60 protein-coding genes, 4 tRNA genes, 3 rRNA genes, 1 other RNA gene and 8 pseudogenes (2 of these 76 only partly in view) are annotated in these 57671 nt (G+C 41.1%); 38 read left to right on the forward strand and 38 right to left on the reverse strand.

Annotated features, from left to right (window positions below; translation table 11 throughout):
- The 18 genes and pseudogenes from ccmE to asnC form a co-directional block, all read right to left on the reverse strand.
- Positions 1-36, reverse strand: partial view of a cytochrome c maturation protein CcmE gene (gene ccmE, locus NYR89_RS07805; protein WP_279445380.1) — the start only. It extends 510 nt beyond the left edge of the window; only the first 36 of its 546 coding nucleotides appear in the window; its start codon is at positions 34-36; its stop codon lies beyond the left edge, outside the window.
- Positions 37-318: 282 nt separating this feature from the next.
- Entirely contained in the window at positions 319-519 is a 201-nt protein-coding gene (gene ccmD / locus NYR89_RS07810; protein ID WP_279445381.1) for a heme exporter protein CcmD, read from the reverse strand.
- A gap of 9 nt (positions 520-528) precedes the next feature.
- Positions 529-1272 carry a heme ABC transporter permease gene (locus tag NYR89_RS07815; protein WP_279445382.1) on the reverse strand — a complete coding sequence of 248 codons (744 nt, stop codon included), beginning with the start codon at positions 1270-1272 and terminating at the stop codon, positions 529-531.
- 41 nt (positions 1273-1313) lie between these two features.
- Positions 1314-1977, reverse strand: a pseudogene (ccmB, locus tag NYR89_RS07820) (heme exporter protein CcmB).
- Complete coding sequence (gene ccmA, locus NYR89_RS07825; protein ID WP_279445384.1) at positions 1974-2609, reverse strand: cytochrome c biogenesis heme-transporting ATPase CcmA; 636 nt, start codon at positions 2607-2609, stop codon at positions 1974-1976. The pseudogene ccmB and the gene ccmA overlap by 4 nt, the downstream one beginning before the upstream one ends.
- 140 nt (positions 2610-2749) lie before the next feature.
- Complete coding sequence (gene hda, locus NYR89_RS07830) at positions 2750-3466, reverse strand: DnaA regulatory inactivator Hda (protein WP_279445385.1); 717 nt, start codon at positions 3464-3466, stop codon at positions 2750-2752.
- Positions 3467-3471: 5 nt separating this feature from the next.
- Entirely contained in the window at positions 3472-4227 is a 756-nt protein-coding gene (locus NYR89_RS07835; RefSeq protein ID WP_341536371.1) for a DeoR/GlpR family DNA-binding transcription regulator, read from the reverse strand.
- A gap of 146 nt (positions 4228-4373) precedes the next feature.
- The gene (locus NYR89_RS07840) at positions 4374-5606 is read right to left on the reverse strand and encodes a four-carbon acid sugar kinase family protein (RefSeq protein ID WP_279445387.1); all 1233 of its coding nucleotides are present in this window, start codon (positions 5604-5606) and stop codon (positions 4374-4376) included.
- Positions 5603-6550: pseudogene (locus tag NYR89_RS07845) on the reverse strand (2-keto-3-deoxygluconate permease). Before NYR89_RS07845 ends, NYR89_RS07840 begins: the two are co-directional and overlap by 4 nt.
- Positions 6551-6621: 71 nt before the next feature.
- Positions 6622-7623, reverse strand: a pseudogene (gene pdxA / locus NYR89_RS07850) (4-hydroxythreonine-4-phosphate dehydrogenase PdxA).
- Positions 7624-8260: 637 nt separating this feature from the next.
- Positions 8261-8376: ribosomal RNA gene (gene rrf, locus NYR89_RS07860) — 5S ribosomal RNA — on the reverse strand.
- A gap of 153 nt (positions 8377-8529) precedes the next feature.
- Positions 8530-11429 (reverse strand): 23S ribosomal RNA (locus tag NYR89_RS07865).
- 220 nt (positions 11430-11649) lie between these two features.
- Positions 11650-11725, reverse strand: a tRNA-Glu gene (locus NYR89_RS07870).
- Between the two features lie 152 nt (positions 11726-11877).
- Positions 11878-13418, reverse strand: a 16S ribosomal RNA gene (locus NYR89_RS07875).
- The 16S, 23S and 5S rRNA genes sit together here with 1 tRNA gene alongside, the layout of an rRNA operon.
- Positions 13419-13771: 353 nt before the next feature.
- A pseudogene (gene murI / locus NYR89_RS07880) lies at positions 13772-14576 on the reverse strand (glutamate racemase).
- Positions 14577-14638: 62 nt separating this feature from the next.
- A complete protein-coding gene (locus tag NYR89_RS07885) occupies positions 14639-15133 on the reverse strand; it encodes a chorismate--pyruvate lyase family protein (protein WP_279446666.1) in 495 nt (164 codons plus the stop codon).
- A gap of 63 nt (positions 15134-15196) precedes the next feature.
- Positions 15197-15960 (reverse strand): annotated as a pseudogene (udp, locus tag NYR89_RS07890) (uridine phosphorylase).
- A gap of 183 nt (positions 15961-16143) precedes the next feature.
- On the reverse strand, positions 16144-16605 hold the full coding sequence (gene asnC / locus NYR89_RS07895; RefSeq protein WP_215578125.1) for a transcriptional regulator AsnC: 462 nt from the start codon (positions 16603-16605) through the stop codon (positions 16144-16146).
- 181 nt (positions 16606-16786) lie between these two features.
- On the opposite strand from asnC, the gene asnA reads away from it, so the two are divergent.
- Positions 16787-17779, forward strand: coding sequence for an aspartate--ammonia ligase (asnA, locus tag NYR89_RS07900; protein ID WP_279445389.1), 993 nt, complete (start codon positions 16787-16789; stop codon positions 17777-17779).
- Positions 17780-17879: 100 nt separating this feature from the next.
- On the opposite strand, the gene ssrA is transcribed toward asnA, so the two are convergent.
- Positions 17880-18244: a transfer-messenger RNA gene (gene ssrA / locus NYR89_RS07905) on the reverse strand.
- Between the two features lie 189 nt (positions 18245-18433).
- On the opposite strand from ssrA, the gene NYR89_RS07910 reads away from it, so the two are divergent.
- Together NYR89_RS07910 and rpoH are read left to right on the forward strand one after the other, a co-directional pair.
- Entirely contained in the window at positions 18434-19771 is a 1338-nt protein-coding gene (locus tag NYR89_RS07910) for an MFS transporter (protein ID WP_279445390.1), read from the forward strand.
- A 144-nt stretch (positions 19772-19915) separates the two neighbouring features.
- Positions 19916-20866 carry an RNA polymerase sigma factor RpoH gene (gene rpoH / locus NYR89_RS07915; RefSeq protein ID WP_279445391.1) on the forward strand — a complete coding sequence of 317 codons (951 nt, stop codon included), beginning with the start codon at positions 19916-19918 and terminating at the stop codon, positions 20864-20866.
- Between the two features lie 78 nt (positions 20867-20944).
- On the opposite strand, the gene NYR89_RS07920 is transcribed toward rpoH, so the two are convergent.
- On the reverse strand, positions 20945-21535 hold the full coding sequence (locus tag NYR89_RS07920; protein ID WP_279445392.1) for a protein-methionine-sulfoxide reductase heme-binding subunit MsrQ: 591 nt from the start codon (positions 21533-21535) through the stop codon (positions 20945-20947).
- A complete protein-coding gene (gene msrP, locus NYR89_RS07925; protein WP_279445393.1) occupies positions 21535-22491 on the reverse strand; it encodes a protein-methionine-sulfoxide reductase catalytic subunit MsrP in 957 nt (318 codons plus the stop codon). Before msrP ends, NYR89_RS07920 begins: the two co-directional genes overlap by 1 nt.
- 88 nt (positions 22492-22579) lie before the next feature.
- On the opposite strand from msrP, the gene NYR89_RS07930 reads away from it, so the two are divergent.
- Positions 22580-23164 (forward strand): sigma-70 family RNA polymerase sigma factor, encoded by a 585-nt coding sequence (locus tag NYR89_RS07930; RefSeq protein ID WP_279445394.1) that lies wholly within the window; start codon positions 22580-22582, stop codon positions 23162-23164.
- Entirely contained in the window at positions 23164-23352 is a 189-nt protein-coding gene (locus NYR89_RS07935; protein ID WP_279445395.1) for an anti-sigma factor family protein, read from the forward strand. The genes NYR89_RS07930 and NYR89_RS07935 overlap by 1 nt, the downstream gene beginning before the upstream one ends.
- 63 nt (positions 23353-23415) lie before the next feature.
- On the opposite strand, the pseudogene proS reads toward NYR89_RS07935, so the two are convergent.
- From proS to NYR89_RS07950, 3 genes and pseudogenes are all read right to left on the reverse strand, one after another.
- A pseudogene (gene proS / locus NYR89_RS07940) lies at positions 23416-25130 on the reverse strand (proline--tRNA ligase).
- Between the two features lie 169 nt (positions 25131-25299).
- A complete protein-coding gene (locus NYR89_RS07945) occupies positions 25300-25584 on the reverse strand; it encodes a type II toxin-antitoxin system RelE/ParE family toxin (protein WP_279445396.1) in 285 nt (94 codons plus the stop codon).
- Positions 25584-25757, reverse strand: a complete 174-nt coding sequence (locus NYR89_RS07950) for a hypothetical protein (protein WP_279445397.1) — start codon at positions 25755-25757, stop codon at positions 25584-25586. Before NYR89_RS07950 ends, NYR89_RS07945 begins: the two co-directional genes overlap by 1 nt.
- A gap of 258 nt (positions 25758-26015) precedes the next feature.
- Between NYR89_RS07950 and recG the strand changes: the two are divergent.
- The 11 genes and pseudogenes from recG (at position 26016) to NYR89_RS08005 (ending at position 32281) form a co-directional block, all read left to right on the forward strand.
- Positions 26016-28096 (forward strand): annotated as a pseudogene (gene recG / locus NYR89_RS07955) (ATP-dependent DNA helicase RecG).
- A gap of 276 nt (positions 28097-28372) precedes the next feature.
- Entirely contained in the window at positions 28373-28867 is a 495-nt protein-coding gene (locus tag NYR89_RS07960) for an ESPR domain-containing protein (RefSeq protein WP_279445398.1), read from the forward strand.
- Positions 28867-29568, forward strand: a complete 702-nt coding sequence (locus tag NYR89_RS07965; RefSeq protein WP_279445399.1) for a hypothetical protein — start codon at positions 28867-28869, stop codon at positions 29566-29568. Before NYR89_RS07960 ends, NYR89_RS07965 begins: the two co-directional genes overlap by 1 nt.
- Positions 29522-30172: a hypothetical protein gene (locus tag NYR89_RS07970; protein WP_279445400.1), complete on the forward strand. Its 651-nt coding sequence runs from the start codon at positions 29522-29524 to the stop codon at positions 30170-30172. Before NYR89_RS07965 ends, NYR89_RS07970 begins: the two co-directional genes overlap by 47 nt.
- Entirely contained in the window at positions 30138-30803 is a 666-nt protein-coding gene (locus tag NYR89_RS07975) for a hypothetical protein (protein WP_279445401.1), read from the forward strand. Before NYR89_RS07970 ends, NYR89_RS07975 begins: the two co-directional genes overlap by 35 nt.
- Entirely contained in the window at positions 30772-30972 is a 201-nt protein-coding gene (locus NYR89_RS07980) for a hypothetical protein (RefSeq protein ID WP_279445402.1), read from the forward strand. The genes NYR89_RS07975 and NYR89_RS07980 overlap by 32 nt, the downstream gene beginning before the upstream one ends.
- A gap of 53 nt (positions 30973-31025) precedes the next feature.
- Positions 31026-31226: a hypothetical protein gene (locus tag NYR89_RS07985; protein WP_279445403.1), complete on the forward strand. Its 201-nt coding sequence runs from the start codon at positions 31026-31028 to the stop codon at positions 31224-31226.
- Positions 31153-31521: a hypothetical protein gene (locus NYR89_RS07990; protein ID WP_279445404.1), complete on the forward strand. Its 369-nt coding sequence runs from the start codon at positions 31153-31155 to the stop codon at positions 31519-31521. The genes NYR89_RS07985 and NYR89_RS07990 overlap by 74 nt, the downstream gene beginning before the upstream one ends.
- Positions 31490-31732, forward strand: a complete 243-nt coding sequence (locus NYR89_RS07995; protein WP_279445405.1) for a hypothetical protein — start codon at positions 31490-31492, stop codon at positions 31730-31732. The genes NYR89_RS07990 and NYR89_RS07995 overlap by 32 nt, the downstream gene beginning before the upstream one ends.
- A gap of 11 nt (positions 31733-31743) precedes the next feature.
- Positions 31744-31944, forward strand: coding sequence for a hypothetical protein (locus NYR89_RS08000; protein ID WP_279445406.1), 201 nt, complete (start codon positions 31744-31746; stop codon positions 31942-31944).
- On the forward strand, positions 31913-32281 hold the full coding sequence (locus NYR89_RS08005; protein WP_279445407.1) for a hypothetical protein: 369 nt from the start codon (positions 31913-31915) through the stop codon (positions 32279-32281). The genes NYR89_RS08000 and NYR89_RS08005 overlap by 32 nt, the downstream gene beginning before the upstream one ends.
- A gap of 147 nt (positions 32282-32428) precedes the next feature.
- On the opposite strand, the gene NYR89_RS08010 is transcribed toward NYR89_RS08005, so the two are convergent.
- On the reverse strand, positions 32429-32572 hold the full coding sequence (locus NYR89_RS08010) for a hypothetical protein (protein ID WP_279445408.1): 144 nt from the start codon (positions 32570-32572) through the stop codon (positions 32429-32431).
- On the opposite strand from NYR89_RS08010, the gene NYR89_RS08015 reads away from it, so the two are divergent.
- On the forward strand, positions 32551-32787 hold the full coding sequence (locus NYR89_RS08015) for a hypothetical protein (protein WP_279445409.1): 237 nt from the start codon (positions 32551-32553) through the stop codon (positions 32785-32787). The genes NYR89_RS08010 and NYR89_RS08015 overlap by 22 nt on opposite strands.
- A 22-nt stretch (positions 32788-32809) precedes the next feature.
- On the opposite strand, the gene NYR89_RS08020 is transcribed toward NYR89_RS08015, so the two are convergent.
- The 5 genes from NYR89_RS08020 to NYR89_RS08040 are packed head-to-tail and all read right to left on the reverse strand — an operon-like array spanning position 32810 to position 35162.
- Positions 32810-33268: a hypothetical protein gene (locus NYR89_RS08020; protein WP_279445410.1), complete on the reverse strand. Its 459-nt coding sequence runs from the start codon at positions 33266-33268 to the stop codon at positions 32810-32812.
- On the reverse strand, positions 33252-33962 hold the full coding sequence (locus NYR89_RS08025; RefSeq protein ID WP_279445411.1) for a coiled-coil domain-containing protein: 711 nt from the start codon (positions 33960-33962) through the stop codon (positions 33252-33254). Before NYR89_RS08025 ends, NYR89_RS08020 begins: the two co-directional genes overlap by 17 nt.
- Complete coding sequence (locus NYR89_RS08030) at positions 33946-34089, reverse strand: hypothetical protein (protein ID WP_279445412.1); 144 nt, start codon at positions 34087-34089, stop codon at positions 33946-33948. The genes NYR89_RS08025 and NYR89_RS08030 overlap by 17 nt, the downstream gene beginning before the upstream one ends.
- Positions 34073-34417 carry a hypothetical protein gene (locus tag NYR89_RS08035; protein ID WP_279445413.1) on the reverse strand — a complete coding sequence of 115 codons (345 nt, stop codon included), beginning with the start codon at positions 34415-34417 and terminating at the stop codon, positions 34073-34075. The genes NYR89_RS08030 and NYR89_RS08035 overlap by 17 nt, the downstream gene beginning before the upstream one ends.
- Entirely contained in the window at positions 34341-35162 is an 822-nt protein-coding gene (locus NYR89_RS08040; protein WP_279445414.1) for a coiled-coil domain-containing protein, read from the reverse strand. The genes NYR89_RS08035 and NYR89_RS08040 overlap by 77 nt, the downstream gene beginning before the upstream one ends.
- Here NYR89_RS08040 and NYR89_RS08045 point away from each other — a divergent pair.
- From NYR89_RS08045 to mrcB, 7 genes are all read left to right on the forward strand, one after another.
- Positions 35141-35314 (forward strand): hypothetical protein, encoded by a 174-nt coding sequence (locus tag NYR89_RS08045; RefSeq protein ID WP_279445415.1) that lies wholly within the window; start codon positions 35141-35143, stop codon positions 35312-35314. The two genes, NYR89_RS08040 and NYR89_RS08045, sit on opposite strands and share 22 nt — an antisense overlap.
- 80 nt (positions 35315-35394) lie before the next feature.
- Positions 35395-36336: a YadA family autotransporter adhesin gene (locus NYR89_RS08050; protein ID WP_279445416.1), complete on the forward strand. Its 942-nt coding sequence runs from the start codon at positions 35395-35397 to the stop codon at positions 36334-36336.
- Between the two features lie 133 nt (positions 36337-36469).
- Positions 36470-37606 carry a DUF2827 family protein gene (locus NYR89_RS08055; protein ID WP_279446667.1) on the forward strand — a complete coding sequence of 379 codons (1137 nt, stop codon included), beginning with the start codon at positions 36470-36472 and terminating at the stop codon, positions 37604-37606.
- Positions 37607-37768: 162 nt separating this feature from the next.
- On the forward strand, positions 37769-38050 hold the full coding sequence (gene rpoZ / locus NYR89_RS08060) for a DNA-directed RNA polymerase subunit omega (RefSeq protein ID WP_279445417.1): 282 nt from the start codon (positions 37769-37771) through the stop codon (positions 38048-38050).
- A gap of 101 nt (positions 38051-38151) precedes the next feature.
- On the forward strand, positions 38152-39858 hold the full coding sequence (locus NYR89_RS08065) for a RelA/SpoT family protein (protein WP_279445418.1): 1707 nt from the start codon (positions 38152-38154) through the stop codon (positions 39856-39858).
- 129 nt (positions 39859-39987) lie between these two features.
- Positions 39988-40845 (forward strand): 1,4-dihydroxy-2-naphthoyl-CoA synthase, encoded by an 858-nt coding sequence (gene menB, locus NYR89_RS08070; RefSeq protein ID WP_279445419.1) that lies wholly within the window; start codon positions 39988-39990, stop codon positions 40843-40845.
- Positions 40846-41108: 263 nt separating this feature from the next.
- Entirely contained in the window at positions 41109-43517 is a 2409-nt protein-coding gene (gene mrcB / locus NYR89_RS08075) for a penicillin-binding protein 1B (RefSeq protein ID WP_279445420.1), read from the forward strand.
- Positions 43518-43629: 112 nt separating this feature from the next.
- On the opposite strand, the gene ykgO is transcribed toward mrcB, so the two are convergent.
- Both ykgO and NYR89_RS08085 read right to left on the reverse strand, forming a co-directional pair.
- Complete coding sequence (gene ykgO / locus NYR89_RS08080; protein WP_006249481.1) at positions 43630-43755, reverse strand: type B 50S ribosomal protein L36; 126 nt, start codon at positions 43753-43755, stop codon at positions 43630-43632.
- Positions 43756-43764: 9 nt separating this feature from the next.
- Positions 43765-44034 carry a type B 50S ribosomal protein L31 gene (locus NYR89_RS08085; protein ID WP_279445421.1) on the reverse strand — a complete coding sequence of 90 codons (270 nt, stop codon included), beginning with the start codon at positions 44032-44034 and terminating at the stop codon, positions 43765-43767.
- Between the two features lie 219 nt (positions 44035-44253).
- On the opposite strand from NYR89_RS08085, the gene rpe reads away from it, so the two are divergent.
- The 14 genes from rpe (at position 44254) to NYR89_RS08155 (ending at position 52222) form a co-directional block, all read left to right on the forward strand.
- Positions 44254-44928: a ribulose-phosphate 3-epimerase gene (gene rpe, locus NYR89_RS08090; protein ID WP_279445422.1), complete on the forward strand. Its 675-nt coding sequence runs from the start codon at positions 44254-44256 to the stop codon at positions 44926-44928.
- A 264-nt stretch (positions 44929-45192) separates the two neighbouring features.
- On the forward strand, positions 45193-45426 hold the full coding sequence (acpP, locus tag NYR89_RS08095) for an acyl carrier protein (protein ID WP_005599419.1): 234 nt from the start codon (positions 45193-45195) through the stop codon (positions 45424-45426).
- 193 nt (positions 45427-45619) lie between these two features.
- Positions 45620-45695 (forward strand) — tRNA-Lys (locus NYR89_RS08100).
- A gap of 23 nt (positions 45696-45718) precedes the next feature.
- Positions 45719-45794 (forward strand) — tRNA-Lys (locus NYR89_RS08105).
- 34 nt (positions 45795-45828) lie between these two features.
- Positions 45829-45904 (forward strand) — tRNA-Lys (locus NYR89_RS08110).
- Between the two features lie 115 nt (positions 45905-46019).
- Complete coding sequence (mltG, locus tag NYR89_RS08115; protein ID WP_279445423.1) at positions 46020-47054, forward strand: endolytic transglycosylase MltG; 1035 nt, start codon at positions 46020-46022, stop codon at positions 47052-47054.
- Position 47055: 1 nt separating this feature from the next.
- On the forward strand, positions 47056-47682 hold the full coding sequence (tmk, locus tag NYR89_RS08120; RefSeq protein ID WP_279445424.1) for a dTMP kinase: 627 nt from the start codon (positions 47056-47058) through the stop codon (positions 47680-47682).
- Positions 47683-47684: 2 nt separating this feature from the next.
- Positions 47685-48668 (forward strand): DNA polymerase III subunit delta', encoded by a 984-nt coding sequence (locus NYR89_RS08125; RefSeq protein WP_279445425.1) that lies wholly within the window; start codon positions 47685-47687, stop codon positions 48666-48668.
- Between the two features lie 25 nt (positions 48669-48693).
- Positions 48694-48861, forward strand: coding sequence for a ribbon-helix-helix domain-containing protein (locus NYR89_RS08130; RefSeq protein WP_279445426.1), 168 nt, complete (start codon positions 48694-48696; stop codon positions 48859-48861).
- 13 nt (positions 48862-48874) lie between these two features.
- Positions 48875-49663, forward strand: a complete 789-nt coding sequence (locus tag NYR89_RS08135) for a TatD family hydrolase (RefSeq protein ID WP_279445427.1) — start codon at positions 48875-48877, stop codon at positions 49661-49663.
- A 29-nt stretch (positions 49664-49692) separates the two neighbouring features.
- Positions 49693-50217: a DUF1523 family protein gene (locus tag NYR89_RS08140; protein WP_279445428.1), complete on the forward strand. Its 525-nt coding sequence runs from the start codon at positions 49693-49695 to the stop codon at positions 50215-50217.
- 65 nt (positions 50218-50282) lie between these two features.
- Positions 50283-50981 carry a UDP-2,3-diacylglucosamine diphosphatase gene (gene lpxH / locus NYR89_RS08145; protein ID WP_423848003.1) on the forward strand — a complete coding sequence of 233 codons (699 nt, stop codon included), beginning with the start codon at positions 50283-50285 and terminating at the stop codon, positions 50979-50981.
- A complete protein-coding gene (locus tag NYR89_RS08150) occupies positions 50978-51769 on the forward strand; it encodes a glycosyltransferase family A protein (RefSeq protein WP_279445430.1) in 792 nt (263 codons plus the stop codon). Before lpxH ends, NYR89_RS08150 begins: the two co-directional genes overlap by 4 nt.
- A 63-nt stretch (positions 51770-51832) precedes the next feature.
- Positions 51833-52222: a YbaN family protein gene (locus tag NYR89_RS08155; protein WP_279445431.1), complete on the forward strand. Its 390-nt coding sequence runs from the start codon at positions 51833-51835 to the stop codon at positions 52220-52222.
- A gap of 3 nt (positions 52223-52225) precedes the next feature.
- Here the strand turns inward: NYR89_RS08155 and xerC are convergent, their stop codons facing one another.
- From xerC to NYR89_RS08185, 6 genes and pseudogenes are all read right to left on the reverse strand, one after another.
- Complete coding sequence (xerC, locus tag NYR89_RS08160) at positions 52226-53143, reverse strand: tyrosine recombinase XerC (RefSeq protein ID WP_279446668.1); 918 nt, start codon at positions 53141-53143, stop codon at positions 52226-52228.
- Positions 53144-53233: 90 nt separating this feature from the next.
- Positions 53234-53521, reverse strand: coding sequence for a DUF5377 family protein (locus NYR89_RS08165; RefSeq protein ID WP_279445432.1), 288 nt, complete (start codon positions 53519-53521; stop codon positions 53234-53236).
- A gap of 63 nt (positions 53522-53584) precedes the next feature.
- Positions 53585-55652, reverse strand: a pseudogene (gene glyS / locus NYR89_RS08170) (glycine--tRNA ligase subunit beta).
- A gap of 37 nt (positions 55653-55689) precedes the next feature.
- Entirely contained in the window at positions 55690-56094 is a 405-nt protein-coding gene (locus tag NYR89_RS08175; protein ID WP_005599368.1) for a hypothetical protein, read from the reverse strand.
- Positions 56095-56426: 332 nt separating this feature from the next.
- Positions 56427-56798 (reverse strand): endonuclease domain-containing protein, encoded by a 372-nt coding sequence (locus NYR89_RS08180; protein WP_279445433.1) that lies wholly within the window; start codon positions 56796-56798, stop codon positions 56427-56429.
- On the reverse strand, positions 56774-57671 hold the 3' portion of the coding sequence (locus tag NYR89_RS08185) for a PDDEXK nuclease domain-containing protein (protein ID WP_279445434.1). 128 nt of this gene lie beyond the right edge of the window; only the last 898 of its 1026 coding nucleotides appear in the window; the start codon falls outside the window, past its right edge; the stop codon is at positions 56774-56776. Before NYR89_RS08185 ends, NYR89_RS08180 begins: the two co-directional genes overlap by 25 nt.

The raw sequence follows: 57671 nt of genomic DNA on the forward strand, positions 1-57671 counted from the left end.
CACCACTTTCAATCGAGATTTACGTCTTGGATTCATAGTAATCACCTTTCAAAAATGCCAAATATGCATTAAAAATTTAAATTAAAAGACTGTGTGTAGAATAACAAAAAATAAAAAAACTTTCGCCTATTAGTTCAAATACGCCAACATAAGTTTTGCGTTTTCTCAAACACTCTACCTCTAAAGAAGTAAGCGGTCTGATTTCAACAACATTTTGTTATCATCAGACCGCTTATATTTTTTGCGTATTGAATTGATAAAATAGCGGTTATTTTTTATCTCTATTTGCAAGAAATCTGAAAAAACAACCGCTAATTCTTAATTATTTTTATTTAACTGTGCTTCACGAGCTAATTCTTTTTTCACGCCCTGCAAAATTTGTTTTTGCTCTCGGCGAGAAAGCCAAATTAATCCTGCCACGGCTAAGAACGAAATACCATAAGAAAGCCACACATAAAAACCGTATTTATCCATCGCTAAAAATTCAGCGAATGAATTAAACTGAAACGTTAATGTCATTATTTACTCCTATTTTACGTGATTGCTGACTAATGCTTTTACCCACGGACGTTTACGCTCATCATTTAATAAAGCGATGCGATAACGCCAAATACTGAACCATGCCGTAAAAATTAAACTCCCGAAAATCGCCAACAATAACGGAATTAACATTTCCACCGCCATTGACGGTTTATCTAATTTAGTAATTGTCGCCCCTTGATGTAAGGTATTCCACCACTCTACTGAGAAGTGAATAATCGGTAAGTTAATCACACCGACAACAGATAATACCCCAGCGACTTTCGCTCCAGTTTGTTTATCTTGGAAAGCAGAGTAAAGTGCCATTACACCGATATAAAGGAAGAAAAGGACTAACGCTGAGGTTAAGCGAGCATCCCATACCCACCAAGTTCCCCACATTGGTTTACCCCAAATCGCACCGGTTGCCAAAGAAATAAAAGCAAAAACCAATCCGATTGGTGCCATTGAAATCATTGCCAAATTTGCTTGGCGAATCTGCCACACTAATGCGACTAATGCCGCTACCGCCATTGAACCATATACGCCCATCGACCAAATTGCCGCCGGCACGTGAATAAAGATAATACGGTAGCTCTCACCTTGTTGGTAATCCTTAGGTGCAAAACCGAGTCCCCAAACAAAGGCTACTGTTAACATCATAAAACTTAACCAACCTAATACAGGTTGAATTTTCCCCAGTAATCGGTATTGTGTTTCCGATTTCGCATAGGGATGAAGCCACTTCCACATAACATCTCCAAATTACAAAAAGACTAAAAAATTTAACCGCTTTATTGAAGGCTGATTCGCAACGCCCCTGCGATGGCAAAAGGGGAAAACGTCAGAGTTAACGCTAAAATCGCCCCAATGATCGCTAATTGACCACTGTATCCCATATTTAACGTTGCCGCTTCCAATACCGCGGCAGACAAAAATCAATACCGGCAGAAATAAAGGTAAAATCAGCAAACTTAATAATGTTCCACCTTTACGCAAACCAACGGTCAAGGCGACACCGATTGCACCTAAACAGCTCAGAATTGGTGTGCCGAGTAATAAAGTTAAGACTAACGCCCACCAAACTTGTGTTTCTAAAGACAGTAAAATTGCCGCAATGGGTGAGAGTAAAATTAAAGGTAATCCAGTTAAAAGCCAATGAGCGATGACTTTAGCCAAAGCCACTTGCGGTAAACCGACCGGCGACAACATTAACTGCTCTAGCGAACCATCTAAATAATCATCACGAAATAAGCGTTCAAATGAAAGCAATGCTGAAAGTAATGCCGCAACCCACGCCACACCCGGTGCAATTTTGCCCAATAATTCTGGATTCGGTCCCATTAATAAGGGAAATAGAGTAATAACAATCAAAAAAAACCATAACGGATTTAAAATTTCCGCCGGTTTTCTAAAAGCGATAGTTAATTCACGCTGAATAATAGTCAACAAAATCATAGTTTAAATTGATCCAAAGATAAGATGCTCACCCGATCACTTTCAGCCGTTTGGTGACTGGTAAAAATAACCATTCCACCATGCTCACAATGTTGCTCAATATGAGCAATTAAATCCGCGACACCTTTCTTATCTATCGCGGTAAAAGGCTCATCTAAAATCCAAAGTTTTTGCTTAGTCAGCCATAATTTTGCCAAAGCGACACGGCGTTGCTGACCGGCAGAAAGATGCGAACAGGCTAAATCTTCACGTCCAATTAATCCCACCTTGTCCAACGCATGCCATAGTGAATCGTTATCTAATGGAAGCCCTTGAATTTTCTGATAAAAACGTAAATTTTCCCAAGGCGAAAGTTCAGGTTTTACACCCGCGTGATGGGCAAGATAAAATAGCTCGGCATAATATTCATCACGTTGTTTTTGAATCGGCACGTTATTCCACAAAACCTCACCTTCAGCAGGTACTGCAAGTCCAGCTAAAATACGTAATAAACTGGTTTTACCTATCCCATTATGTCCTTCGATCTGTACCCATTCCCCTGTGCTAACAGAAAAATCACAATGCTCGAATAAACGATTCTCGCCTCGTTCACAAGCCAAATTGGAAATAGTCAGTAAATTGCTATGTATCATAACGATGAATAAGAAAGAAAAGATAGGCAGAGTTTAACATAAGAGCGGAATTTAACGTAGTTATATCATTACTACTTTAGAGGTAATAAGCGGTTGAATTTCAGCATTTTTTTGCAAAAATTGATAGGAATCAAACCGCTTTACAAACCGAGAATTTCTTTCACAAAAGGGACGGTTAATTTGCGTTGAGCCTGCAGAGAAGCACGATCTAAACGGTCTAACTCAGTAGATAATGTCTGTAAATCTCGATCTAAACGTTTAAGTAGAAAATTCGCCACCTCATCGGAAAGATCCATGCCTTTTTGGTAAGCCCTACGTTGTAAAATCGTGCGTTTTTGTTCATCATTCAAATCATACAAATGATATACCTCACCCCACGTTAGACGAGAACGAAGATCCGGCAAAGAAACCTTTAGCTGATTTGGAGGGCAATCTGCACTGATCAGCAACAATGTTTTATGTCCGTTACCAAATAAACTTTGTTGCTCACGAATTAAATTAAAAAGATCAAAAATAGCGAGTTCCCATTCCTCATTACCTACAATCGCCTGAATGTCATCTAAACAAATCACATCCAACTGATTCGCATTATCCAACACCATTGGCGAAAAATACTGAGATTTTTCTAAAGGAATATAGCTTGAAGTTTGTTGATTGAGCAGATAATGATTACTGACCGCTTTTAAAAGATGACTTTTACCGCTACTCTTCCCACCCCAAATATAGAAAAACGGTCGCTGTACATCGATAAAATTTTGACGCAATGAATCCAACAGCACCAAACTGTTTTCCGCATAAAAATTCTCAAAGGTTTCATCATCAACTTGATGAATCGGTAACAAAAGTTGTAATGACATTCTATTCACACTAAATGCAAACTAAATTCTTTATTTTTCATATTAGTAATATGACTTGTCGCTAATCCCTTATCTGTAATAAGGTCTGAGAAATGATTTAAATGCACAGCACAAAATAATGAATATTTTCCATATTTACTGCTATCTGCTACTAATACTTTACGTTTAGCATTTTGAGCTAATAACATTTTTAAATATGCTTTTTCTTCTGTAGGAGCTGTAACACCTTTTTCCATACTCCATGAATTACAACTTACAAATGCAATATCGGGATAGATATTTTGTAAAAAATTCTGACCATGATTTCCAATACATGATTGACTGCTATTATCAATCCTACCTCCGGTCATAATCACTTCAATTTGTTTATATTCAGATAATAGTAAAGCGATATGTAAATCTGTCGTAATAACTCTAAGTGTCATATGAGCAATTTTCTTCGCTATACACAATGTCGTTGTGCCTGCATCCAAAACAATAGAATCCCCAGGAGAAATAAGAGAAACAGCATACTCTGCAATCCTATCTTTCTCCGCAATATATTGTAACTGTTTTTCGTTAGTCGTTGGTTGATGAGGAATAAATTGATTAAGACTAATACCGCCATGTGTACGTAAAATCGTACCTTCATTACTTAATTTAACTAAATCACGTCTAATCGTTGCTGGTGAAGCATTGGTCACTTTTACTAATTGATCTACAGTTGCAATACTGTGATTCTTTAAAAAAAGAATTATTTGGTCTAATCTATCATTCACAATAATATTTCCCAGCTAGTTATTTATAGCTTAATCTTAAAGGTTTTTATATAAATAAACCATTAGTAGAATGGTATTTTCTAGCTTGAATATCAAAAAAGAGGTTAGATTCTTTCAAATCCAACCTCCTTCACCACTAAAAATAGCACCTATAATTCCATAATAGAATTTAAAAGTTTTCTATCTCCAAATCCCCCTGATTTAGTTAATACTTTCATACCTTGATATCTACCTCGTTTAATAATACACAGTGGCACACCCGCTACAACCGAATGTAACACCTGCATCTCAGTAATATTCAGCAATGAAAGTAATGCAATTGCACCATCACCACCAAATAAAATCAAACTGTCAAACTTTTCATTATCTAAGCAAAACTTACTTAAGTCAGCCAAATGTTGAGAAATTTCTTTTGCCGTATCAATAATATCTTTTACTTCCGCATTAATTACTTTAGCCGGATTAGCTCGAATGATAACATTATCTTTACTAAACCGAATTAAAGCATTTAATTGTAATTTTAATGCGTGTTCGGATTGTACATAGTTTAACAATTGTGATGGAGATGGATTAAATACTATCGATTTGCCTCCCGTAGTCGAAATATACTCATCAACTTGAGTCTGACTTGTCTCGTGAATAGAAGTTACAACAACTAAACTCCTTCCCAAATTTAAACTAGCCATATTGGTTAATTGAGTATTTGATGATTTTAATTTTTGGGCTAATCCTGCAGATCCAACAGGAATAATGTGACTACCCAACTGATTAATCACATTTGAAATAGTTTGAAGATCTTCCTGAGTTACAGCATCAATAACTATTTGATCATATGGCGTTTCTTGAATTAATGAATAAAGATTTTCTTCACTATCACAAGAAATAATCAATGAATTCGGCAATAATTCCTGCATAGAAGATGATAAAACAGGACAAATAGGATCCCTACCGGATGCCGCTTCATTTACGGGAATCTTATCAACATAAAGATGACCATTTTCTATTGTTCTACCCATTTCCGGATAAGCTGGACAAATAATTGCTTTTGCATTTTGATAAATACTCTTCCATGCATCTAGTGCTCCTTCTATTTGATAGCGAACTGAACCTCGCATTGTCGAATCAATTTTAAGATAAATTTGATCTATTCCACTATTTCTAGTCGCTAATACGACAGCTCTAGTTTTATCTTTCGCTTTCATTCCTAATGCTCTAACATCTGTGGAAACAGTAAATACTTGAGCATTAGTTAAATCCGCATTTTCTAAAGAGTAAACATCCGTTTCTAAAATAGTATCAAATCCTGCTTCTGCAAACATTACTCCTGTATCATTTGCACCTGTTAAGTCATCCGCAATAACTAATAATGTTTCCGTTTTCATACATTTTCCCCTGTCTGTTCCGTTAAGCCTCCTTGTCTTTTTAAGACCCAAGTCGCAAATAAAGGAGCAAGAATTGCCGATACTAAAACAGCCGCGCAATTTGTGCTGTTGCAGTTTGTACAAAAGGAGCTAAGCTAGGATCTGCCTGAGCAACAATCTCCGGTGTAATAATTGCATTTCCTGCTGTCGTACCAGTCGCAAAGCCAATACCAGACTGATTTCCTCGTCTAAGAATTACTTTATATCCGATAAAGACTAATAATCCGGTAAATAATGAAGCAACAATACCTAAAACAATCCCTGTTGCACCTCCTGTTACTATTGATTGCAAATTAATTCCTGTTCCAAGAGCAAATGCAAAGAAAGGGATCACTATTGCACCGGTAGGCTTCATTAAATTGGTCCATTTTGGATCTAGATTCCCTACAACCATACCAACAATTAATGGAATAACTGCCGCTAACATCAGGGATAATGGAATATCTGCTAATCCAGATACACCTAAAAATAATAGAACAAAGAATGGACCGTCATTTACAGCTGAAGCAACATAAGCTCCTTTATCTCGATAGTCTCCATATTTTCCTGTAAACGCTAACCAAATTCCTCCATTCGAATTAGCAACAACAGTTAACATAGCCAATAATGAAATTCCCATAACACCATCTGTTCCAACCCAAAGTCCAAGTAAAATAACTAATGCAAACAGGAATAATCGTTTTGAATAAGAGAATAACACCTGTATGTGCTAGAACAGGTCCAGAACTACGAACTGTAATTTGCATACCTGTTGCAAAAATTAAAAGTGCAATTAAAGGACCAGCTGAAGATTTAAAAAGAGCAGTTGTAAATGATCCTAATCCCAAAAATTCTGGAAAGAATGTACCAATAATAGAACCTAAAATTAAAGGAATAACCATTGAACCACCTGGAATTTTATTCATTCCGTCATATAGTGGAATAAGTGTTTTTTCAGCATAAGAAAATTGAATAGACATAATAATTCTCCCAGGATTTATTTATTTGCGAATTTAATATTTGCCATCTTAGCGACGAGATATAAGGCTTCTGTCATACTTCGACTATCAGCAATACCTTGCCCCGCAATAGGAAATGCTGTTCCATGATCTACTGACGTTCTTATAAAAGGTAATCCAACAGTAACATTCACTCCTGTATCAAATCCTAGTAATTTAATTGGGATATGCCCTTGATCATGATACATCACGACAACAATATCGAACTCATTTAAATTTGTTGCTCTATGAAATAATGTATCCGGCGGAATAGGTCCTATTGCATTAATACCTAATGTTTTAGCTTCTTGGATTGCAGGAAGAATTTCTTTTTCATCTTCATCTCCAAACATTCCATTTTCACCTGAATGTGGATTCAGCCCGGCAACAGCCACTCGAGGTTCTTTAAAACCTAACGTCTTGGCATTTTCATGTGCTAACTCTATAACTTTTAAAACACGTTCTTTTTTAACCAAATCGCATGCTTTTCTGAGTTGAACGTGTGTAGTTACATGAATAACTCTTAATTTTTCACTGACAAGCATCATAGAAAAATCTTCTGTTTGACTTAATGTAGCTAGTATTTCTGTATGCCCAGGAAACATTTTTCCACCTGCATGTAGTGCTTCTTTATTTAAAGGAGCGGTGACAATAGCGTGAATATTTCCAGATAACGCTAATTGAACAGCCTTTTCAATATAATCGTAAGCGCTTTCCCTGCTAAAGGGCTAACTTGGGAAAAAGGTAGATTTGCTGGAAGATTATCTAAATCAAGTAGATCGATTACACCAAATTCGCCATAAGCATCTGATATATCAGTAATGACGCGTAATTTTAATGTAGAACCAATAATTGTTAATGCTCGTTGCATAATCTTACAGTCGCCGATTACTACCGGCTGAGCCAACTCATAAATTCTATTATCCTCAAGAGATTTAACGATAACTTCAGGTCCAATCCCTGCTTGCATCCCCCATTGTGATCCCTAATATTGGTTTCATATTTTCCTCCCCTATCTTTCAATAGTGATTAAAATTAATCAGAAAAATAATAAAATTTTCCTGACAGGATTAAATCATGATTGATTCATAACCTTATGATTGAAATATATCATATAAAATTGAAATAAACTGTGATACATCTCACAAAAATGATTAATTTTAATCATCAAGAGTAAATTAAAACTAAATAGAGAATATTCTCACCTAAAATTAAACCACAAGCTAAAAATAGTAATAAGGCAATTAGAATTGTAAGCGGTTAAATTGAGCCAAAGATCGGCAAGATTCTCTCAGACAAGCTTAAATATCATCTAGTTCAATTTATACGTTGTGTTATTGAGGTTCTTTGTTTTAAGGGATTGTGTTCTAATTGAAATGATGTGTTGTAAGGATCTGTTGAACAACCGTTATTATCCGTATAAGCATTACAATGTAAGATGTGAGTATAAAGTCATAACAATGATTTTTTGCGTATGAAAAGTACCCCAAGCTAAGAATAGAAACGTTATTTAAAGTTCTGAAAGATAGAAGACAGAGATTAAGAAATGGGTATGGAAATATGGCAAAATAGCAAAAACCCCGTAGTTATCTCTAACTACAGGGTTCCTTATGCTTCTTCGCTTTCGCACTAAATTCAATCTGGCGATGCCCTACTCTCACATGGGGAAACCCCACACTACCATCGGCGTTACTGCGTTTTACTTCTGAGTTCGGAATGGAATCAGGTAGAGCCACAGCACTCTGGTCGCCAGAATATTCTGTTGATGACCTTTGTCTATTTAATCTGTCTTTTGATTTATTCTTTAAATTCGAAACAAGCCGTTCACTGATTTTTTCATCTTCTTTAGTTTTTAGTCTTTATTAGCATTTCACTTCACGTTATGCCCAAAAACACTTGAGCGTTGTATAGTTAAGCCTCTCGGGCAATTAGTATGTGTTAGCTCAACGTATCACTACGCTTACACACCACACCTATCTACGTCGTAGTCTCCAACAACCCTTACCGACTTATAGTCGGGGAGAACTCATCTTAAGGCAAGTTTCGTGCTTAGATGCTTTCAGCACTTATCTCTTCCGCATGTAGCTACCCAGCAGTGCCTCTGGCGAGACAACTGGAACACCAGTGATGCGTCCACTCCGGTCCTCTCGTACTAGGAGCGACCCCTCTCAATTCTCCAACGCCCACGGCAGATAGGGACCGAACTGTCTCACGACGTTCTAAACCCAGCTCGCGTACCACTTTAAATGGCGAACAGCCATACCCTTGGGACCTACTTCAGCCCCAGGATGTGATGAGCCGACATCGAGGTGCCAAACACCGCCGTCGATATGAACTCTTGGGCGGTATCAGCCTGTTATCCCCGGAGTACCTTTTATCCGTTGAGCGATGGCCCTTCCATTCAGAACCACCGGATCACTATGACCTGCTTTCGCACCTGCTCGACTTGTCTGTCTCGCAGTTAAGCTTGCTTATACCATTGCACTAACCTCACGATGTCCGACCGTGATTAGCAAACCTTCGTGCTCCTCCGTTACTCTTTGGGAGGAGACCGCCCCAGTCAAACTACCCACCAGACACTGTCCGAGACCGCGTTCCGCAATCTTCGTTAGAACATCAAACGTTAAAGGGTGGTATTTCAAGGACGCCTCCACAATCACTGGCGTGACTGCTTCAAAGGCTCCCACCTATCCTACACATCAAAATTCAATGTTCAGTGTCAAGCTATAGTAAAGGTTCACGGGGTCTTTCCGTCTAGTCGCGGGTACACCGCATCTTCACGGCGATTTCAATTTCACTGAGTCTCGGGTGGAGACAGCCTGGCCATCATTATGCCATTCGTGCAGGTCGGAACTTACCCGACAAGGAATTTCGCTACCTTAGGACCGTTATAGTTACGGCCGCCGTTTACTGGGGCTTCGATCAGGAGCTTCTCTTTCGATAACACCATCAATTAACCTTCCAGCACCGGGCAGGCATCACACCCTATACGTCCACTTTCGTGTTTGCAGAGTGCTGTGTTTTTAATAAACAGTTGCGACCAGCTGGTATCTTCGACCGGTTCAACCTTCAGCGGTAAACGCTTACAATCTACGCCGGCGCACCTTCTCCCGAAGTTACGGTGCTATTTTGCCTAGTTCCTTCACCCGAGTTCTCTCAAGCGCCTGAGTATTCTCTACCTGACCACCTGTGTCGGTTTATAGTACGGTTTAGTATAACCTGAAGCTTAGTGGCTTTTCCTGGAAGCGTGGTATCGGTTACTTCATCTCCGTAGAGACTCGTCATCACTTCTCGGTGTTAACGGAATTCCGGATTTGCCTAAAATTCCCACCTACCGGCTTAAACAGACATCCAACAGTCTGATAACCTAACCTTCTCCGTCCCCACATCGCAGTTATACCAAGTACGGGAATATTAACCCGTTTCCCATCGACTACGCTTTTCAGCCTCGCCTTAGGGGCCGACTCACCCTGCCCCGATTAACGTTGGACAGGAACCCTTGGTCTTCCGGCGAACGAGTTTTTCACTCGTTTTGTCGTTACTTATGTCAGCATTCGCACTTCTGATACGTCCACCAAACTTCTCAATTCAGCTTCATCCGCTTACAGAACGCTCCCCTACCCAACAATGTTTCCATTGATGCCGCAGCTTCGGTGACTAGTTTTAGCCCCGTTACATCTTCCGCGCAGGCCGACTCGACTAGTGAGCTATTACGCTTTCTTTAAATGGTGGTCGCTTCTAAGCCAACATCCTAGCTGTCTAAGCCTTCCCACTTCGTTTCCCACTTAACTAGTACTTTGGGACCTTAGCTGGCGGTCTGGGTTGTTTCCCTCTCCACGATGGACGTTAGCACCCACCGTGTGTCTCCTGAGTATCACTCTTCGGTATTCGCAGTTTGCATCGGGTTGGTAATCCGGGATGGACCCCTAGCCGAAACAGTGCTCTACCCCCGAAGGTGTCCGCTCAAGGCTCTACCTAAATAGATTTCGGGGAGAACCAGCTATCTCCCGGTTTGATTGGCCTTTCACCCCCAGCCACAAGTCATCCGCTAATTTTTCAACATTAGTCGGTTCGGTCCTCCAATTAGTGTTACCCAATCTTCAACCTGCCCATGGCTAGATCACCGGGTTTCGGGTCTATACCTTGCAACTCAATCGCCCAGTTAAGACTCGGTTTCCCTTCGGCTCCCTTATTCAGTTAACCTCGCTACAAAATATAAGTCGCTGACCCATTATACAAAAGGTACGCAGTCACCCCACAAAGAGGCTCCCACTGCTTGTACGTACACGGTTTCAGGTTCTATTTCACTCCCCTCACTGGGGTTCTTTTCGCCTTTCCTTCACAGTACTGGTTCACTATCGGTCAATCAGGAGTATTTAGCCTTGGAGGATGGTCCCCCCATCTTCAAACAGGATTTCTCGTGTCCCGCCCTACTTATCTCAAACTTAGTACCACTATCAATTTTTCGAATACGGGACTATCACCCTGTGTCGTTGAGCTTCCCAGCTCATTCTCCTAAATCGAATGCTATCGTTTGAAGGCTCCTCCGCTTTCGCTCGCCGCTACTCACAGAATCTCGGTTGATTTCTTTTCCTCGGGGTACTTAGATGTTTCAGTTCTCCCGGTTTGCCTTATTAAGCTATGTATTCACTTAATAATAGTAGATTCTTCATCTACTGGGTTTCCCCATTCGGATATCTTGGATTAAACGCTTCTTATCAACTCATCCAAGCTTTTCGCAGATTAGCACGTCCTTCTTCGCCTCTGATTGCCAAGGCATCCACCGTGTACGCTTAGTCACTTAACTATACAACCTCAAATGTTCTTATTCTTTCAAACTTCACATTTGACGTTAGTTTTTAAACTAAACACTTGACTGCTTTTGTTCAGTCAAGATTTTTTAACTACTCAGACTTTCAATGTATTCATTATCACTTTCGCTTTAACGAACTTGAAAAATCTCTCAGTTTTTCAGCTTGTTTCCAATTTTTTAAAGAACAATTTAGACAACAAAAGTCATCTTTAAATGGCGTCCCCACGGGGATTCGAACCCCGGTTACCGCCGTGAAAGGGCGATGTCCTAGGCCTCTAGACGATGGGGACAACATTTAAAGATGCTCTCCACTTTGCCATTTGAGCACATTATTCTACGTTAAATACCGTTATTTTTCAATAACTTTTTAAATCACTTAACATAAACGCTCATTCATTCATCAAACAATCTGTGTGAACACTTGCAGTCGCTCAATTCTTGGTAAGGAGGTGATCCAACCGCAGGTTCCCCTACGGTTACCTTGTTACGACTTCACCCCAGTCATGAATCATACCGTGGTAAACGCCCCCCTTGCGGTTAAGCTATCTACTTCTGGTACAACCCACTCCCATGGTGTGACGGGCGGTGTGTACAAGGCCCGGGAACGTATTCACCGCAACATTCTGATTTGCGATTACTAGCGATTCCGACTTCATGGAGTCGAGTTGCAGACTCCAATCCGGACTTAGACGTACTTTGTGAGATTCGCTCCATGTCGCCATATTGCTTCCCTCTGTATACGCCATTGTAGCACGTGTGTAGCCCTACTCGTAAGGGCCATGATGACTTGACGTCATCCCCACCTTCCTCCAGTTTATCACTGGCAGTCTCCTTTGAGTTCCCGGCCGAACCGCTGGCAACAAAGGATAAGGGTTGCGCTCGTTGCGGGACTTAACCCAACATTTCACAACACGAGCTGACGACAGCCATGCAAAGACCTGTCTCAAAGTTCCCGAAGGCACAAACTCATCTCTGAGTTCTTCTTTGGATGTCAAGAGTAGGTAAGGTTCTTCGCGTTGCATCGAATTAAACCACATGCTCCACCGCTTGTGCGGGCCCCCGTCAATTCATTTGAGTTTTAACCTTGCGGCCGTACTCCCCAGGCGGTCGATTTATCACGTTAGCTTCGGGCACCAAACTTAAAGTCCAATCCCCAAATCGACAGCGTTTACAGCGTGGACTACCAGGGTATCTAATCCTGTTTGCTCCCCACGCTTTCGCACATGAGCGTCAGTACATTCCCAAGGGGTCGCCTTCGCCTTCGGTATTCCTCCACATCTCTACGCATTTCACCGCTACACGTGGAATTCTACCCCTCCCTAAAGTACTCTAGTTGACCAGTATGAAATGCAATTCCCAGGTTAAGCCCGGGGCTTTCACATCTCACTTAATCAACCGCCTGCGTGCCCTTTACGCCCAGTTATTCCGATTAACGCTCGCACCCTCCGTATTACCGCGTACGCTGGCACGGAGTTAGCCGGTGCTTCTTCTGTAGTTAACGTCAATTACCAAATCTATTAAATTTGATACCTTCCTCGCTACCGAAAGAACTTTACAACCCGAAGGCCTTCTTCATTCACGCGGCATGGTCGCATCAGGGTTCCCCCCATTGTGCAATATTCCCCACTGTCGCCTCCCGTAGGAGTCTGGACCGTGTCTCAGTTCCAGTGTGGCTGGTCATCCTCTCAGACCAGCTAGAGATCGTCGGCTTGGTAGGCCTTTACCCCACCAACTACCTAATCCCACTTGGGCTCATCTCATGGCATGTGGCCTTGCGGTCCCACACTTTAATCCGAAGATATTACGCGGTATTAGCTACAGTTTCCCGTAGTTATCCCCCTCCATGAGCCAGATTCCCAAGCATTACTCACCCGTCCGCCACTCGTCAGCAAATTAGCAAGCTAATCCCTGTTACCGTTCGACTTGCATGTGTTAAGCCTGCCGCCAGCGTTCAATCTGAGCCATGATCAAACTCTTCAATTCAAAAAGTTTAATCGCTCAATAAACTGCTTAGCTAAGTTTACATATTACTTTAAAAGTAAAAATGAATTTCTAGTTTAAGCACCTATTAAGACTTCAAGTTTTAAATAATATTTTTAAAATCAAGTCAATCAACAAGTGCCCACACAGATTGTCTGATATATTGTTAAAGAACAAAAAGAAACGACGCACTGAAATCTAACTTTTATCGTTCACAACAGTGCGTCGTTGTGTGTGGTGCATTATAGAGAAATCTAAAATCCTTGCAAGTACTTTTTTGCATTTTTTTATCAAATGTTTTGTTTTTAGCCAGTTTAATAAACTCAATAAACATAACCAATTGATTTATAAGGATTTTAATTTTGTAAGCAATTTAGTAATTCTAACCGCTTGAAGCCCCATTGTTGCATAATCACTTCTCTTTTAGAGAACTCTGTGTCCATTTTGGTACAAAAGGCGATATTTTCGTTGTTTTGTTCCACATTCTTTAGTGGCAACTTACTTAATAGGTTGCTAACTCTATTCGCAATACCGTTACCTGGATCAATAAAATGTTTTACATTCGGTAATAGTTGCTGTAATTCTTGTTTGACAAGTGGGAAGTGAGTACAACCTAAAATTACCGTATCAAGCGTCGGGTGAGCTTGCCATTCAGCAATCACTTTAGCGAGCCGTTTTTGATCAACATTCCCGGTTCGGATCTTTTCTTCGACCAGTTCTACTAATGTGGTCGTCCCAATCTTTTCAACAACACAGTCTTTTGCATACTTTTCGATAAGTTCCGCAACATAAGGGCGTTCAACCGTACCTTTGGTCGCGAGTAATCCAATTGTTTTCGTTTCTGACACAGTCTGCGACCGGTTTAATTGCTGGTACGGTTCCAACAATCGGAAAAGTAAATTTTGCTCTTAGAGCCGGTAACACCACCGTACTTGCGGTATTGCAAGCAACTACGACCATATCAAGCGGATATTTTTCTACAATTTTTTGCACAATTTTAACCGCTTGTTCAATTAAAACGTTTTCAGGCCGTTCGGAATAAGGAAAGTAAGCATTGTCGAAACAATAAAGATAATGAGCATTCGGTAACGTTTGGCGTATAGCGTCATAAATAGTAAGCCCGCCCATGCCCGAATCGTATAAAAGAATTGTTGGTTTCATATGATAAAAATAAAGGAAATTTTGGAGAGAATCCTACTCTCTTATATTTAGTGATTCAAGCTCTAAAGATAGGGGAAATCCTTAAGGAATAGTTCATATATTTCTAGCGGATAACCTTTTAATACATAACGTGCTTTACGCATATACATTTTACTCTCTTTATCAAATTGCCATTCGAGAGAAATTCTTTCCGGTTGCTGAGGGAAAAGCCATAAACCGATAGCTTGATTACCAAGCGTAGGAAGATCTTTTGCTACATTATCTATCGTTGCTTTTGGCACTAAAGTTTGAGCAAATATCCATGCTTGATCTTTTTCTTTTAACAATACTTCTCTTAGCCAGTAATCCTTTGAAGAAGCGGTTAAATTTTTCACTTTTTTTGTAATCCACTTCTGTTGTGTTATTTCAACGTTAAATTGCTGCGTAACCTGTAGTAATTTTTGTGTTAATGAGCCTTGATGTAATAGCCATTCTTGTTGAGCATTACTTAGTGCTCCAGACTCTAAACACCAATTATGATTGGTCAAAATTTTGCGATATTTTTGTAACATAAATATAAAAAAGCGGTGAGATTGCAAATAATTTTAACAATCCGACCGCTTTTTGTGAATTTTAATCTATTAAGCTGATTTTGCGAGTTTTCCAGCAGCTTCAACAACAACAGCGATTGCTGTTTGTTCAGTTGCATGGATCGTTGCTTCATTCGGGATTTCTTGTTGTGTACGATTTACAATGACCCCTGACACCATTCCGGCACGTAAACCAAGTGCGGAACACATTGTAAATAATGTGCCTGATTCCATTTCAAAGTTCATGACATTTAGCTCTTGCCATTGTTTTAATGAACCTTGGAAATGACGATAAACTTTACCGCTATAAGTATCATAACGTTCTTGACCCGGATAGAATGTATCAGATGAAGCGGTAATACCGACATAAGGCGTTACGCCTTGGTTTTTCGCCGCGCATAAAGCTCATTCGTACATTCAAAATTTGCCACCGCAGGATATTCTAATGGTGCAAAGTGACGGCTTGCCCCGTCTAAACGAACTGCACCGGTTGTAACAAGTACATCGCCAACATTAATATGCGGTTGGATCGCACCGGTTGTACCAATACGTAAGAATGTACGCACGCCAAGTTGTGCTAATTCTTCTACACAGATTGACACTGACGGACCACCGATACCGGTTGAACACACAACAATCGGCTCTCCGCCAACATAACCCAACCAAGAAGTAAATTCACGCGTTGAAACGAGAAATTCAGGGTTATCCATTTTTTGTGCAATACGTTCGCTACGAGCTGGATCACCCGGCACGATTGCCACTTTAGCCCCTTTTAACATTGCTTTAGTTAAGCCTAGATGAAATACTTCAGACATACATAATCTCCTTTCTTTGGACACTATAAAATCAAAAACTTGTGCTTATTCAAGCACGAAAATTCAAGATAAGCGATTGTTTTTAATAAAAAATTTGCAAATTTGTGAAGCCGATCAAATGAAAACGTTTGCGTTTTCGCTAAACTAGCGGTTAAATTTGTACGATTTTTAACAACTTCGTTTTTACGGCTTGATCCCTCTTAGAATCGGGTTTTGCATCGAAATCAATGTTTCGGTAGATTGAATCTCATCGATCAACTGAATTTTGGTCGCTAAAACACGGTGTAATTCTTCTATCGTATGCGTCATTACCTTAATAAAAATCGAATAATTACCGGTGGTATAGTAAGCCTCAACCACTTCTTCAAACTCATTTAACTTCGCAATGACTTTTTCGTAATCTTTTGCTGATTTCAAAATAATACCGATAAAACAACAAACATCATAACCTAGCTTACGTTCGTTAATGCGAATTTTAGTCCCTTCAATAATACCCGACTGACGCATTTTCTCAACACGAACATGAATAGTCCCGGCACTGACACCAAAATTTTTTGCCATTTCTGCATAAGGCGTACGAGCATCTTCTACCAATGCACGTAGAATAAGCTGATCTAACTGATCAATTTGATATTTAGTGTGCAAAATTCATACTCCATTTTTAATTTATTGATGATTCTATAAAATTTAACATAAACAATTAGATAAAATCTAACATAAAAAGATTTTTATTTGATAAATATTGCATTTTTTACGAATTATATTAAATTACATTCATCTCAACAAATCATGAGAACAAATTACTCTATTTATAAGGAATAAGATAATGAAAAAGACATTCATTTTACAGCAACAAGAAATCAGCTTTGTGAAAAACACTTTTACCCAATATTTAATTGATAAATTAGGCATTATTGAGGTGCAAGGTCCGATCCTCAGCCAAGTGGGTAACGGTATGCAAGATAATCTTTCCGGTATCGAAAAAGCGGTTCAAGTTAATGTGAAATGTATTCCGGGCGCAACTTTTGAAGTAGTTCACTCACTCGCAAAATGGAAACGTCACACTTTAGCTCGTTTCGGTTTTAAAGAAGGCGAAGGCTTATTCGTACATATGAAAGCATTACGCCCTGATGAAGATTCACTCGATCCGACACACTCTGTTTATGTAGACCAATGGGACTGGGAAAAAGTGATTCCTGAAGGTCGTCGTAATTTTGATTTCTTAAAAGAAACCGTAAACGAAATCTATAAAGCGATTCGCTTAACCGAATTAGCAGTAGAAGCACGTTTTGATATTCCGTCAATCCTACCGAAACAAATTACGTTCGTACACAGCGAAGAATTAGTACAACGCTACCCAAACATGACCGGTAAAGAACGTGAAAACGCAATTTGTAAAGAACACGGTGCGGTATTCTTAATCGGTATCGGCGGTAAATTATCTGACGGTAAACCACATGATGGTCGTGCACCGGACTACGATGACTGGACAACCGAATCTGAAAACGGTTACAAAGGTTTAAACGGCGATATTTTAGTGTGGAACGAACAACTTGGTTCAGCATTTGAACTTTCGTCAATGGGTATCCGTGTTGATGAAAAAGCGCTTCGTTTACAAGTTGAATTAACTGGTGACCAAGACCGCTTAGAAATGGATTGGCACAAAGATTTATTAGCGGGTCGTTTACCGCTTTCAATCGGTGGCGGTATCGGTCAATCTCGTATGGCAATGTTCCTTCTTCGTAAAAAACATATCGGTGAAGTGCAATCTAGCGTATGGCCGAAAGAAATGTTAGAAAAATATAAACATATTCTATAGTTAAAAAATTAAGAGCTGATTTGCCAATGCAATTCAGCTCTTTTATATATCGATTTAAACAAAAAATCCCTAGCCTTTTAAGCTAGGGATTTTTTATAATTTGGTGCTGGGGGGATTTGAACCCCCGTCCGAAATTACTCCATCTTCAGCACTACACGTTTAGTCTAGTCTTTAAGTTCACTTACCTCCAGCGGACAGACACGCAAGAAATGAGCTAGTTTGATTCAATTTAGTGTTTCGATCCTCAAACGGCGGCTGTCCACACGATCTCGTTTTGGGTGACTTATCGTTGCCCTCGTCTTACGAGCGGAAGCTGAGGCGATAAGGCTATGAGCAGGTTATTAAGTCGCTAAAGCGTATTGTTCGTCGTTTGCGACTATTTTTTTGCGGTTTGTTTACGAGGCCTACCGCACCTCGACGTGCACCTTGGACTTCGCTAATCCCGTCGAATCCAGAATCAGCCCCAAAAGTTTTTTAATTCTAATGGAAAGCGGTTGATTTTGCAAAGAATTTTGTAAACTTAACCGCTTGTAAAAGTAAATTGTGGAGTAGTTCAAAGATTTAAACTTTTTATTTTGACAAATAAACTCCGATCTATTTTAATTCGAACAATTCTTTTAGTTTTTATTTATATTTTTTCATAAGGAGTCAATTATGACTTTCGACTATCAACAAAAAGAGCCAGAAAAGTTCGCAACGTTCTTAAAACGCCAAAAAATGATTTTTATTGTGGCGTTTCTTGGTTATGTATGTGCCTATTTGGTACGTAATAACTTCAAGTTGATGTCTAAATCCATTATGGTCACAAACGGTTGGGAGAAAGCGGATATCGCAATGTTGCTTTCTTGTTTAACGATTTCCTACGGATTAGCAAAATTCTATATGGGTGCATTAGGTGACCGTGTTGACTTACGTAAATTGTTTGCGATTTGTCTAGGTGCAAGTGCGGTTATTTGTATTACGATTGGTTTCTACCACACTTCAATTCTTACACTTGCAGTCTTATTAGTGCTTTGTGGTGTAGTACAAGGGGCTTTAGCACCGGCATCACAAAATATGATTGCAAATTATTATCCGAATAAAACCCGTGGAGCTACCATTGCCGGTTGGAATATTTCACAGAATATGGGTTCGGCGATGTTACCTATGATGATTGCGATGATGACCACAATGGGCTTTATCGTTCCCTCAACCGGTAATGTATTAATGGCGTTCTTAGTGCCGGCAGTATTAGTGTTATTATTTGCCGTCTTCTGTTGGAAATTCGGTGGCGATGCCCCAGAAAAAGAGGGATTAGATTCACTCCGCACAATGTATGGCGATGCCGGTGAATCTAATGTTGCTTCCGAAGAAGAAAAACATAATTTAGGCTATTGGCAACTTATCGGAAAATATGTTTTCCTTAACCCAGCCCTGTTATTAGTTGCTACAGTAAACGTGGCACTGTATTTTGTCCGTTTCGGGATTGAAGACTGGATGCCGATTTACTTACACGAAGTGGCCAAAATGGGTGATGCTGAAGCTCATATGGCAATTTCTATTCTTGAATGGGTAGCAATCCCGGGATCATTAGTATTCGCGTGGTTAGCGGTCAAATATCCAAATAAAATGGCAAAAATGGGGGCTATCGGTTTATTTGCAATGGCTGGTATTGTATTTGCATATGAATATGTAACTGCCAGCGGTACGCCTAATTACCCATTACTACTAGTGATTTGTGGTATTTTAGGTGCGTTAATTTACGGTCCTCAATTAATCGTGAATATTCTTACCATCAATTTTGTACCGCTAAATGTTGCTGGTACGGCAATCGGCTTTGTCGGCGTAACAGCTTACTTAATCGGTAATATGGGAGCAAACTGGATTATGCCGATTATGGCGGATAACTTTGGTTGGTTCTGGTCTTATGTGGTTATTGCGGCACTATCTGCTTTCTCTGCGGTAGGCTATTTAATTCTTGCAAAACACGAAGAAAAAACTATTAAAGCCTAAACCAATTCTATACTAACTCTAAAAGCTGAGTTTTAAATTGAACTCAGCTTTTTTATTTGCGTCCAACCTATTCATAAGAAAAACAGACGAATAAGTGATAACACTGTTATAATACAAGATTAAATTATTAGCCAGAGAGATAGCATGAAAAAGTTTGACGAACACGAGATTGAAGATGCAGAAATTATTGAGCCGGACGAAGTAGAAATCTTAACCGATGACAATCAGCCGACCGAAGCAATGCATCCGGCATTGGTACAAGGCGGCATGCCTGTGCCACAAGGCAATCTCGACAGCTATATTCGTATGGCGAACCAATATCCGATTTTAACCGCTGAGCAAGAAAAAGAATTAGCCGAGCGTTATTACTATGATGAAGATGTTGAAGCCGCAAAACAGTTAATTTTATCGCATATGCGTTTTGTAATTCATATCGCTAGAGGTTATTTAGGATACGGTTTACCGCTTGCTGATTTAATCCAAGAAGGCAATATCGGCTTAATGAAAGCAGTAAAACGCTTTGACCCGAATGTTGGTGTGCGACTGGTTTCTTTTGCGGTCCATTGGGTAAAAGCGGAAATTCACGAATACGTATTAAAAAACTGGCGTATCGTAAAAGTGGCAACCACCAAAGCACAACGCAAACTGTTTTTCAATTTACGTAAAAATAAAAACCGCTTGGCTTGGTTCAATGAGGAAGAAATCCAAAAAGTCGCTGAAGATTTAGGTGTTTCGGTTGAAGAAGTACGTGAAATGGAATCTCGTATGACAGGACAAGACTTAGGCTTCGATTTACCGGTTGGCGAAGATGACGATGAAGCCTACACACCGTCAATGTATTTAGAAGATAACAGTTCTAACTTTGCCGATGATTTGGAAGACGACCAATATAACGGCCAAGCTACCGCACAATTAGCCTATGCACTTTCGACACTAGATGAACGTAGCCAAGACATTATCAAAACCCGTTGGTTAGATGAAGAAAAAGCAACGTTACAAGACTTAGCCAATAAATACGGCATCTCCGCCGAACGTGTCCGCCAACTCGAAAACGCGACCTTGAAGAAAATTAAAGATGCGGTGAGTTTTGAGTAAAGTTATCTAAATAAAAGCGGTCATTTTTACTATATTTATGTAAAAATGACCGCTTGTTTATGGCTACTAATCTAATACCTATTTACTCATCATTAACAACTTCTGACCTAGATATTTCCAAGCGATTATTACGATTACCGTTAAGCCAATCAGAATAGGGGCAAGGGTTATGCCTTTAACCGACCAATAATAATGAATTGCCGCAACAATTGCAATATAAGCAAATTGGTGTACGCTAAACCATTTTTTGCCTAATACCTGCTTGATAAATGGAATAGATGTAACAGACATCACTAATAAAATGATAAATGCGATTACACCTAAAATAAGATAAGGACGCTGAGAAATTTCACTGAAAAATAACGAGAAATCTAATCCCAATTCTAATACTAAATAGCTGAGCATATGTAATAATGCCCAAACAAATGCCCATAATCCTAATGGACGGCGTAAAATCTGATACTGATTCTTGTGCAAAACTTGTAACATAATGCCTAAGACAAACATAGCACAAAAAATAATAATGGCGGTATAACCGAGAAAATGAATCAGATCTTTGCCGGGATCAGCACCTAATACTTCCGCATTATCCGTCAGTAATACCGTAGTTAACCATAATAATGGCGTTATACACGCCAGATGAATGATTGTTCTCAATAGCAATAACATTAGAAATTTACTCTTAAATCCAAACCTTTATAAAGATGTGCGACTTCTTTCTCATATCCGTTAAACATCAAGGTATCTTGACGTTTAACCGAAAGTAATCCACCGCCGCCGATAACACGCTCTGAGGCTTGCGACCAGCGAGGATGATCTACGTTAGGATTCACATTAGCATAAAAACCATATTCATGCGGTGCAAGTTTTTCCCAAGTAGTACGAGGACGAGTTTCTGAGAAGGTAATTTTTACAATAGATTTAATGCTCTTAAAGCCATACTTCCACGGTACAACTAAACGAATCGGCGCACCATTTTGTGGCGGTAGCATTTTTCCATACAGCCCGACAGAAAGTAAGCTAAGCGGATTCATTGCTTCTTCAAGCGTTAATGCCTCTACATACGGATAATCAATACCGCCACCGAAAAATTTATTTTTCTGCCCCGGCATTTGTTCCGGATCATGCAATGTGTGAAACACCACAAACTTCGCTTTAGACGTCGGTTTTACCATTTCAATCAAACGTGCTAATTCAAATCCTACCCAAGGTACAACCATTGACCACGCCTCAACACAACGAAAGCGATAAATACGTTCTTCTAATGGGAAACGATTAAATAACTGCGAATGATTCAGCATCAAGGGCTTTTCAACTTCACCACCGATTTCAAGCGACCAAGGATCTGTTTTTAAATCTCTCGCAAATTTTGCCGGATCGGATTTATCCGTTCCAAATTCATAGAAATTATTGTAACCGATGATTTTATTTTCTGGCGTTAGAACTAAATCCGTTTTTGCTGCGGCTTTAAAATTATGTATCTTTGACTGGTTAGACTTCTCAGTAGAAAAAGCAACTTGCGGTAAACCAAGGCTTACCGCACTAAGTCCCATTGCTTTAATAATTTGACGACGCTGATTGAAAATAGCTTCCGGTGTAACATCATTATAGGTTAATCTCTTCATAATCATCTCCTTTGTTGTATAATCGTTTGTCCTAAAAACGATAAAAATAATTACATAAAAAAATAAATCTTTTATAAAAGGAAAAACGATGTCAAAAATTGAACAATTAAATTCAATTCCCCCACAAAAAATTGAAGAAATCCGCCTACAAATGATTAAGTTTGCTACTCTCCAATTAAAGGATCCCGATTTAGCTGAAGATGTTGTTCAAGAATCTCTTGCCAGTGCCTATAAAAATGCACACTCATTTCGCGGTGAAGCGGCGTTAAAAACTTGGATTTTTGCAATTCTAAAAAATAAGATTATTGATCTCATTAAATACCGAAAACGGGTTGTAAATATTTCTGAACTCGTCGAGGAAGAAAATCCTCATCAGTTTTTTGATCATTCCGGCTATTGGCTTTCAGAAACCTATGAACCAAAAGAATGGGAAGATGTAAATCAGATAAGTTATAAGAAAGAATTTTGGGCGATCTTCGACATTTGTTTAAATAAACTGCCTGCACAACAGGCTCGAGTATTTATGATGCGAGAACATTTAGATATGAGCAGTGAGCAAATCTGCCTAGAATGTGATATCAGTATTACCAATTTACATGTTATTTTACACCGAGCAAGACTACAGCTACAGGCTTGTTTAGCAAAAAATTGGTTTGAAGGAGAAAAATTATAATGAATTGTGAGCATGCCTCCGAATTAATTTCACTAAGCTGTGAAAAAAAGTTAAATGTGAAAGACAGTGTTCAGCTACAAGTCCATTTATGGCTTTGTCCGAAATGCCGTCATTTCAAACAAAATAACGACAAATTACGTGAAATGTTGAAAGAATACTGTAATCAAACACAAAAAGAGCCATTGTAATTTAGTGAAAAAAAGACCGCTTGCCTCAACACAAGCGGTCTTTTTTCAGCTATTTTTTACCAATTACGCTTTTACATTTTCTTTTAAGAAAGCTAAAAGCTGATCTTTGGCAATCATTTGTTTCTCACCGGTACGACGGTTCTTATATTCAATCTCGCCATTCGCAAGATTTTTCTCACCGATAACCACCATATGCGGTACACCGATTAATTCCATATCGGCAAACATCACACCCGGACGCTCTTTACGATCATCAAAAATCACATCCACACCTTGAGCTTTTAAGTCGCGATACAGTTCTTCCGAGAATTGTTGCACGCTTTCTGATTTGTGCATATTCATCGGCACAATTGCCACGGTGAACGGTGCGATTTCATCTGACGGCCAAATAATACCGCGATCATCGTGGTGCTGTTCGATTGCCGCGCAACCACACGTGTTACACCGATACCGTAGCAACCCATAGTCATCACAAGCGGTTTACCGTCTTCACCTTGAACGGTCGCTTTCATTGCTTCCGAGTATTTGGTACCAAGTTGGAAAATATGACCTACTTCAATACCTCGTTTGATTTGTAGCACGCCTTTGCCGTCCGGACTTGGGTCGCCTTCCACCACGTTACGTAAGTCCGCCACTTCCGGCATTGCTACATCACGTTCCCAGTTCACATTGAAATAATGTTTCCCGTCAATGTTTGCACCACAACCAAAATCTGACATTACCGCTACTGAACGGTCGATAATCGCCGGAATATTCAGATTTACCACACCAAGTGAACCCACGCCCGCACCGATTTTCGCTTTAATTTCCGCTTCATCTGCAAACTCAAACGGATCAGCCACTAACGGATGTTTTTGTGCCTTGATTTCATTTAACTCGTGGTCGCCACGTAACACTAACGCCACAAGCGGTTGTTCTTCAGTTGCACCTTTTACGATTAAGGTTTTCACCGTTTTTTCAATCGGTAAATTGAATTGCTCAACTAATTCATTAATTGTTTTCGCATTCGGCGTATCGACTAACTGAATTTCTGCCGTTGGCGCTTGACGCTCGCCCACTGCTACCGCTTCCGCTAATTCGATATTCGCCGCGAAATCAGATTCGGTTGAAAACACCACATCGTCTTCACCGCTTGACGCTAACACTTGGAACTCGTGTGAAGCCGAACCGCCGATTGAACCGGTATCCGCTTGTACTGCACGGAAATCTAAACCAAGACGGGTGAAAATATTGCTATACACTTGGTACATCACATCGTAAGTTTCTTGTAATGACGCTTTGTCCACGTGGAAAGAATACGCATCTTTCATCACAAACTCACGCGAACGCATCACGCCGAAACGTGGACGCACTTCATCACGGAATTTGGTTTGAATTTGATATAAATTTAACGGAAGTTGTTTGTAAGACGACACTTCACGGCGAACTAAGTCGGTAATCACTTCTTCGTGAGTCGGGCCTAACACGAAATCACGGTCGCCACGATCGACAAAACGCAATAATTCCGCACCGTAATCGTTCCAACGACCTGATTCTTGCCATAATTCTGCCGGTTGCACCACAGGCATTAACACCTCGATAGCACCACCTTTATTCATTTCTTCACGAATAATGTTTTCTACTTTTTTCAATACCTTGATCCCGGTCGGCAACCAGTTATATAAACCTGAAGCCATCGGACGAATCATACCGGCACGTAGCATTAATTGGTGGCTCACCACTTGTGCATCGTTCGGCGTTTCTTTAAGGGTCGAAAATAAATACTGACTTGTACGCATTGTTATTCCTATTGTTATTTTAAATATCGAAAAATGGGATCTATTTTAAAACAAAAGCGGTCGGATTTTTAGAGATTTTCGCCATTTGCAAAAAATTTCTTAAATCTGACCGCTTAATACAGAAAAATTACAGATGTGGGAATTGTTTACAGTTATATTTTATTTAGACTTAATAAGTATTTTGTCGTGTTGATTTAAAATCCACAATATAGACATTTTTAACACCAATCAGGAACTTAACCTGATATTTGCCATTTAAAATTGAAATTTCTTTCTTTTTACGTAAGGTATATACATCCGCTGTATAGCTCAATTTATCTACCTCACTTTTTATGGCATCATAAAACTGCTCGGCAATAAGTAAATTTTGTGATTTTTCTAGGATGTAACTAACCTGATTAAATAGTTTCTTTTCTGCAACATCATACCAAATGATATTGTAATCAAATTTCATTATTTTTCTTCCAAGCCCAATGCTTTTCGTAAGTTTTCCATTACTTGATCGTGAGTTTTTGTTGGCACTAAACCATTCTCTAATTTATACAATAAATCCAATTCATCATCGGTATAGAAAGGCTGTTTTTGTTCTTTTTCTAAGAAAAAATCTTGCGGTAATGTTGTTGCCATAAAATACTCCTTTTCGCATTATTTGTGCTATATCGCCTTTTAAATATTTGGCGAAATTTACAGCACATCTTATCTAGCCGATATAATACAGTCAAGACTCTCCTATTTATAGAGATAGGAATGAAACTCTCACACCATCGTTTTCCTTTAACTTGCAAAAAATTAATGAAAACAGACCGCTTGATTTGTACATAAAAACAGTATTTGTTATATTAGTCCGATTGAAAACAAGCGGTCGGATTTAATCAAAATTTTACTATGAGCGAACAATTACTAGACGGTGTGCCACTTACTGCCCTTTCCGGGGTGGGTGTGGCGATTGCGGAAAAACTGAGTCGAATCGGCATTAATAATGTGCAAGATCTGTTATTTCATTTACCTTATCGCTATGAAGATCGCACCCGAATTACGCCAATTATTGATGTACGTCCGGAAAGTTTTTCTACGATAGAAGGCATCGTGCGACTGACCGAAGTGCAATTCGGTCGCCGTCCAATTTTATCCACCGTACTGTCTGACGGCACCAGTAAAATCACGCTGAAATTCTTTAATTTTAATGCGGGAATGAAAAACAGCCTGACCGCCGGCACACGTGTCAAAGCTTTTGGCGAAATCAAACGTGGGCGTTTTATGGCGGAAATTCATCACCCCGAATATCAAATTATTCGCAATAATCAACCGCTTGAACTTGCCGAAACGTTAACACCGATTTACTCCACTACAGAAGGTTTAAAGCAAAATTCGTTACGTAAACTTACTGAACAAGCATTAGCGTTATTGGATAAAATCAAAGTTGGTGAGCTGTTACCGGACGAATACAATCCGCATAAATACAGCTTAAAACAGGCATTGCAATTATTACACCGCCCGCCACCAAGCGTTTCTGCCGAACAGTTGGAAAAAGGTGATCATCCGGCACAAAAACGACTGATTTTTGAAGAATTATTGGCACACAACTTGGCGATGCGGCAAGTGCGAGTCGGAGTCAACCAACTGACTGCTACGCCGCTACGCTATCAAACCGATCTCAAAAGCCGCTTTTTGGCGAGTTTGCCGTTTAAACCGACCAACGCTCAAAGCCGAGTTACCGCCGATATTGAACAGGATTTAGCCAAATCTTCGCCGATGATGCGTTTAGTGCAAGGCGATGTCGGCTCGGGTAAAACCTTAGTCGCCGCTCTTGCGACCCTGCTGGCGATTGATAACGGCAAACAAGTGGCATTAATGGCACCAACTGAAATCCTTGCCGAGCAAGACGCCAATAACTTTGCTAACTGGTTACGCCCGTTCGGTATTGAGGTCGGCTGGCTTGCCGGTAAAGTAAAAGGTAAAGCTCGCACCGCACAACTGGAAGCGATTAAAAACGGCGAAGTGCAGATGATTATCGGCACCCACGCCCTCTTCCAAGAAAGTGTCGAGTTTCATAATCTTGCATTAGTGATTATTGATGAACAACACCGTTTCGGTGTACATCAACGCTTAACCCTACGTGAAAAAGGGGCGAAAGACGGCATTTATCCGCACCAGCTAATTATGACCGCTACGCCAATCCCTCGCACCTTAGCGATGACGGTCTATGCCGATCTGGATACCTCCATTATTGACGAGCTACCACCGGGGCGAACGCCGATTACCACCGTGGCGATTTCGGAAGACAGACGAGATGAAATCGTCCGTCGTGTATATGTCGCCTGTAAAAATGAAAAACGCCAAGCCTATTGGGTTTGTACCTTAATTGACGAATCGGAAGTTTTGGAAGCGCAAGCGGCGGCGATTGCCGAAGATTTACAACGAGCGTTACCGGATTTACGTATCGGCTTGGTACACGGACGGATGAAACCGCAAGAAAAGCAAGCGATTATGGCGGAATTTAAAGCGGCAAATATTGATTTATTAGTCGCCACCACCGTAATTGAAGTGGGGGTTGATGTGCCGAATGCCAGCCTAATGATTATCGAAAACTCCGAACGTTTAGGGCTTGCTCAGCTACATCAGTTACGTGGACGTGTCGGCCGTGGCGCAACCGCTTCGCATTGCGTGTTACTGTATAAACCGTCGCTCGGCAAAATTTCGAGTAAACGCTTACAAGTGTTGCGCGACAGCCAAGACGGTTTCTATATTGCCGAAAAAGATTTAGAAATTCGTGGCACAGGTGAAATTCTCGGTACGAAGCAAACCGGTATGGCGGAATTTAAAGTGGCGAATTTAATGCGAGATCGCAAAATGATTCCATTGGTACAGAACTATGCCAAGCAAATTATTCAGCAAAATCCACCGCTTGCAGAAGCCCTAATTCATGCCGCTGGCTTGGCGAAAAAACAGAATATACCAATGCCTAGCATAAAGAACATAAATATTTTTTAACCACAGAATACACAGACTACACCGAAAATACCATCTCTACTCTTACAGCCCTTGAGGAGTCGAACTATAGATATTTCATGTACAGATTCTTAGCAAACGATTGCTCTGTATATAAACTGTAATTCATACAATAGTTTACCAACACAATTACATTACATTACATTACATTACATTACATTCATTATAGTGCCATCCTTTTATAACTAATAGCCCTTATTCTATGTTAAGGGCTTTTTTAAGGAATTTTCTTAATGAATAAAATTTTTAGAGTAATTTGGAATGAAGCGACTCAATCTTGGATTGCTGTTTCTGAATTAGCTAAAGGGAAAGTGAAATCTTCCTCTTCAAACACAACAACTACAACGATTAATCGCTCAAACAAAGCATTATGGATTGCGAGTACTCTCGGGTTATTAAGTGCATTAGGCTCAAACCAAGCCAATGCGGCTATTGAGATTGGTTCTACGTCGGGCATTTCTTTTGCACAAAATGGAGCCGCAACACCAGCTAGTAGCCTTTCAATAGCTATTGGTCAGAATGCAAAAATTACTGGAGAAACTGCTACTCATATAATTGACTATCTGTCACCTGCAAATAAAAAAAGAACTCCTGCTACTAATAACTATTACATACTTAGTACTAGTGGTGTGGCTATCGGTCATTCATCATCAGTTACAAATGGAGGAACTGTAGTTGGTTCATTAGCTAAATCAAAAGGTTTAGGGGTTGCAGTAGGTGCTTGCTAGTGACGCAAACTCAAGTTCTGTGGCTATTGGTGCTTCTTGCTGTAGCGTCAGGTACTAACTCATTATCAATGATGCGTCAATCCAGTGCATCTGAAGACTTTGCAATTGCTATTGGTACTACAGCAATAAGTAATGGTACATCTGCAATCGGTATCGGTAAGTCTGTAGTTGCACAAGGCACTCGAGCAATTGCGATTGGTGCGACAACAACTACAGATACTGAGTATGATGCAACAGCCAATACACAAGCGACAGGTAACGATGCGATTGCATTCGGTACATCTGCTCGTGCCACAAAGAACGACACTATTGCAATTGGTCAAGGTGCAACTGCTAACATTGAAAATTCTATCGCATTAGGTAAAAGTTCAACAACCACAGCAAGATCAACAGTAACCAAACCGACTTTCAAAGATGATAGCGGTACGGATGTTACCTATAACTTTGATGATAACAAAGCTGTTGTTGGTGTTGTTTCTGTCGGTAGTGATAACGGATTACGCCAAATTCAATACGTTGCGACCGGAAATGTGAGTGCAACCTCAACTGATGCGATCAATGGTAGCCAACTTTATCTTGCTGTAGCTTATTCCGGCTTTAATATTAAGCAAAATGGTGCGGTTGCACCTATATCACGTGTTAATAACAATAACTATGTTGATTTTGCTAACGGTACTTACACCACTGCTCGCGGTTACTGATGCGGCAGATGGAGCAAAAGTTCAATTTAATGTTATAACACAAACTATTACTTCTGATGCAACTACTGGTCAAGCGGCAACAACCGGTACGGCAGGTTTAGCAACCTCTGCGGATGTAGTTACGGCAGTAAATAATGTCGCAACGATTGCAACGACTGCAAAAACTAACGCAGAAGCGACTCAAAATGCGACAAATGAAGCAGATAGAAAAGCAGTTAATGCTCAAACTGCGGCAAACAATGCACAGCAAGCCGCAACAAAAGCAGATACAAAAGCAAATACCGCACAACAAACAGCTACTGTCGCTCAAGCAACAGCAAATGAAGCAAAAAATGCACTTACTAGCAAAGCAGACGCAAGCCGTGCTTATACATTCAGCACTCAAAATAATAAAACTGCATACACTACGACAGATGGTACGGCTGATAGTTGGACATTAGGCAAGAATGATAGCCTTACATTTGGCGCAACAAATGAATTACAAGTTTCTACTGACGGCCAAGGCAATATTGTTTATGGTTTATCTACAACCACTACAAATGCAATAAAAGCCGCAAAAGATACAGCTGATGCTTGCAAAAACAGCAACAGAAACAGCTACTAATACTGCAAACGATGCAAAAACAGTCGCGGAAACGGCTACTAATACCGCAAACGATGCAAAAACGGCGACAGAAACAGCTACTAATACCGCAAACGATGCGAAAACAGCGGCGGAAACAGCTACTAATACCGCAAACGATGCAAAAACAGCGGCGGAAACGGCTACTAATACCGCAAACGATGCGAAAACAGTCGCTACAACTGCAACCAATACCGCAAACGATGCGAAAACAGTCGCTACAACTGCAACCAATACCGCAAATGATGCAAAAACAGTCGCGGAAACCGCAACCAATACCGCAAACGATGCAAAAACGGCGACAGAAACAGCTACTAATACCGCAAACGATGCGAAAACAGCGGCGGAAACAGCTACTAATACCGCAAACGATGCAAAAACAGCGGCGGAAACGGCTACTAATACCGCAAACGAGGCGAAAACAGTCGCGGAAACAGCTACTAATACTGCAAACGATGCAAAAACAGCGGCGGAAACCGCAACCAATACCGCAAACGATGCGAAAACAGTCGCGGAAACGGCTACTAACACCGCAAATGATGCGAAAACAGCAGCAGAAACGGCTACTAATACCGCAAACGATGCAAAAACGGCGAGCAGAAACAGCTACTAATACTGCAAACGATGCAAAAACAGCGGCGGAAACCGCAACCAATACCGCAAACGATGCGAAAACAGTCGCGGAAACGGCTACTAATACCGCAAACGATGCGAAAACAGTCGCGGAAACGGCTACTAACACCGCAAATGATGCGAAAACAGCAAGCAGAAACGGCTACTAATACCGCAAACGATGCGAAAACAGCGGCGGAAACGGCTACTAATACCGCAAACGATGCAAAAACGGCGAGCAGAAACAGCTACTAATACCGCAAACGATGCGAAAACAGTCGCGGAAACGGCTACTAACACCGCAAATGATGCGAAAACGGCGACGGAAACAGCTACTAATACCGCAAACGATGCAAAAACAGCGAGCAGAAACGGCTACCAATACCGCAAACGACGCGAAAACAGCGGCGGAAACAGCTACTAATACCGCAAACGACGCGAAAACAGCGGCGGAAACAGCTACTAATACCGCAAACGATGCAAAAACAGCGGCGGAAACGGCTACTAATACCGCAAACGATGCGAAAACAGCAGCGGAAACGGCTACTAATACCGCAAACGATGCGAAAACAGTCGCGGAAACGGCTACTAACACCGCAAATGATGCGAAAACAGCGGCGGAAACAGCTACTAATACCGCAAATGATGCGAAAACAGCAGCAGAAACGGCTACTAATACCGCAAACGATGCAAAAACGGCAAGCAGAAACGGCTACTAACACCGCAAATGATGCGAAAACGGCAGCGGAAACAGCTACTAATACCGCAAACGATGCAAAAACAGCAGCAGAAACGGCTACTAATACCGCAAACGATGCGAAAACAGTCGCGGAAACGGCTACTAACACCGCAAATGATGCGAAAACAGCGGCGGAAACAGCTACTAATACCGCAAATGATGCGAAAACAGCAAGCAGAAACGGCTACTAATACCGCAAACGATGCAAAAACGGCGAGCAGAAACGGCTACTAATACCGCAAACGATGCGAAAACAGTCGCTACAACTGCAACCAATACCGCAAACGACGCGAAAACAGCGGCGGAAACAGCTACTAATACCGCAAATGATGCGAAAATAGCGACAGAAACGGCTACTAATACCGCAAACGATGCAAAAACGGCAAGCAGAAACGGCTACTAATACCGCAAACGATGCCCAAACTGCGACAAATAACGCACAGCAAACTGCAACTGATGCACAAACAACTGCAAATGAAGTTAAAAACATTGTTGCCAATAAAGCAGATGCAAATCGTGCTTATGCATTTAATATCGAAAATAGTGTTGGTGAACAAAATAACAAAACAGGTCAAGCAGAAGGTTGGGATCTTTCTAACGATGGAGAGATTACATTCGGTGCAACATCTGATCTTGAAGTGTCTACTGATGGTACAGGCAAGATTGTCTATGGTTTATCTACCGTTGCAAAAACAGCTATTTCTGCAGTTGCTGATGCTTGCAAAAACTGTTACAGATAGCCTAACTCAGATCGAAGACTCAGTAAAAGAAGCTAAAGATGCTCGCATCAGCAGCTGGACAGCTCTGCAACCAAGGCTGATGATTCAGCAAAAGCGGCTTCAACCTCTGCTTCTGCGGCAGATAGCTCTGCAACTAAAGCGGACGATTCAGCGAAAGCGAGCATCGACTTCTGCATCAGCGACGGACAGCTCAGCGACTAAAGCGGATGATTCAGCGAAAGCGGCTTCAACCTCTGCTTCTGCGGCGGATAGCTCTGCAACCAAAGCGGATGATTCTGCGAAAGCGAGCATCGACTTCTGCATCGGCGGCGGATAGCTCTGCAACTAAAGCGGACGATTCAGCGAAAGCGGCTTCAACCTCTGCATCAGCGGCAGATAGCTCTGCAACTAAAGCCGACGATTCAGCAAAAGCGGCTTCAACCTCTGCTTCTGCGGCAGATAGCTCTGCAACTAAAGCGGACGATTCAGCAAAAGCGGCTTCAACCTCTGCTTCTGCGAGCAGATAGCTCTGCAACTAAAGCGGACGATTCAGCAAAAGCAAGCATCCACCTCTGCATCAGCGGCAGATAGCTCTGCAACTAAAGCGGATGATTCAGCGAAAGCGGCTTCAACCTCTGCATCAGCGGCGGATAGCTCTGCAACCAAAGCGGATGATTCAGCAAAAGCGGCTTCAACTTCTGCATCAGCCGCAGATAGCTCAGCGACTAAAGCGGATGATTCAGCGAAAGCGACTTCAACCTCTGCTTCTGCGGCGGATAGCTCTGCAACCAAAGCGGATGATTCTGCGAAAGCGAGATCGACTTCTGCATCGGCGGCGGATAGCTCTGCAACTAAAGCGGACGATTCAGCGAAAGCGACTTCAACCTCTGCATCAGCGGCAGATAGCTCTGCAACTAAAGCCGACGATTCAGCAAAAGCGGCTTCAACTTCTGCTTCTGCGGCGGATAGCTCTGCAACTAAAGCGGATGATTCAGCGAAAGCGAGCATCGACTTCTGCATCAGCGGCGGACAGCTCAGCGACTAAAGCGGATGATTCAGCGAAAGCGACATCGACTTCTGCATCAGCGGCGGACAGCTCAGCGACTAAAGCGGATGATTCAGCGAAAGCGGCTTCAACTTCTGCATCAGCGGCGGATAGCTCTGCAACCAAAGCGGATGATTCAGCAAAAGCGGCTTCAACTTCTGCTTCTGCGACAGATAGCTCAGCAACCAAAGCGGATGATTCAGCGAAAGCGGCTTCAACCTCTGCATCAGCCGCAGATAGCTCTGCAACCAAAGCGGACGATTCAGCGAAAGCGGCTTCAACTTCTGCTTCTGCGGCGGATAGCTCAGCGACTAAAGCGGATGATTCAGCGAAAGCGGCTTCAACTTCTGCATCAGCCGCAGATAGCTCTGCAACCAAAGCGGATGATTCAGCGAAAGCGGCTTCAACCTCTGCATCAGCCGCAGATAGCTCTGCAACCAAAGCGGACGATTCAGCGAAAGCGGCTTCAACTTCTGCTTCTGCGGCGGATAGCTCAGCGACTAAAGCGGATGATTCAGCGAAAGCGGCTTCAACTTCTGCATCAGCGGCGGACAGCTCAGCGACTAAAGCGGATGATTCAGCGAAAGCGGCTTCAACTTCTGCATCAGCGGCGAATAGCTCTGCAACTAAAGCGGACGATTCAGCGAAAGCAAGCATCGACTTCTGCATCAGCCGCAGATAGCTCTGCAACCAAAGCGGATGATTCAGCGAAAGCGGCTTCAACTTCTGCTTCTGCGGCGGATAGCTCAGCGACTAAAGCGGATGATTCAGCGAAAGCGAGCATCGACTTCTGCATCAGCGGCGGACAGCTCTGCAACTAAAGCGGATGATTCAGCGAAAGCGGCTTCAACTTCTGCATCAGCGGCGGACAGCTCTGCAACCAAGGCTGACGATTCAGCGAAAGCGACATCAACCTCTGCATCAGCGGCGGACAGCTCTGCAACCAAGGCTGACGATTCAGCGAAAGCGGCTTCAACCTCTGCATCAGCGGCGGATAGCTCTGCAACCAAAGCGGATGATTCAGCAAAAGCGGCTTCAACTTCTGCATCGGCGAGCAGATAGCTCAGCAACCAAAGCGGATGATTCAGCGAAAGCGGCTTCAACCTCTGCATCAGCCGCAGATAGCTCTGCAACCAAAGCGGACGATTCAGCGAAAGCGGCTTCAACTTCTGCTTCTGCGGCGGATAGCTCAGCGACTAAAGCGGATGATTCAGCGAAAGCGGCTTCAACTTCTGCATCAGCCGCAGATAGCTCTGCAACCAAAGCGGATGATTCAGCGAAAGCGGCTTCAACTTCTGCATCAGCGGCAGATAGCTCTGCAACTAAAGCGGACGATTCAGCGAAAGCGGCTTCAACTTCTGCTTCTGCGGCGGATAGCTCAGCGACTAAAGCGGATGATTCAGCGAAAGCGGCTTCAACTTCTGCATCAGCGGCGGACAGCTCAGCGACTAAAGCGGATGATTCAGCGAAAGCGGCTTCAACTTCTGCATCAGCGGCGGACAGCTCTGCAACCAAAGCGGACGATTCAGCGAAAGCGGCTTCAACCTCTGCATCAGCGGCGGATAGCTCTGCAACCAAAGCGGATGATTCAGCAAAAGCGACATCGACTTCTGCATCGGCGGCAGATAGCTCAGCAACCAAAGCGGATGATTCAGCGAAAGCGGCTTCAACCTCTGCATCAGCCGCAGATAGCTCTGCAACCAAAGCGGACGATTCAGCGAAAGCGGCTTCAACTTCTGCTTCTGCGGCGGATAGCTCTGCAACCAAAGCGGACGATTCAGCGAAAGCGGCTTCAACTTCTGCTTCTGCGGCGGATAGCTCTGCAACCAAAGCGGATGATTCAGCAAAAGCAAGCATCGACTTCTGCATCGGCGACAGATAGCTCAGCAACCAAAGCGGATGATTCAGCGAAAGCGGCTTCAACCTCTGCATCAGCCGCAGATAGCTCTGCAACCAAAGCGGACGATTCAGCGAAAGCGGCTTCAACTTCTGCTTCTGCGACCGGATAGCTCAGCGACTAAAGCGGATGATTCAGCGAAAGCGGCTTCAACTTCTGCATCAGCGGCGGATAGCTCTGCAACCAAAGCGGATGATTCAGCAAAAGCGACATCGACTTCTGCATCGGCGAGCAGATAGCTCAGCAACCAAAGCGGATGATTCAGCAAAAGCGACATCGACTTCTGCATCGGCGACAGATAGCTCAGCAACCAAAGCGGATGATTCAGCGAAAGCGGCTTCAACTTCTGCATCAGCCGCAGATAGCTCAGCGACTAAAGCGGATGATTCTGCGAAAGCGGCTTCAACTTCTGCATCAGCGGCAGATAGCTCTGCAACCAAAGCGGATGATTCAGCGAAAGCGGCTGATAGTTCGGCGACTAAAGCGAATAATTCTGCAACTAGAGCAGAACAAGCTGAACAACGAATGAAGAAAGATTTTGAGTCTACCAATACCGGAGAGACAACGGACAAATTAGGCGAAAAATCAACTCGTATGGGTAATAATTCAACGGCGAAAGGTCGTAAAGCGACTGCCGCTGGTGCAGATGCGTCAGCAAGCGGTGATAAATCAACAGCAATCGGTCAAAATGCAAATGCGAAAGCGAGAAACTCTGTTGCATTAGGTGCAGATTCTGTTGCTGATGAAGAGAATACAGTTTCAGTAGGCTCTCAAGGCAATGAACGCCGTGTAACTAATGTTGCTCGTGGTGTGAAACCGACTGATGCGGTAAATAAAGCTCAATTAGATGAAGTTCGAGGTGAAGTGGGTCAAGTGAAGAAAGATCTTCGTAAGACGGATCGTAAACTTCGTGCTGGTATCGCTGGTGCGGTTGCTGTGGCAAATATCCCACAAGTAACAAAAGCTGGTGGTACGATGGTTGGTGCCGGTGTCGGTAACTACCACGGTCAAAGTGCTGTTGCGGTCGGTTTCTCAAAACTATCTGATAATAATCGTGTAATTATTAAAGGTAGTGCGGGTGCAACAACGCAAGGCGAATTTAACGTTGGTGCGGGTATTGGTTACCAATGGTAATTTTAGCAATCTAAATTGATTTTAAAATCTCACTCATTACAACGATGGGTGAGATTTTTTTATCTAATATACTATTTACAACCTGAATATATCTACTGAAATGTATTACGGTTGAAGATAAGGAAAAATAATGATGAATAAAAAATATAGAATCGGTATTACATTCAATTTAGAAGCCAAAGTCACTGATATTTGGGCAAATGGTGCAAACCAAAATATCATTTTCCTATATCAATTATTTCAACATTCCAATATCGTTGAAGATGTGGTACTTGTTTCTTGGGGACCTGAGAAACGCACTACACCACCGGAAGGCTTTATGCTTGATGAAATGGATCTTAAATTTGCCTATATTGAAGATGTGATTGATGAGCTGGATGTTTTAATTGAAGGAACATTAGTTATTGAACCTAGATATGCAGAAAAAATTCGCTCACACGGAGGAAAATTGGTGTGTTATAAAATAGGCAATGATTTCATCATGGATATGGAATACTTCTTATTTGATAAAAAAGGCGGAAGGGTCTTTAACGGTACCTATTTTGATAGTGTTTGGATGATTCCCCAGCACGAAAATACCTGTCACTCTTATTTTTCAATCATGTATCGTTGTAATGCTTATGTGGTACCTGCTATTTGGGCACCAACATTCTGCGATCAAGTCGTAAAACGTTTGAAAAATAAACATAATTTAGAATTTGGCTATGTCCCAACATCTGTATCAGCAAAAAGAATTGCCTCATTTGAATCGAATATCAATGTAGTAAAAACCAGCTTTATTCCAGTATTAATTTGCGAACAAGCCTATCGTACTGCATCAGAAAAAATTAAACACGTTTATTTATGTAATACTTATGAAAAACGAAATAACCCAACTTTCTTTAATTTTATCGGCAGAACGGAACTGGTAAAAGATAATGTGATGACAGTGGAAGGTCGTTATCAAATGCCCGATTTCTTAACTCGTTATGTTGATGTTGTAGTCAGCCATCAGTGGGAAAACGGCTTAAATTACGCTTATAACGATGCATTATACGGCGGTTATCCATTTATTCATAATTCCAAATTATTACCTAAAGGTGTAGGTTATTATTATGATCAATTCGATGCCTTTGACGGTGCAAAAATGTTATTAGATGTAATTGACAACCATGATAAAAATCACGAGGCTTATGTGAAACGTGCTAATGAATATTTAGATTCGTTACTCCCAACCAATCCGATAAATATCCATTTATACGAAAAAGAGATTAGAAGGTTGTTTGAATAATCCTAACTCTTTTATAAATACAGCAAGTTAACTACAAACTAAGTGGTTTGATTTAACAAAGTTTTTGCAAATCTAACCGCTTGCATTGTAAGCAGACACGAATTTCTGTATAATCTCTCGTCTTTTTATAAACGAAATTCGCAAAAACTCTGGAGTAACAAAATGGCTCGTGTAACCGTACAAGAAGCGACAGATAAAATCGGCAACCGTTTCGACTTAATTTTGACCGCGGCACGCCGTGCAAGACAATTACAACTTCACGTTCGTGAACCACTTGTGCCTGAAGAAAATGATAAGCCAACGGTTATCGCATTACGTGAAATCGAAAAAGGTTTAATCAATAGTCAGATCATGGATCAATTAGAAAACAATGATGCGATCCAACAAGAAGTTGCTGAACAAGAAGCGATCTCTTTCTTAGCAGATGTTCAAGCTAACGCTTAAGATCAAATTTATTCAATATTTAGATGGATAATTGAAAATAAATAGTAGTACTATCTATTGTCAATTATCCATTTTTTAATTCTATTTTCTCGAGGTGTACCGTGTATCTTTTTCAACCGTTAGATAGCATTATTCAGGGCTATTTACCTGCTGATAAAATCGAGCTGGTAAAGCGTGCCTTTGTGATTGCGCGTGATGCGCACGAGGGGCAAACTCGCTCAAGCGGAGAGCCTTACATTACTCATCCTGTGGCAGTGGCATCCATTATTGCGGAAATGAAACTCGATCATGAAGCGGTAATGGCGGCATTGTTACACGATGTGATTGAAGATACACCTTACACGGAAGAACAGCTTGTCGCCGAATTTGGTGCGAGTGTTGCGGAAATCGTGCAAGGCGTTTCCAAGCTGGATAAATTAAAATTCCGTACCCGCCAAGAAGCACAAGTTGAGAACTTCCGCAAAATGATTTTGGCGATGACTAAAGACATTCGAGTGGTATTAATCAAACTGGCTGACCGTACCCATAATATGCGTACACTAGGGGCGTTACGTCCAGATAAACGTCGTCGTATTGCAAAAGAAACGCTTGAGATTTACAGTCCGTTAGCACATCGCTTAGGCATTGAACATCTTAAAAATGAATTGGAAGATCTCTGCTTCCAAGCGATGCACCCTCATCGTTATCGTGTCTTACGTATGGCAATTGATATGGCGCGCGGTACTCGCCAAGACCTTATTTCAACCATTTCTCACGAAATTCAATCACGTTTAGACGAAGCCGGTATCAAAGGCCGTGTTTATGGTAGAGAAAAACACCTCTACTCGCTTTATGAAAAAATGCGTCAACGCGACCAACATTTCCATTCCATTTTAGATATTTATGCGTTTAGAGTGGTGGTGGAAAACCTAGATAATTGCTACCGTGTATTGGGGCAAATGCACTCGCTGTATAAGCCTCGCCCGTACAAAATTCGTGACTATATTGCCGTGCCGAAAAGTAACGGTTATCAGTCATTACATACCTCAATGATTGGGCATAAAGGTGTGCCGATTGAAGTACAGATTCGTACCGAAGATATGGATTTAATGGCGGAACTCGGCGTAGCGACTCATTGGCGTTATACCGAAGATCAAACCACAGCAACCAGCGTACAACAAAAAGCGCAACAATGGTCGCGCAGTATTATCGAGCCGCAACAAAGCGCCGGTAACTCGGATGAATTTATTGAGAACGTTAAATCCGACCTTTTCTCCGATGACATTTATGTGTTCACGCCTAAAGGTCGTATTGTAGAATTGCCGGCAAAAGCAACCGCTATCGACTTTGCTTATGCGGTTCACTCGGATATTGGCGACCGTTGTGTCGGCGCAATCGTTGATCGCAATCCGTATCCGATCTCACAACCGTTGCAATCAGGACAAACGGTTGAAATTCTGACCGAACAAGGTAAACGACCAAGCCCGTCTTGGCTGACCTTTGTGGTGAGTGCCAAAGCCCGTTCAAAAATCCGCACTGCACTGAAACATTTAGAAAATGTTGATCAGGTTACGGATGAAGTAGTGAAACCGGAACAGTTGGATGTTGATATCGAATTGGAAATCAAAGACCAGCCGGGCGTATTGGCAAGTTTAACCAATGCGATTGCTTCAATGAACAGCAATATCGGCACGGTAGAAAGTCGTCCGAACGGTACGGGTAATTACCAAGTGAAAATGCGTATTTCCGTCACGGATAATGCCCATCTTTATGTAGTGATTCAGAAGCTAACCAAAGTAAACGGCGTCATTCGTGTCACAAAAGCCTAATCGTCTCTAAACATAAGCGGTGGATTTTTGTAAATTTTTTACAAAATTTGACCGCTTATTTTCTCGTTAATCCCTCTCAATTCGGCTATAATTGCCCGAATTTTTTATACACATTAAAAAGGAACTCCAATGTTATATCCAAGCGAAGAATTTCTTTATGCACCAGTTACATGGGTAGATCACAGCGAAGGTTACACTGACATTCGTTACCACAAATCAACCGATGGTATTGCAAAAATTACCATCAATCGTCCTGAAGTACGTAACGCATTCCGTCCACAAACGGTTAAAGAAATGATCCACGCTTTCGCCGATGCTCGCTTTGACGAAAAAATCGGTGTAATTGTGCTAACCGGTGAAGGCGAATACGCATTCTGTGCTGGTGGTGACCAAAAAATTCGTGGTGACTACGGCGGTTATAAAGATGACAGTGGTGTACATCACTTAAACGTGTTGGAGTTCCAACGTGATATCCGTACTTGTCCGAAACCGGTTGTTGCAATGGTAGCAGGTTATGCGGTAGGTGGCGGTCACGTATTACATATGATGTGTGACTTAACGATCGCGACCGATAATGCGAAATTCGGTCAAACCGGCCCGAAAGTGGGTTCATTTGACGGTGGCTGGGGCGCAAGCTATATGGCTCGTATCGTAGGTCAGAAGAAAGCACGTGAAATCTGGTTCTTATGCCGTATGTACGATGCACAAGAAGCATTAAATATGGGCTTAGTAAACACAGTTGTACCTTATGCGGATCTTGAAAAAGAAACCGTGCGTTGGTGTCGTGAAATGTTACAAAACAGTCCAATCGCATTACGTTGCTTAAAAGCGGCATTAAATGCGGACTGTGACGGGCAAGCCGGTCTTCAAGAATTAGCAGGCAATGCGACGATGTTGTTCTATATGACGGAAGAAGGTCAAGAAGGTCGTAACGCTTTCAACGAAAAACGTGAACCTGACTTCAGTAAATTTAAACGTAATCCGTAGTTACATTTAAAAATACTTCCACTCTCTCCCCTTGTGGGAGAGAGATAGCTTGTTAAAGCGTGAAGCGAAAACAAGCAGAGAGAGGGGAATTGCAAAATTTTTCGGGAATTTAACCGCTTCTCCCTCTCCTTGGTTTCTCTTCTAAACGAAGAAAAGCCTACCCTCTCTCATAAGAGGAGAAAGTAATAACTTAACCGCCCAACTTAATTGAAAAGGCTCTAAACAAGCGGTCTAATTCGCTCACTTTTTGCAAAGAATTTTCTATGTCAAATACCCAAACCGAATCTAAAACGCCAGAACAAGAAGATATACAACCAAAGAAAAAACCTTTCTTCATTCCGACTTGCCTCAAATTAGGTCTTATCAGTGCTTGCTTTGCGGCATTTTATGGGATCTACCTTGACGGGCGTATTCGTACCAAAATGGACGGTCAGGTTTGGCAATTACCGGCTGAAGTATATAGCCGAATTGAAAGTATTAGTATTGACGATAAACTCTCTCTTGAAGCAACCAAACAAGCATTGCTTGATAACGGCTATCGCCAAGTTTCTCAAATCGCAACGCCCGGCGATTTTAAAATCGAAGACAATAAATTAGTCTTATTACGCCGTGCATTTCCATTTCCCGAAACACCGGAAGCACAACGTATTTTACGTTTACACTTTGAAAATAATAAATTAGCACATATTGAGGACTTAGTACAAAGTAAGCTGATTGATGAGTTTCGTCTTGATCCGAAATTAATTGCGATGCTACATTCGGGCAATGATGAAGAACGTCAGGCATTACGTTTACAGCAATATCCGTACTTCCTCATTCAAGCATTAATCCTGACAGAGGATAAACGATTCTATCAACACGACGGTATCAGCCCGTTAGGTATTGCACGTGCATTAATAGCTAACTACCAGGCTGGCAGAACCGTGCAAGGTGCGAGTACGTTAACGCAACAATTGGTTAAAAACTTGTTTTTAACCAGTGAAAAAACCATTGTGCGTAAAGTGAATGAAGCATTAATGTCGCTGATTTTAGATTTCCGCTATGATAAAAATCGTATTCTTGAAACCTATTTAAACGAAATTTATCTAGGTCAAAACGGCAGTTATCAGGTACATGGATTTGCCTTAGCGAGCCAATTCTATTTCGGTCGCCCAATCCAAGAAATTACCCCGTCACAAATGGCGTTATTAGTTGGTATGGTGAAAGGACCTTCCCTCTATAATCCATGGCGTCATCCTGAGGCGACTTTGGAACGTCGTAATGTGGTATTAAAATTATTACTGGAAAACCAAGCAATTACCCAACCGGAATATGAATTACTGGTCAAACAACCGCTTGGTGTTAAAGAGAAAGGGACAATTTATCGTCAACAACCGGCATTTATGCAGGCGTTAAATCTTGATCTCAAAGCAGAATTAGGTGAAACCAAATATGCACAGCTTTCCGGTGCAAAAATTTTTACCACTTTGGATAGAAAGCGACAACGTTCTGCTGAACAAGCCGTCATTAACGGATTAGAAAAGTTAGAAGAATCAGACAGCAAAATCAAAGATTTGCAGTCTGCTATTGTGGTTGCAGAATATAAAACCGGGAAAGTTCGTGCGATTGTGGGCGACCGTTTAACCCAATTTGCCGGCTTTAACCGAGCGATTCAAACTAAACGCCAAATTGGTTCATTGGTTAAACCGTCAATTTATGCGATTGCCCTTTCTGATCCAAAGAATTTTCGCTTAAATACACCGATTCAGAATAGACCGATTACCATTTATACTAAGGGTTCAGCGCCTTGGACACCGAGAAACTACGATAAACGCTTTAGCGGTTCGGTGATGTTAATGGATGCTTTAGTTCGCTCTCTGAATATTCCGACCGTAAATATCGGTATGAAAGTCGGTTTAAAGAAAGTGATTACGAAGCAAAAAGAAATGGGCTGGGATAAAGCAGATATTCCGGCATATCCATCAATGTTATTAGGGTCGTATTCAATCTCGCCTTATGACGTGACAAAATCATATCAAGTTTTGGCAAATAACGGTTTAAAAACGCCATTAACCACAATTGAAGCCATTATGTCACACGACGGCAGTCCACTCTATCAACGTAATATTGAAGAAGTGAGCCAACAAATCTTGCCTCAAGAAGCGACTATCCAGACATTGTATGCGATGCAACAAGTAGTGGAACGAGGCACGGCACGTAGCTTACAAAATGAATTTGCACATTTACGTTTAGCCGGTAAAACCGGGACAACCAATAATGCACGTGATACGTGGTTTGTTGGAGTGGATGGCGAAAACGTGACGACTGTATGGCTAGGTAAGGATAATAATACTGATACCAACTTAACCGGTTCAAGCGGTGCATTATTTGTCTATAAACAATATTTAGAGCGTGCGTTACCGACCGCCTTTAAATTACCGAAAGTCAATACCATGCAATGGGTAGGGATTAATGGCTACGGCACAATTAATTGTGATCCAAACCGTCAAATTCCAATGTGGCGTGACCGTGGACAACATTACTGTACTAACGCTGGTAATGTAGTGGAAGCAACTAAACCAACGGTATTAGAGGCAATTTCACTTGATAAATCCAAAACGGAAAATACCAAAGCTGAAGTTGCTGAAGATCAACAAGCCATTCCAACTGAAGAAGTAGCACCAACCGAATAATAAGCGGTTAGAAAAATTAAAGTTTTTGTCGCATTTAAATTAAAAAACGCATATTCAATTCTTATTGAATATGCGTTTTTCGTTTTCTGATTTCAAATTAATCCAATATAAATTAACGCTGACGAGCTTTGAAACGTGGATTGGTTTTGCAGATCACATAAAGTTTGCCTTTACGACGTACAATCTGGCAATCCGGGTGACGACTTTTTGCCGTTTTTAATGAGTTTAAAATTTTCATTTCATTTTCCTATTTTTTCGCAGTTAAGCCAGCCATACCTTTAAAGCGTTCATTAAAGCGACTTGCTCTACCTTCCGTATTCGCTTCCCGGCGTTTACCCGTATACACAGGATGTGAAGCAGATGAAGTATCTAGCGGATAAAATGGGTATTCTTTACCATCTTCCCACACCATTGTTTTCGTTGTAGTCGCACAAGAGCGAATAATCCAACCCATTTGTACTGAACCGTCATAAAACAATACTTCACGATAATTTTCAGGGTGAATCCCTTTTTTCATAATAAAAGTCCTCCAGTAACTTTATTTATTTCCATAAATAAAAAGTGGTTATATCCTATATGATAAATAATTTAATTTCTATAATTTTTTTATGGATATATCTCTTTTGCCGAAATTTTAGGCTAAATAATAAAAGTGAGAGCTAGATCGCCTTTTATTTTTATGTTTTATGATACGCTATCAACCATAGTTCATTGATCATTCCATAAGGACAATTATATGGCTCAACAACCATTCTTAATCGCCCCTTCTATTCTATCTGCTGATCTTGCTCGTCTAGGTGACGATGTTTTAGAAGTCCTCAAAGCCGGTGGCGATATTATTCATTTTGATGTCATGGATAACCATTTTGTACCCAACCTGACATTTGGTCCGGCAATTTGTAAAGCACTGCGTGATTATGGGATTACGGCGGACATTGATGTACATTTAATGGTAAAACCAGTCGAACGTTTAATTCCAGATTTTGCAAAAGCCGGGGCTAACTATATTACTTTCCACCCGGAAGCGACTGATCATATTGATCGTACATTGCAAATGATTCGAGATCACGGCTGTAAATCTGGGTTGGTGTTTAATCCTGCCACGCCACTCCATTATCTTGATTATGTAATGGATAAAGTGGATATGATTTTATTAATGGGCGTTAATCCCGGTTTTGGCGGACAAAAATTTATTCCAGCTACACTGAATAAATTAAGGGAAGTGCGTCATCGTATTGATGCTACCGGCAGAAGTATTCGCTTAGAAATTGATGGTGGCGTAAAAATTGACAATATCGCAGAAATAGCCGAAGCAGGTGCAGATACCTTTGTTGCCGGTTCTGCTATTTTTGATCAGCCGGACTATAAAGCGGTTATCGACCAAATGCGTGCCGAACTGGCTAAGATTTAATTTACCGTGCGGTATTTTTTGTAAAAAAGTAGCAAATTTTGACTGCTATCCGCGGATAAATTACCGAACGAGTCAAAATCTGCTATGGATAAACCCTATACATAATGTTAGAATATCCGTCGCTTTTCGCTGTTATAAGCGAACTATTTATACTTGTGTGAGAAATTCGCTGGTTTGACCTTCCTAAAAAACGTTGAATTTAGCATTTTTTTCTCTACACTATTCAACTCTCGCATTAGGCGAATTTCACATAGGAAAAACAAAATGAGCATTGAAGAACGCGTAAAAAAAATTATCGTTGATCAATTAGGTGTTAAAGCTGAAGACGTTAAACCAGAAGCTTCATTCATTGAAGATTTAGGTGCAGACTCTTTAGATACCGTTGAGTTAGTGATGGCTTTAGAAGAAGAATTCGATATCGAAATTCCAGATGAAGAAGCTGAAAAAATCACAACAGTTCAATCAGCGATTGACTACGTGACAAAAGCTAACGCATAATTTCAAGAATAAGGCGGTTAATAACCGCCTTATTTTTTGCTACAAATCTAATCACTTCCATATTTTAATTCAACTCATCTGCTCAAAAATCCGTAAAATCGTTTACAAACCATTCAAACAAGTTAGATTTACTAAAAATCACTTGATCATTTTTTTTAAATCCGTATTATACACGCCTGTTACACAACGTTATGGGTCGTTAGCTCAGTCGGTAGAGCAACGGACTTTTAATCCGTTGGTCGAAGGTTCGAATCCTTCACGACCCACCATTTAACTTGTAACACTTTCTAAAGGGTCGTTAGCTCAGTCGGTAGAGCAACGGACTTTTAATCCGTTGGTCGAAGGTTCGAATCCTTCACGACCCACCACTTTAGAACTTTCCAAATCAGTCAAATCTGAAATGGGTCGTTAGCTCAGTCGGTAGAGCAACGGACTTTTAATCCGTTGGTCGAAGGTTCGAATCCTTCACGACCCACCACTTTTACTTCCTTACAAATTTTCTTGAAAAAATCACCGCTTATTCTGTGTTTATAGTGTAAAATTCATTTGTTTTCAATGCACATATTTATTATTTATATAGCGAATTTTCTTTAATGATCAAAAAACTTTTTATTTCACTCGGCTTAATCGGTGCTATCACTTTAGGCGGTGTATTCTATGGTTATCAAAAACTTAATGATTTAGCACAACATCCAATTACCACCAAAGCAGATCAATTCTTTCTATTAGAAAAAGGCACATCTAGCCAAAAACTAGCACAATTACTAGAAGAACAACATATCGTTAATCACGATGATGTGAGCTTACTCCCCTACTTAATGCGTTTTAAGCCGGAACTCAGCAAATTCAAAGCAGGGACTTACTCACTTAATGGACTTAACACCGTTGAAGATTTGCTGAAACATTTTAGTTCCGGCAAAGAAGTACAACTTAACGTACAATTTATCGAAGGCAAAACCTTTAAGGTTTGGCGTGAACAATTGGCGCAAGCAAGTTATATGCAACACACACTAACTGGAAAATCTGAAGCGGAAATTGCCCAACTACTTGGGATTAAACACGATAAACTCGAAGGCTGGATTGCCCCGGATACCTATAGTTATGTTCCGAACTCAAGCGATTTAGCCTTACTTAAACGTGCTTATCAAAAACAACAAAAAGCATTGGATAATGCTTGGCAAAATCGTGCGGAAAATCTACCGCTTGTCACCCCGTATGAAATGCTGATTTTGGCTTCGATTGTGGAAAAAGAAACTGCCGTTGCAAGCGAACGCCCACAAGTGGCTTCCGTGTTTATTAATCGTCTTCGATTAAAAATGAGATTGCAAACCGATCCAACCGTAATTTACGGTATGGGCGATCGGTATAACGGTAATATTCGTAAAAAAGATTTAGAGGAAGCCACACCTTATAATACTTACGTGATTGACGGCTTACCGCCAACACCGATTGCAATGCCAAGTGAAGCCGCACTAAAAGCAGTTTCACAACCAGATAATACGCCATATCTCTATTTTGTGGCGGACGGGAGTGGCGGACATAAATTTAGCAAAAGTCTAGACGAACACAACCAAGCGGTTCGTGACTGGATTAAAATCGAACGAAACAAAAAACTTGAGAAGAAATAAGATGCGTGGAAAATTTATTGTTTTGGAAGGTTTAGAAGGTGCTGGCAAAACCACCGCCCACCAAGTGATTTTGGCACAATTGGAAAAAGCGGGTAAAAATGTGGTACAAACCCGTGAACCCGGTGGTACGCCGCTCGCAGAAAAATTACGTCATTTAATCAAACACGAAACCGAAGAAGCGGTTAGTGATAAAGCCGAATTACTGATGTTATATGCGGCACGTATTCAATTAGTCGAAAACGTAATTAAACCGGCATTGGCAGAAGGCAAATGGGTGTTAGGCGATCGTCACGATATGTCTTCTCAGGCTTATCAAGGTGGTGGACGCCAAATTGATCGTCACTTACTCGAAACCTTGAAAGAAACCGTTTTAGGTAAATTTGAACCTGATTTAACGATCTATTTAGATATCGATCCTGCGGTCGGTTTAGCACGTGCGAGAGGTCGTGGCGAACTGGATCGTATTGAACAGCAAAGCCTTGATTTCTTTTATCGCACACGCCAACGTTATTTGGAACTGACACAAAATAACGAGAAAGCGGTAATTATTAATGCAGAACAACCGATTGAAAAAGTAGCGGCAGATATTCAACAAGCGGTCGCAAATTTCTTAAATATTGCAAAATAAATATGCTATATCCTTGGCTTCAATCCACTTATCAACAACTGACAGAATCCTTTTTACATGGGCGTGGTCATCACGCCCTGTTATTTAAAACCGATTCGGGTTTAGGCACGGAAACGCTGATTCGTCATTTTGCACATTGGCTACTCTGCAAAAATCCGCTCGGCGAACAGGCTTGCCAGCAATGTAAAAGTTGTTTATTGACTACTGCCGGAAACCATCCCGATTTCCATATCTTAGAACCGATTGACGGTAAAGATATCGGGATTGATCAAGTACGTGAAACCAATGCCAAATTGCAAAACTTCTCGCAACAAGGTGGCAATGCGGTGGTATATATCCGAGGTGCGGAACGCTTAACCGAAGCAAGTAGCAATGCTCTCTTAAAAACGCTTGAAGAACCGCATAACAGCGTTTATTTTCTGCTAGAAGCACCATTACAAGGTGCAATGTTACCGACCATTCAAAGTCGTTGCCAAACCTGGTTAATTCATCCACCGGAAACGGATATTGCGTTAGATTGGTTGCAAGCAAACTGTAGTGGTGTCGATTTTGCTTCTTGTGAAATTGCGATGCGTTTATGTCATCAACGCCCGCTGATTTGCAAAAATTTCTTAGAAAATGACCGCTTGCAAGCTCGTAAAACCTTTTTGCAAACCTTTTGGCGTTTCTTTAAAAACCGAGATGTGTTACTCCTCTTTACCGCATTCGATGAAGAAAAAGAATTGGTATTACAACAATTAGAATGGTTGGATAGTTTTTTTGCCGATGCGTTAAAAGCCAAAATGGATATCGCAATCGGTTGGACAAATCCGGATTTACAAGCCGGTATTCTGCCATTTAGCCAACAACTCTCCGCTCAAGTATTGCTAAAAGGTCACCAAATTCTGCAACAAACCCGCCAAGACTTACAGCAAGTCAATGCGGTTAATTTGGAATTGATGTTACTTAATTGCCTGACACGACTGGTGTTAGAGGTTTTTGAATAGTCGTCTGATAAAAGGAGAGAAATATATGAATACAATAAATATTACTTTGGGAGAATATTTTGATAATTTTATAGATAAATTATTGAAAACCGGTCGTTATCCATCAGAAAATGACATTATTATTGTTGCCTTAAAAATGCTACAGGAAAAAGAAAATACCCTTTTACAGCTTTCAGAAAACAAAAATTCATAGAAAGGAAAAAACATTGAAAGACTTATTTATTATCGACTCACATTGTCATTTAGATGCTTTAGATTATGAAACTCGTCATAAAAACGTGGACGAGGTGATCGAAAATGCTAAAGCACGTGGCGTTCATCATTTTATCTCAATTTGTACTACTGTCGGGCGTTTTGAGGCGATGAAAGCCTTAACGGCACATCGTAATGATGTTTCACTATCTTGTGGCGTGCATCCGTTAAATGTCGAAGATGAACCGTTTGATTACGACAAACTACTTGCCTTCGCACAGGATGAAAAAGTGGTTGCGATTGGTGAAACCGGCTTAGATTACCATTACACGCCGGAAACGAAAGCGTTACAACAATCGCTGTTTTCACAACAAATTGAAATTGCCAATAAAGTGAATAAACCGCTGATTATTCACACTCGTTCCGCTCGTCAAGATACAATGGATATGCTGATTGCTGGCAATGCTGAAAAATGTGGCGGTGTATTACATTGCTTTACCGAAGATTGGGATATGGCAAAACGTGCATTAGATATTGGTTTCTATATCTCGATTTCAGGTATTATCACCTTCCGTAATGCGGAAGAATTACGTGATGTAGTACGTAAAGTACCACTTGATCGTTTATTGGTTGAAACCGATTCGCCTTACCTTGCACCGATCCCGTATCGTGGTAAACCAAATCAGCCGGCTTACGTGCGTGAAACTTGTGAGTATATTGCCGCCCTAAAAGGCGTTTCAACGGAAGAATTAGCTCGCATTACCACTAAAAATGTGCAAAACTTATTCAAAATTACACTCTAAATCTATAAAAGTTAAATAAAGGAATCCTAATGAAAGCGATTTTAAAATATTTTCTCATCCTCGTCTCACTCTCATTTTTTATTGTGTTAGGTGGTGCAGTCAATTATGCGATGCCAAGCTATGAAACTACCACGGTAACTGGTATGGAAGTACGTCGTATGGATAAAGACGGTATCATCAGTAAAGCTAACCCAGCAGACGGCGAAGTGCGTGATGTCTATTTCTTGTTTACCGAGAATCCGGAAACGAAAAAAGTGATGGTATATCGTAACGAAGATACCGGTTGGGGCTTACCGCCTTATTTCAAATTCGGCTCTGCGGATATTCAAGCCAAAGCCCAAGCGTATGCAAACGACAAACAACTGGTGCAAATTAAATATTACGGCTGGCGTATTAACTTCTTAAATGAATTTAGAAATATTGTGTCAATCAAACCGTTAGCCGAAGGCGAAAGCGACTCAATGCCGATTTTCAGTTATATTCTCTACGGCGTATTAGCGTTGCTATTCTTCCTCTCCATTCAATTTATTCGTGGCATCTTCCGTAGCGAATAACCTATTCCAAGCGGTTCAATTTTGCTAGAATTTTGCAAATTGAACCGTTTTTTATTGCGAGCGAAATGATTTATTTTATTGCAGACCTACACCTCAATGAGGCACAGCCTCAGATCACTGAACACTTTTTGCAATTTATGCAACAAAAAGCACCGCTTGCAGAACGTGTGTATATCCTAGGTGATTTCTTTGATTTCTGGATTGGTGATGACGAGCAATCCGAGCTTATCAACCAAGTGAAAGATGCCCTAAAAACCCTTACTACAAGCGGTGTAAAATGCTATTTTATTTGCGGAAACCGTGATTTCTTATTAGGCAAACGCTTCGCGCAAGAAACCGGTATGGAAATTTTGCCTGATTATCATCTGCTTGATTTATACGGTCACAAAATGCTGATTTGCCACGGTGATACACTTTGCATTGACGATGTAAAATATCAACAATTTCGCCGTAAAGTACATCAGAAATGGTCGCAGTGGCTCTTTTTACGTTTACCGCTCTCTTTACGTATTCGTATCGCTCAAAAAATTCGAGCCAAAAGTAAACAGGATAAACAAGCTAAATCAGCCGACATTATGGACGTAAATCCGGCATTTACCGCTGAAACGGTCAAACACTTCGGTGCGACTTATCTGATTCATGGTCACACCCACCGCCAAGCGGTACATTCTGAGGCGGAATTTACTCGTATTGTCCTCGGCGATTGGAAAGCGGATTACGCTTCCATTTTAAAATTTGATGAACAGGGATTTGAGTTTGTATGATAGATGTGATCATTCCTTGCTATAACGCTGAACACACATTAGTGCGTGCGGTACAAAGCGTGTTAAACCAACCGCAATTAGGCAAATTATGGTTAATTGATGATTGTTCTACCGACGGTACTTTTGCTCTAGCCGAATATTTACAAGCACAATTACCACACAAAATCCAAGTAGAACGTATGCCGAAGAATAGCGGTGCGGCTAAGGCTCGAAATTGGGGTGCCTTACAAAGTGAAGCCGACTTTATCGCTTTTTTAGATGCGGACGATGCTTATGAAGATTATGCGTTACAAATTGCAGAAGGGATTTTCACTTTTAGGCCGGAAACTGCCGTTGTTCGTTTGGCTCTTAAACCGGTTGGATTAGCTGAACGTTATACCACTCACGCTAACTTTGAATACGCTTGGCAATATATGCGAATGACCGGAGCAGGAAATACCGTATTCCGTCGCTCATTTTTTCTCGCTTGCGGCGGTTTTCCGCAACACCAAATTTTCCGAGAGTTAGGCGGTGAAGACGGTGCTTTAGGTATTGCTACTACGCAAATTAGTGCGGTTGCTACCGCATTTAATGATGCCGGCGTGTTACATTATTGCCATGAAGGTATGTATGCGGAACGCCTATTGGACGCTATCTTATTCAATAAAACGCCAAAGGGTATCACCGCGGAGAAAATAACAGAAGCACAAGCCGTCACAGATAAAATCTGCCAACAAGTTCAGCAACTAAAAGAATGTATAACAACGAAAAAAATCGGAATAAAACCACTCAATATTCAGTGGAATTAGTTGAAAAAGAGACAAAATCCATCTAACATCTCTAATTGAGATTAATTATCAACTTTAATTACTATGAAACTCTTTTATATCATCACCGGATTTTTATGTATTGGACTTGGCATTTTAGGTGCGATTTTACCCGGTTTACCGACCACACCGTTTTTATTACTGGCACTTTTCTGTTTTGGCAAAAGCTCGCCTCGCTTACAAATGTGGTTTATGCGAACCAAGCTCTATCAAAAATATTTAAAAGAATATGATGAAAAACGTGCTATGACTATGAAGCAAAAAATTACGATTTTGGTAATTTCAGCTCCTTTTTGCATTATTTCATTTTTCGCTTTGCCTAATATTTGGGGAAAATTGGCTTTAATCGCCGTAGTTATTTGCCAATATTGGTATTTCTTCTGCAAAATCGCCACAATTCCTACGGCTGAAAAGAGTAGCCGTTCCAATGCCTAGACTTTAATCATCTTGTTTTTTACGTCTTGCTCTCGGATGAGCCGCATCATAAATCTTAGCAAGATGTTGGAAATCCAAATGCGTATAAATTTGAGTGGTGGAAAGATTACTATGCCCAAGTAATTCTTGAACTGCACGTAAATCTCCGCTCGCTTCCAGCATATGTGTCGCAAATGAATGGCGTAATTTATGTGGGTGTAAATGACTTTCCAATCCCTGTTTCTCGCCCCATTTTTGCATCACAAGTTGGATCGAACGATGTGAAAGTCTTCCACCTCGTTTATTTAAAAATACCGCATTATTTTGCGGTTTAAATTGCCCTCTTACCGCTAACCAACGATTTAAGGCTTCAAGTGCTTTCGATCCAATCGGTACAATACGTTCTTTATTCCCTTTACCCAATAATCGCACTTCTCGTCCGGCTAAATCCATATCGCCTAAATCAAGCCCTTGTAATTCCGATAAACGTAAGCCGGAACTATACATAAGTTCCATCATGGCTAAATCACGCAAATCACTCGGGTCATTGCTATCACTCGTTAAAAGTCGCCCTACCTGCTCCGCATCAATGTTTTTCGGTAATCGCTTATTTGCTTTCGGTGCTTTAATGCCAACTGCCGGATTGACCGACATCTGCTCTTGTCGAATTAAATAATTAAACCATTGACGTAATGCGACTAAACGTAAAGCGATACTTTTTGCCCCCAAGCCTTGTTTATTACTTTGCGTGATAATCCAACGTACCGTAGCACTATTTACTTCTTGCCATTGTAAAATACCAGCTTGATTAAGCATTTCGCTTACTGCTAATAACTGACGCTGATAATTACTCAACGTATGTTGACTAGCTTGTTTTTCGATACGAAGAAAATCCCAATAAGGTTTAGTTTGCAGATAAAGGGTATTTTGTGAATTGAGCATAATAATAAAATGTGGAAAGGCATTTAATGGGCAAGAAAAACAAGCGGTCAAATTTGCAAAATGCTTCGCAAAAACAACCGCTTCTGTGTATTAAGCTAGATTCAGTTGACCGATACGTACACCGACATTGCCTAATGCCACCGGGCTTAAATAATCGCCTAAAAATTCAAAAAGTTCGTTTACATCGGTAAAGCTACGTTGAATTTTGACATCATCTTCCACTTTACGAGTAAATTCGTATTGTACTTGTGAATCGCCAATTTTCGCTTCTAAGGTAATAAATACCGTTTCAAAGAAATGGTTTACATTACCCTCTTCGCCCGGATCACTCACACGGACATTCCAATGATTACTAAATAAAACTTCGGTTTTTGACATTGTGTTTTTCCTCTTATAAAAATACCCCCTCTTGGTAAAGAGGGGGATTGGGGGAGATTTTAATTATTGTAAAACGGAAATATCCGCTACTTGCAAGAACAAGTTACGTAAATTATTTAGAATTGCCTGACGGTTACGGCGAAGATTTGAGTCTTCTGCGTTTACCATCACTTTTTCAAAGAAATTATCTACCGTTTCACGTAAGCTCGCTAAACGATCAAGCGCAACTTGGTATTCGCCATTTTCGAATTTCGGTGCAAGTTCTGCTTGTAACGCAAGTACTTGTTCTGCCAGAGCTTTTTCTTCTGCTTCAACTAATAATGAACGATCAATTTCTGTTGAAATTTCACCTTCCACTTTCGCTAAAATATTGCTTACACGTTTATTCGCTCGCTAACACTTCCGCTGAATCTAAAGTACGGAAATGCGACACTGCACGCACACGAACGTCAAAGTCAGCCGGCTTAGTTGGACGGCGAGCCAATACCGCTTGGATAACGTCCACCGCAATACCTTCATCTTGATACCACGCACGGAAACGACCGAGCATAAAGTCCACTACATCTTCAACTACATTTGCATTGGTCAATTTATCACCGAATAATGCGACCGATTTACGCACTAAATCTTCTAAATCAAGCGGTAAATTTTTCTCCACGATAATACGGAGCGAGCCTAATGCCGCACGACGTAGTGCGAATGGGTCAGCACTGCCTTTCGGCGCTTGACCGATACCGAAAATCCCGGTGAGCGTGTCGAATTTGTCCGCTAATGCTACTGAGCAAGCAACTAACGATTTCGGTAATTCATCGCCGGCGAAACGTGGCATATATTGCTCGTTTAACGCTACTGCGACTTCTTCATCTTCGCCGTCGTGACGTGCGTAGTGCATACCCATTACGCCTTGCGTATCGGTAAACTCAAACACCATATTGGTCATCAAGTCGCATTTAGAAAGTAAACCCGCACGTTCCGCTTTCGTTTTATCTGCACCGATTTGTGTAGCGATTTCGCCCGCTAATGCTTCGATACGAGCAGTTTTATCACGTAACGTACCTAACTGTTGTTGGAACAACACGGTTTCAAGGCGTGGTAAACGATCTTCTAAACGCTGTTTTAAGTCGGTTTTGAAGAAGAATTCCGCATCGGTTAAACGTGGACGAACCACTTTTTCATTACCTTCGATAATCGCAGTTGGATCTTCTGGGTTGATGTTTGAAACAAAGATAAAGTGCGGTAATAATTTGCCGTCTTTATCATAGATCGGGAAGTATTTTTGGTCGCCTTTCATTGTATAAACCAAGGCTTCCGCAGGCACAGCAAGGAAACGCTCTTCAAATTTTGCGGTTAATACGTTCGGAAACTCAACCAATGAAGTTACTTCATCTAATAAGTCTTCTTCGATGTCTGCTACGCCACCTAAAGCGGTCGCTTTTTCTTGCGATTTTGCAAGAATCAACGCTTTACGCTCGTTGAAGTCGGCAACTACCATACCTTTTTCACGTAATGCGACAAGGTATTCGTCTGCGTGTGAAATAGTAAATTCACGCTCGCCTAAGAAACGGTGTCCACGTACCACGTTAGCGATTTTTACACCTAAAATTTCGCCTTCGATTAGCTCACCACCAAAGAATAAGGTAACCGTATGCACAGGGCGCACGAATTGCTCGGTTTTATCGCCCCAACGCATCATTTTTGGAATCGGTAAATTCGCTAAAGAACGAGAAATAATGTCCACCAATAAATTTTTAGTCGGCTGACCTTCAATCACCGCACGGTGAACTAACCATTCACCTTTATCGGTTGCAATACGATCCGCCTGATCAACGGTAATACCACAGCCTCTCGCCCAGCCTTCCGCCGCTTTGGTTGGCTTGCCGTCTGTGTCAAACAGCGCCGATACCGCAGGCCCACGTTTCTCAATTTCTTTGCTTGGTTGAGCAGTCGCCAAACCTAACACCTTCACCGCCAAACGGCGTGGTGCGACAAACCATTCCACTTTCTCGAATGATAAACCCGCTTGGTTTAATTCGTTTTCTACATTCTCCGCAAACGCGGTCGCTAATTTTTTGAGTGCCTTCGGTGGCGGCTCTTCAGTGCCGATCTCGGCGAGGAAGTTTTGTGTTGTCATTGTATTTCTCTCTGCTAGAGTGCAATTTATTGCACCATTAAATTTCAAAATATGTTTTTTCTGCGCCGTGTCCAAAATTTAAATCACTTATTTTCTTCTGATAAATACCTAATTCTTTTAATAAAATTTCGCTATTAGAAGAAGATTGAAAACGATATCGATAACGACCATTTTCAGTTTTCTTACGCTCATATTGCGTTACTTCATAAGCCGATACAACTAAGTTTTCACCACCAGTATTCACGCCAATAATATATTTAATTCTATCTGCTTTTTCTTTAGCCAAAACCCAATTTCCTAGAGTTCTAGATTTTAGGTTACTATCATCTATATTATTAAAATTAAAATGGCGACTATCATTTTTTGATAATGCTAACGCATTTTTAATTTTAACCACTAAAATCAAACCTGTCGCTTTAATTTCATTTTTAGAAATTTGCATTTTTCTTTATGCCCCTCTTCGCTTTCACTTCTGCCAAATCTCCCCTAGCCCCTCTTTGCTAAAGAGGGGGACTGGATCTGTGCAAAAATTAGGTTTTGTGGACTAATCCGCATTCTAAAATTTCTATCGTTGATGAAGAACACAAATCTCAACATTTTTGTAGATCTGATCCCCCTCTTTAGTAAAGAGGGGCTAGGGGAGATTTGTGCCATCTCAAATTTGCAAAAACCTACAAATCCCCACCGCTTATATTTCAAATTTCCAGTCATTGATTAAGAACACAAATCTCAACATTTTTGGAGAGCCGATCCCTCCTCTTTAGCAAAGAGAGACTAGGGGAAATTTGTCTTAACTTTCTCCAAAAACAAATAAATCTGCTCCACCACCGATTCAATTTCAAGATACACTTCGTCATTACTAAACCGCATTACGGTAAAACCAAGAGAATTTAATTCCGCATCACGCAAGCGGTCTTTTTCCTGATAATCAGGCTCATAATGCTGACTGCCATCTAACTCAATAATCAACTTCGCTTTCGGGCAGTAAAAATCCACAATGTAATTGAGCAACGGCTTCTGGCGATTAAAACGAAAGCCCAAAAGCTGATCTCGATTTATCCGTTGCCACAATTTCCGCTCTGCGTCCGTTTGATCGGAACGCAATTTTTGTGAAAGTGTTTTTAGCGATTTTGAGTAGGGTTGCATAAATCTCTCGCCCTTTCCACCTGTTCTTTCAATTCCAACTCAGTCGGCAAATAAGGCAGATATTTCGCACTAAAAATTTGTTTGCGATCGGCTAATACCGAGTATTTTGCCACCGCCTCACTTTGTTCGCTACATAGCACTAAGCCAATAGTTGGATTGTCGTCTTCACCTTTAAATTGCTCATCATACAACCGCACATAGGTATCCATTTGCCCGATGTCTTGGTGCTTGAGCTTGCCGATTTTGAGGTCAATCAGCAAAAAGCATTTGAGCTTAAAGTTGTAAAACACCAAGTCGATATAAAAATCTTCATCATCAAACCGCAGGCGTTTTTGGCGTTCAACAAAGGCAAACCCTTTACCAAGTTCCAGCAAAAACTGTTGAAGATTGCTGATTATCGCCTGCTCCATATCAGTTTCTTGATAGGTTTTATCCTGTAAATTCAAGAAATCTAAAATATACGGATCACGCAAGTAATCTTGGATTGTTTCCTTTAGCGGTTCAGTTTTCTCTATTGCTTCTTGCTCAACTAAAGCTTTGTTTTGGCTTGTCAATAAGCGTTCGTAATACAACACAGAAATTTGGCGATCTAAGGCACGAGCCGACCAATTATTTTCAATGATTTCTTTCAAATACCATTCGCGAGCCTGCGAATTTTCTACTTGAATAAGACGGCGATAATGTGTCCAACTTAATTCGAGACGCAGTGAGTCTCGAATTGGGAAAGCAAGGAAAAACTGACGCATTTTGCGTAAATTAGTAACATCAAATCCCTTGCCATGCATTGCGGTTAAACGTTCTGAAACATTCTGCAAAACCGCTTTGCCGTACTTCGCACGCTCTTCGCCTTGCTGTTCATCTTCCACCAATAAT

This window comes from Actinobacillus arthritidis (genome assembly GCF_029774155.1).
Lineage (GTDB): Bacteria > Pseudomonadota > Gammaproteobacteria > Enterobacterales > Pasteurellaceae > Actinobacillus > Actinobacillus arthritidis.

Excerpts from the sequence above, each read along its gene's own strand:
- ccmD (WP_279445381.1), bottom strand. The coding sequence starts at position 519 with ATGACATTAACGTTTCAGTTTAATTCATTCGCTGAATTTTTAGCGATG.
- NYR89_RS07815 (WP_279445382.1), bottom strand. The coding sequence starts at position 1,272 with ATGTGGAAGTGGCTTCATCCCTATGCGAAATCGGAAACACAATACCGA.
- ccmA (WP_279445384.1), bottom strand. The coding sequence starts at position 2,609 with ATGATACATAGCAATTTACTGACTATTTCCAATTTGGCTTGTGAACGA.
- hda (WP_279445385.1), bottom strand. The coding sequence starts at position 3,466 with ATGTCATTACAACTTTTGTTACCGATTCATCAAGTTGATGATGAAACC.
- NYR89_RS07840 (WP_279445387.1), bottom strand. The coding sequence starts at position 5,606 with ATGAAAACGGAAACATTATTAGTTATTGCGGATGACTTAACAGGTGCA.
- asnA (WP_279445389.1), top strand. The coding sequence starts at position 16,787 with ATGAAAAAGACATTCATTTTACAGCAACAAGAAATCAGCTTTGTGAAA.
- NYR89_RS07910 (WP_279445390.1), top strand. The coding sequence starts at position 18,434 with ATGACTTTCGACTATCAACAAAAAGAGCCAGAAAAGTTCGCAACGTTC.
- rpoH (WP_279445391.1), top strand. The coding sequence starts at position 19,916 with ATGAAAAAGTTTGACGAACACGAGATTGAAGATGCAGAAATTATTGAG.
- NYR89_RS07920 (WP_279445392.1), bottom strand. The coding sequence starts at position 21,535 with ATGTTATTGCTATTGAGAACAATCATTCATCTGGCGTGTATAACGCCA.
- msrP (WP_279445393.1), bottom strand. The coding sequence starts at position 22,491 with ATGAAGAGATTAACCTATAATGATGTTACACCGGAAGCTATTTTCAAT.
- NYR89_RS07930 (WP_279445394.1), top strand. The coding sequence starts at position 22,580 with ATGTCAAAAATTGAACAATTAAATTCAATTCCCCCACAAAAAATTGAA.
- NYR89_RS07935 (WP_279445395.1), top strand. The coding sequence starts at position 23,164 with ATGAATTGTGAGCATGCCTCCGAATTAATTTCACTAAGCTGTGAAAAA.
- NYR89_RS07945 (WP_279445396.1), bottom strand. The coding sequence starts at position 25,584 with ATGAAATTTGATTACAATATCATTTGGTATGATGTTGCAGAAAAGAAA.
- NYR89_RS07950 (WP_279445397.1), bottom strand. The coding sequence starts at position 25,757 with ATGGCAACAACATTACCGCAAGATTTTTTCTTAGAAAAAGAACAAAAA.
- NYR89_RS07960 (WP_279445398.1), top strand. The coding sequence starts at position 28,373 with ATGAATAAAATTTTTAGAGTAATTTGGAATGAAGCGACTCAATCTTGG.
- NYR89_RS07970 (WP_279445400.1), top strand. The coding sequence starts at position 29,522 with ATGTTGATTTTGCTAACGGTACTTACACCACTGCTCGCGGTTACTGAT.
- NYR89_RS07975 (WP_279445401.1), top strand. The coding sequence starts at position 30,138 with ATGCTTGCAAAAACAGCAACAGAAACAGCTACTAATACTGCAAACGAT.
- NYR89_RS07980 (WP_279445402.1), top strand. The coding sequence starts at position 30,772 with ATGCAAAAACGGCGAGCAGAAACAGCTACTAATACTGCAAACGATGCA.
- NYR89_RS07985 (WP_279445403.1), top strand. The coding sequence starts at position 31,026 with ATGCAAAAACGGCGAGCAGAAACAGCTACTAATACCGCAAACGATGCG.
- NYR89_RS07990 (WP_279445404.1), top strand. The coding sequence starts at position 31,153 with ATGCAAAAACAGCGAGCAGAAACGGCTACCAATACCGCAAACGACGCG.
- NYR89_RS07995 (WP_279445405.1), top strand. The coding sequence starts at position 31,490 with ATGCAAAAACGGCAAGCAGAAACGGCTACTAACACCGCAAATGATGCG.
- NYR89_RS08000 (WP_279445406.1), top strand. The coding sequence starts at position 31,744 with ATGCAAAAACGGCGAGCAGAAACGGCTACTAATACCGCAAACGATGCG.
- NYR89_RS08005 (WP_279445407.1), top strand. The coding sequence starts at position 31,913 with ATGCAAAAACGGCAAGCAGAAACGGCTACTAATACCGCAAACGATGCC.
- NYR89_RS08015 (WP_279445409.1), top strand. The coding sequence starts at position 32,551 with ATGATTCTGCGAAAGCGAGCATCGACTTCTGCATCGGCGGCGGATAGC.
- NYR89_RS08010 (WP_279445408.1), bottom strand. The coding sequence starts at position 32,572 with ATGCTCGCTTTCGCAGAATCATCCGCTTTGGTTGCAGAGCTATCCGCC.
- NYR89_RS08020 (WP_279445410.1), bottom strand. The coding sequence starts at position 33,268 with ATGCTCGCTTTCGCTGAATCATCCGCTTTAGTTGCAGAGCTATCCGCC.
- NYR89_RS08025 (WP_279445411.1), bottom strand. The coding sequence starts at position 33,962 with ATGCTTGCTTTCGCTGAATCGTCCGCTTTAGTTGCAGAGCTATTCGCC.
- NYR89_RS08030 (WP_279445412.1), bottom strand. The coding sequence starts at position 34,089 with ATGCTCGCTTTCGCTGAATCATCCGCTTTAGTCGCTGAGCTATCCGCC.
- NYR89_RS08035 (WP_279445413.1), bottom strand. The coding sequence starts at position 34,417 with ATGCAGAGGTTGAAGCCGCTTTCGCTGAATCATCCGCTTTGGTTGCTG.
- NYR89_RS08045 (WP_279445415.1), top strand. The coding sequence starts at position 35,141 with ATGATTCAGCAAAAGCAAGCATCGACTTCTGCATCGGCGACAGATAGC.
- NYR89_RS08040 (WP_279445414.1), bottom strand. The coding sequence starts at position 35,162 with ATGCTTGCTTTTGCTGAATCATCCGCTTTGGTTGCAGAGCTATCCGCC.
- NYR89_RS08050 (WP_279445416.1), top strand. The coding sequence starts at position 35,395 with ATGATTCAGCAAAAGCGACATCGACTTCTGCATCGGCGAGCAGATAGC.
- NYR89_RS08055 (WP_279446667.1), top strand. The coding sequence starts at position 36,470 with ATGAATAAAAAATATAGAATCGGTATTACATTCAATTTAGAAGCCAAA.
- rpoZ (WP_279445417.1), top strand. The coding sequence starts at position 37,769 with ATGGCTCGTGTAACCGTACAAGAAGCGACAGATAAAATCGGCAACCGT.
- menB (WP_279445419.1), top strand. The coding sequence starts at position 39,988 with ATGTTATATCCAAGCGAAGAATTTCTTTATGCACCAGTTACATGGGTA.
- mrcB (WP_279445420.1), top strand. The coding sequence starts at position 41,109 with ATGTCAAATACCCAAACCGAATCTAAAACGCCAGAACAAGAAGATATA.
- ykgO (WP_006249481.1), bottom strand. The coding sequence starts at position 43,755 with ATGAAAATTTTAAACTCATTAAAAACGGCAAAAAGTCGTCACCCGGAT.
- NYR89_RS08085 (WP_279445421.1), bottom strand. The coding sequence starts at position 44,034 with ATGAAAAAAGGGATTCACCCTGAAAATTATCGTGAAGTATTGTTTTAT.
- rpe (WP_279445422.1), top strand. The coding sequence starts at position 44,254 with ATGGCTCAACAACCATTCTTAATCGCCCCTTCTATTCTATCTGCTGAT.
- acpP (WP_005599419.1), top strand. The coding sequence starts at position 45,193 with ATGAGCATTGAAGAACGCGTAAAAAAAATTATCGTTGATCAATTAGGT.
- mltG (WP_279445423.1), top strand. The coding sequence starts at position 46,020 with ATGATCAAAAAACTTTTTATTTCACTCGGCTTAATCGGTGCTATCACT.
- tmk (WP_279445424.1), top strand. The coding sequence starts at position 47,056 with ATGCGTGGAAAATTTATTGTTTTGGAAGGTTTAGAAGGTGCTGGCAAA.
- NYR89_RS08125 (WP_279445425.1), top strand. The coding sequence starts at position 47,685 with ATGCTATATCCTTGGCTTCAATCCACTTATCAACAACTGACAGAATCC.
- NYR89_RS08130 (WP_279445426.1), top strand. The coding sequence starts at position 48,694 with ATGAATACAATAAATATTACTTTGGGAGAATATTTTGATAATTTTATA.
- NYR89_RS08140 (WP_279445428.1), top strand. The coding sequence starts at position 49,693 with ATGAAAGCGATTTTAAAATATTTTCTCATCCTCGTCTCACTCTCATTT.
- lpxH (WP_423848003.1), top strand. The coding sequence starts at position 50,283 with ATGATTTATTTTATTGCAGACCTACACCTCAATGAGGCACAGCCTCAG.
- NYR89_RS08150 (WP_279445430.1), top strand. The coding sequence starts at position 50,978 with ATGATAGATGTGATCATTCCTTGCTATAACGCTGAACACACATTAGTG.
- NYR89_RS08155 (WP_279445431.1), top strand. The coding sequence starts at position 51,833 with ATGAAACTCTTTTATATCATCACCGGATTTTTATGTATTGGACTTGGC.
- xerC (WP_279446668.1), bottom strand. The coding sequence starts at position 53,143 with ATGCTCAATTCACAAAATACCCTTTATCTGCAAACTAAACCTTATTGG.
- NYR89_RS08165 (WP_279445432.1), bottom strand. The coding sequence starts at position 53,521 with ATGTCAAAAACCGAAGTTTTATTTAGTAATCATTGGAATGTCCGTGTG.
- NYR89_RS08175 (WP_005599368.1), bottom strand. The coding sequence starts at position 56,094 with ATGCAAATTTCTAAAAATGAAATTAAAGCGACAGGTTTGATTTTAGTG.
- NYR89_RS08180 (WP_279445433.1), bottom strand. The coding sequence starts at position 56,798 with ATGCAACCCTACTCAAAATCGCTAAAAACACTTTCACAAAAATTGCGT.